39 protein-coding genes, 1 tRNA gene and 1 pseudogene (1 of these 41 running past the window's edge) are annotated in these 57,671 nt (G+C 48.9%); 19 read left to right on the forward strand and 22 right to left on the reverse strand.

Annotation, left to right across the window (positions count from 1 at the left end):
• Positions 1-337: 337 nt before the first annotated feature.
• The 3 genes and pseudogenes from Q0986_RS03330 to Q0986_RS22870 all read left to right on the forward strand — a co-directional run bounded on the left by Q0986_RS03330 (position 338) and on the right by Q0986_RS22870 (position 3,826).
• The gene (locus Q0986_RS03330) at positions 338-2,035 is read left to right on the forward strand and encodes a TolC family protein (protein ID WP_299403756.1); all 1,698 of its coding nucleotides are present in this window, start codon (positions 338-340) and stop codon (positions 2,033-2,035) included.
• Between the two features lies 1 nt (position 2,036).
• The gene (locus Q0986_RS03335) at positions 2,037-3,491 is read left to right on the forward strand and encodes a DASH family cryptochrome (RefSeq protein WP_299403761.1); all 1,455 of its coding nucleotides are present in this window, start codon (positions 2,037-2,039) and stop codon (positions 3,489-3,491) included.
• 11 nt (positions 3,492-3,502) lie between these two features.
• Positions 3,503-3,826 (forward strand): annotated as a pseudogene (locus Q0986_RS22870) (transcriptional regulator).
• A 91-nt stretch (positions 3,827-3,917) separates the two neighbouring features.
• On the opposite strand, the gene Q0986_RS03345 reads toward Q0986_RS22870, so the two are convergent.
• The 3 genes from Q0986_RS03345 to Q0986_RS03355 all read right to left on the reverse strand — a co-directional run bounded on the left by Q0986_RS03345 (position 3,918) and on the right by Q0986_RS03355 (position 7,916).
• Positions 3,918-5,501 carry a serine/threonine-protein kinase gene (locus tag Q0986_RS03345; protein ID WP_299403770.1) on the reverse strand — a complete coding sequence of 528 codons (1,584 nt, stop codon included), beginning with the start codon at positions 5,499-5,501 and terminating at the stop codon, positions 3,918-3,920.
• 222 nt (positions 5,502-5,723) lie between these two features.
• A complete protein-coding gene (locus Q0986_RS03350) occupies positions 5,724-6,959 on the reverse strand; it encodes a DUF4912 domain-containing protein (protein ID WP_299403773.1) in 1,236 nt (411 codons plus the stop codon).
• 435 nt (positions 6,960-7,394) lie between these two features.
• Positions 7,395-7,916, reverse strand: a complete 522-nt coding sequence (locus tag Q0986_RS03355) for a YraN family protein (protein ID WP_299403778.1) — start codon at positions 7,914-7,916, stop codon at positions 7,395-7,397.
• Positions 7,917-8,021: 105 nt separating this feature from the next.
• On the opposite strand from Q0986_RS03355, the gene Q0986_RS03360 reads away from it, so the two are divergent.
• The 5 genes from Q0986_RS03360 (at position 8,022) to Q0986_RS03380 (ending at position 22,093) form a co-directional block, all read left to right on the forward strand.
• Complete coding sequence (locus Q0986_RS03360; protein WP_299403783.1) at positions 8,022-8,549, forward strand: pentapeptide repeat-containing protein; 528 nt, start codon at positions 8,022-8,024, stop codon at positions 8,547-8,549.
• Positions 8,550-8,600: 51 nt separating this feature from the next.
• Entirely contained in the window at positions 8,601-10,232 is a 1,632-nt protein-coding gene (locus tag Q0986_RS03365) for an ABC transporter substrate-binding protein (protein WP_299403787.1), read from the forward strand.
• Between the two features lie 264 nt (positions 10,233-10,496).
• Positions 10,497-18,431: a PAS domain S-box protein gene (locus Q0986_RS03370; protein WP_299403791.1), complete on the forward strand. Its 7,935-nt coding sequence runs from the start codon at positions 10,497-10,499 to the stop codon at positions 18,429-18,431.
• The gene (locus Q0986_RS03375; RefSeq protein WP_299403794.1) at positions 18,421-20,688 is read left to right on the forward strand and encodes a response regulator; all 2,268 of its coding nucleotides are present in this window, start codon (positions 18,421-18,423) and stop codon (positions 20,686-20,688) included. Before Q0986_RS03370 ends, Q0986_RS03375 begins: the two co-directional genes overlap by 11 nt.
• A 229-nt stretch (positions 20,689-20,917) precedes the next feature.
• Positions 20,918-22,093 carry a cysteine desulfurase family protein gene (locus Q0986_RS03380; RefSeq protein ID WP_299403799.1) on the forward strand — a complete coding sequence of 392 codons (1,176 nt, stop codon included), beginning with the start codon at positions 20,918-20,920 and terminating at the stop codon, positions 22,091-22,093.
• A gap of 6 nt (positions 22,094-22,099) precedes the next feature.
• Here the strand turns inward: Q0986_RS03380 and Q0986_RS03385 are convergent, their stop codons facing one another.
• The 3 genes from Q0986_RS03385 to Q0986_RS03395 form a co-directional block, all read right to left on the reverse strand.
• Positions 22,100-22,252, reverse strand: coding sequence for a hypothetical protein (locus Q0986_RS03385; RefSeq protein WP_299403802.1), 153 nt, complete (start codon positions 22,250-22,252; stop codon positions 22,100-22,102).
• A 136-nt stretch (positions 22,253-22,388) separates the two neighbouring features.
• On the reverse strand, positions 22,389-22,949 hold the full coding sequence (locus Q0986_RS03390; protein ID WP_299403806.1) for a gamma-glutamylcyclotransferase family protein: 561 nt from the start codon (positions 22,947-22,949) through the stop codon (positions 22,389-22,391).
• A 6-nt stretch (positions 22,950-22,955) separates the two neighbouring features.
• Complete coding sequence (locus tag Q0986_RS03395) at positions 22,956-24,503, reverse strand: histidine kinase N-terminal 7TM domain-containing protein (protein ID WP_299403811.1); 1,548 nt, start codon at positions 24,501-24,503, stop codon at positions 22,956-22,958.
• Between the two features lie 195 nt (positions 24,504-24,698).
• Between Q0986_RS03395 and Q0986_RS03400 the strand changes: the two genes are divergently transcribed.
• Positions 24,699-24,769: transfer RNA gene (locus Q0986_RS03400), tRNA-Gly, on the forward strand.
• A 379-nt stretch (positions 24,770-25,148) separates the two neighbouring features.
• Positions 25,149-26,480: a hypothetical protein gene (locus Q0986_RS03405; protein ID WP_299403815.1), complete on the forward strand. Its 1,332-nt coding sequence runs from the start codon at positions 25,149-25,151 to the stop codon at positions 26,478-26,480.
• A 1,516-nt stretch (positions 26,481-27,996) separates the two neighbouring features.
• Here Q0986_RS03405 and Q0986_RS03410 read toward each other — a convergent pair.
• From Q0986_RS03410 to aspS, 3 genes are all read right to left on the reverse strand, one after another.
• The gene (locus tag Q0986_RS03410) at positions 27,997-28,689 is read right to left on the reverse strand and encodes an FkbM family methyltransferase (protein ID WP_299403819.1); all 693 of its coding nucleotides are present in this window, start codon (positions 28,687-28,689) and stop codon (positions 27,997-27,999) included.
• A 297-nt stretch (positions 28,690-28,986) separates the two neighbouring features.
• A complete protein-coding gene (locus tag Q0986_RS03415) occupies positions 28,987-29,982 on the reverse strand; it encodes a PHB depolymerase family esterase (RefSeq protein ID WP_299403823.1) in 996 nt (331 codons plus the stop codon).
• 166 nt (positions 29,983-30,148) lie between these two features.
• Complete coding sequence (gene aspS / locus Q0986_RS03420) at positions 30,149-31,936, reverse strand: aspartate--tRNA ligase (RefSeq protein ID WP_299403827.1); 1,788 nt, start codon at positions 31,934-31,936, stop codon at positions 30,149-30,151.
• 369 nt (positions 31,937-32,305) lie between these two features.
• Between aspS and Q0986_RS03425 the strand changes: the two genes are divergently transcribed.
• The 3 genes from Q0986_RS03425 (at position 32,306) to Q0986_RS22875 (ending at position 35,614) form a co-directional block, all read left to right on the forward strand.
• Positions 32,306-32,971, forward strand: coding sequence for a (d)CMP kinase (locus Q0986_RS03425; RefSeq protein ID WP_299403832.1), 666 nt, complete (start codon positions 32,306-32,308; stop codon positions 32,969-32,971).
• A 137-nt stretch (positions 32,972-33,108) separates the two neighbouring features.
• Positions 33,109-34,989: an excinuclease ABC subunit UvrC gene (gene uvrC / locus Q0986_RS03430; protein ID WP_299403837.1), complete on the forward strand. Its 1,881-nt coding sequence runs from the start codon at positions 33,109-33,111 to the stop codon at positions 34,987-34,989.
• A 433-nt stretch (positions 34,990-35,422) separates the two neighbouring features.
• On the forward strand, positions 35,423-35,614 hold the full coding sequence (locus tag Q0986_RS22875) for a hypothetical protein (protein ID WP_366918503.1): 192 nt from the start codon (positions 35,423-35,425) through the stop codon (positions 35,612-35,614).
• 4 nt (positions 35,615-35,618) lie between these two features.
• Here Q0986_RS22875 and Q0986_RS03435 read toward each other — a convergent pair whose 3' ends face one another.
• The 4 genes from Q0986_RS03435 to menA all read right to left on the reverse strand — a co-directional run bounded on the left by Q0986_RS03435 (position 35,619) and on the right by menA (position 39,891).
• Positions 35,619-36,536 (reverse strand): NAD(+) kinase, encoded by a 918-nt coding sequence (locus Q0986_RS03435; RefSeq protein ID WP_299403842.1) that lies wholly within the window; start codon positions 36,534-36,536, stop codon positions 35,619-35,621.
• 20 nt (positions 36,537-36,556) lie between these two features.
• The gene (locus tag Q0986_RS03440; RefSeq protein WP_299403846.1) at positions 36,557-37,537 is read right to left on the reverse strand and encodes an SDR family oxidoreductase; all 981 of its coding nucleotides are present in this window, start codon (positions 37,535-37,537) and stop codon (positions 36,557-36,559) included.
• Positions 37,538-37,631: 94 nt separating this feature from the next.
• A complete protein-coding gene (locus tag Q0986_RS03445; protein WP_299403850.1) occupies positions 37,632-38,609 on the reverse strand; it encodes a DnaJ C-terminal domain-containing protein in 978 nt (325 codons plus the stop codon).
• A 385-nt stretch (positions 38,610-38,994) separates the two neighbouring features.
• Positions 38,995-39,891: a 2-carboxy-1,4-naphthoquinone phytyltransferase gene (gene menA / locus Q0986_RS03450; RefSeq protein WP_299403855.1), complete on the reverse strand. Its 897-nt coding sequence runs from the start codon at positions 39,889-39,891 to the stop codon at positions 38,995-38,997.
• 224 nt (positions 39,892-40,115) lie between these two features.
• Here menA and Q0986_RS03455 point away from each other — a divergent pair, with 224 nt between their 5' ends.
• Positions 40,116-41,531 carry an isochorismate synthase gene (locus Q0986_RS03455; protein ID WP_299403859.1) on the forward strand — a complete coding sequence of 472 codons (1,416 nt, stop codon included), beginning with the start codon at positions 40,116-40,118 and terminating at the stop codon, positions 41,529-41,531.
• 6 nt (positions 41,532-41,537) lie between these two features.
• Here Q0986_RS03455 and Q0986_RS03460 read toward each other — a convergent pair whose 3' ends face one another.
• Positions 41,538-42,086, reverse strand: a complete 549-nt coding sequence (locus Q0986_RS03460) for an NUDIX hydrolase (RefSeq protein ID WP_299403863.1) — start codon at positions 42,084-42,086, stop codon at positions 41,538-41,540.
• Between the two features lie 86 nt (positions 42,087-42,172).
• Positions 42,173-42,679 carry a 2-amino-4-hydroxy-6-hydroxymethyldihydropteridine diphosphokinase gene (gene folK, locus Q0986_RS03465; RefSeq protein WP_299403868.1) on the reverse strand — a complete coding sequence of 169 codons (507 nt, stop codon included), beginning with the start codon at positions 42,677-42,679 and terminating at the stop codon, positions 42,173-42,175.
• 256 nt (positions 42,680-42,935) lie between these two features.
• Between folK and btpA the strand changes: the two genes are divergently transcribed.
• The 3 genes from btpA (at position 42,936) to gap (ending at position 47,778) form a co-directional block, all read left to right on the forward strand.
• Positions 42,936-43,787, forward strand: a complete 852-nt coding sequence (gene btpA, locus Q0986_RS03470; protein ID WP_299403871.1) for a photosystem I biogenesis protein BtpA — start codon at positions 42,936-42,938, stop codon at positions 43,785-43,787.
• A 296-nt stretch (positions 43,788-44,083) separates the two neighbouring features.
• The gene (locus tag Q0986_RS03475; RefSeq protein ID WP_299403874.1) at positions 44,084-46,366 is read left to right on the forward strand and encodes an ATP-dependent helicase; all 2,283 of its coding nucleotides are present in this window, start codon (positions 44,084-44,086) and stop codon (positions 46,364-46,366) included.
• 371 nt (positions 46,367-46,737) lie between these two features.
• Positions 46,738-47,778, forward strand: a complete 1,041-nt coding sequence (gene gap / locus Q0986_RS03480; protein WP_299403877.1) for a type I glyceraldehyde-3-phosphate dehydrogenase — start codon at positions 46,738-46,740, stop codon at positions 47,776-47,778.
• A gap of 63 nt (positions 47,779-47,841) precedes the next feature.
• On the opposite strand, the gene Q0986_RS03485 is transcribed toward gap, so the two are convergent.
• The 7 genes from Q0986_RS03485 to shc all read right to left on the reverse strand — a co-directional run bounded on the left by Q0986_RS03485 (position 47,842) and on the right by shc (position 56,015).
• Positions 47,842-48,528: a glutathione S-transferase family protein gene (locus Q0986_RS03485; RefSeq protein WP_299403881.1), complete on the reverse strand. Its 687-nt coding sequence runs from the start codon at positions 48,526-48,528 to the stop codon at positions 47,842-47,844.
• Positions 48,529-48,655: 127 nt separating this feature from the next.
• Complete coding sequence (locus Q0986_RS03490) at positions 48,656-50,338, reverse strand: hypothetical protein (protein WP_299403884.1); 1,683 nt, start codon at positions 50,336-50,338, stop codon at positions 48,656-48,658.
• Entirely contained in the window at positions 50,339-51,292 is a 954-nt protein-coding gene (locus Q0986_RS03495) for an ABC transporter ATP-binding protein (protein ID WP_299403889.1), read from the reverse strand.
• Positions 51,293-51,440: 148 nt separating this feature from the next.
• Positions 51,441-52,976 carry a hypothetical protein gene (locus tag Q0986_RS03500; protein WP_299403892.1) on the reverse strand — a complete coding sequence of 512 codons (1,536 nt, stop codon included), beginning with the start codon at positions 52,974-52,976 and terminating at the stop codon, positions 51,441-51,443.
• Positions 52,977-52,995: 19 nt separating this feature from the next.
• On the reverse strand, positions 52,996-53,526 hold the full coding sequence (locus Q0986_RS03505; RefSeq protein WP_299403895.1) for a hypothetical protein: 531 nt from the start codon (positions 53,524-53,526) through the stop codon (positions 52,996-52,998).
• Between the two features lie 117 nt (positions 53,527-53,643).
• Positions 53,644-54,081: a hypothetical protein gene (locus tag Q0986_RS03510; protein WP_299403900.1), complete on the reverse strand. Its 438-nt coding sequence runs from the start codon at positions 54,079-54,081 to the stop codon at positions 53,644-53,646.
• Between the two features lie 11 nt (positions 54,082-54,092).
• Entirely contained in the window at positions 54,093-56,015 is a 1,923-nt protein-coding gene (shc, locus tag Q0986_RS03515; protein WP_299403904.1) for a squalene--hopene cyclase, read from the reverse strand.
• A 310-nt stretch (positions 56,016-56,325) separates the two neighbouring features.
• On the opposite strand from shc, the gene Q0986_RS03520 reads away from it, so the two are divergent.
• Both Q0986_RS03520 and Q0986_RS03525 read left to right on the forward strand, forming a co-directional pair.
• The gene (locus tag Q0986_RS03520; protein WP_299403909.1) at positions 56,326-56,871 is read left to right on the forward strand and encodes a hypothetical protein; all 546 of its coding nucleotides are present in this window, start codon (positions 56,326-56,328) and stop codon (positions 56,869-56,871) included.
• Positions 56,872-57,061: 190 nt separating this feature from the next.
• Positions 57,062-57,671, forward strand: partial view of a bifunctional diguanylate cyclase/phosphodiesterase gene (locus tag Q0986_RS03525; protein WP_299403913.1) — the start only. Its footprint extends 2,045 nt past the window's final position; 610 of the gene's 2,655 nt are visible here — the first part of the coding sequence; its start codon is at positions 57,062-57,064; its stop codon lies off the right edge, out of view.

Consider the following 57,671-nt stretch of genomic DNA (forward strand, 5'->3'; position numbering starts at 1 on the left):
ACATCTTGAGAAAGGGAATCGCTACCGCAGGGCATGTGGGAAGCGGGCTACTGGATAGTCAAAACGCTTCTGGAGATGAGGCCGCTACTGTGTTGAACCCGAGTTCAACACAGCAAGTCACGTCGCAGAAAGAAGAATCTCCTGCTATACCCGTAGGGGTAGCGGGATGAGTGTCAAAACCCATGATTCCGCTTGCTATGCTTAGCGTTGGTCATATCAAGCTGCTGAGGTCAGTGCCGATAATGGTCTAAACTAAGATTTGCTATCGTGAATGGTTTAATGCAGAATAAGACCGACTCACACAGCTAATGAGCAGAGAATTGATTGGTCCAGCATTATGGTGATCCGACAGTATCTGATGGCGACGGGTTTAGGGATTGTTCTGCTAGGAAGTGCGGGCGAAACGGCCCTGGGACAGCCTGCTGAAACCCCAACGGCAAAGGTTGAACTGAATCGAGACACTGATTTGTTAAATCTGCCCGTTCAATCGGAAGCCGTTAAGATTGATCTGAATCAGCCCATTACCCTTCAGCAGGCCTATGAGCTGGCGCTGCGCAACAATCTGAATCTGCAAGTCTCGGAGCTACAGCTGCAGCAAAATCAAGCTGTGCTGCAACAGGCAAAAGCAGCCAATTGGCCAACGGTTAGCGTGCAATCTGCCCTCACCCGCACGGATTCAGCTAGCTTTTTCGTCAACCAAGACCCCATTGCCGTTGACGCTCAGTCCCAACTGCAGGTCCAGCAGCGAACCTTGGAGAACTTGCAGACCCAGCAGGCCCAATCACAACAGCAGCTGGCGATCCAAATTCAGCAGTTGCAGGTGCGACTTCAGCAAGATCAAAACCAAATTCAACAACAAATTTTCGACCAGCAAATTCAGCAGTTACAGCTCCGCGCCAATACCAGTGCCTTACCGATTACGATTTCTAACGTCACGCCCTTCCAGCCCTTATCGGCCATTTCTCAGGGCCAGGGAAATTTGGGCGGCATTTCCAACCTAATTAATGGTACGGTGTCTGCCACCTACAACATCTATACCTCAGGACTTCGTTCCGGCCAAATTGAATCGGCTAAAGCTCAGGTCAAAATCTCTGAGTTGGAAATCAAGCGCCAGCTGGAGCAGTTGCGCTTAGATGTTGCCAACGATTATTACAACCTCCAACAAACCTCGGCACTCATCTCTGTAGCCAATGATGCGGTGCGCAATGCTGAGGCCAGCCTCGATGTTGCCAAAGCGAGAGAGCAGGCTGGTCTTGGGACAAAGTTTGATGTACTCCAGTCAGAAGTGCAGCTTGCGGATACGGTTCAAAATGCCACGCAGGCCAAAAATTTATTGGAGATTGCCCAACGGCAGTTGGCCCAACGCCTCAATATTAAGGAAACGGTTAACCTAGCTGCTGCAGATCAGGTAGATCTGGCTGGGGGTTGGCTACTGACGATGGAGGAAAGTATTGTCTTAGCCCTCCAAAATCGGGTTGAACTGGCACAAATTCTCAATCAACGTCAATTAGCTGAGCAGCAACGTCGAGTGGCACTGGCTGCTAATAAACCTCAGCTGCAAGCCTTTGCCAACATGGAAGTGGCGGATGAGCTAGATGATAATGTTTCCGGTGCCTTTGGCTATACCCTTGGCGTGCAAGTTTCGATCAACTTCTTTGATGGTAAGGCCGCTAAATCGAGGGCAGCGCAGCAAGAAGAGAATATTGCGATCGCAGAGACACAATTTGCTGATACTAAAAACCTACTGCGGTTTGAGGTAGAACAAGCCTACGCCAACTTACAATCCAATTTACGCAACATCAACACGGCGCAAAGCAGCGTAGAACTCGCCAAAGAAAGCTTGGCCTTAGCCCGGTTGCGATTCGGGGCAGGCATTGGCACTCAACTCGATATCACCAGTGCTGAGACCTCCTTAACCCAATCCAGAGGGAATCTAATTGCTGCCATCTTGGACTATAACCGCGCACTAGTAGCACTCCAACGGGCCACCAGCTATGCACAACCGATTAGTGGTGTAACGCCTCCGGGAGGCTAGGGTGCGTGTTTTAATTTGGTTTCGCAATGACTTGCGGCTCCATGACCATGCCCCACTGCATCAGGCGGCGCGTTCCAAGGCTGATATTATTCCTTGCTACTGCTTTGATCCGCGTCAGTTTGGTCGAACGCCCTTTGACTTTCCCAAAACGGGACTGTTTCGAGCCCAGTTTTTGTTGGAGAGTGTGGCGGACTTGCGTCAATCTTTGCAAGCCAAGCAGAGCGATCTAATTCTGCGTCAGGGGCATCCTGAGGCGGTATTGCCAGAGCTAGCGCAAGCCTTGAAGGTGGATGCGGTGTATTTCAACCGAGAAGTCACCGCTGAGGAGATAAACGTTGAGAATCGTTTGCGCACTGCTTTAGCTGATCTAGGTATTGAATGCTTGCGGTTTTGGAGCAGTACCCTCTATCACCCGGAACAACTGCCTTTCCCGATCCGAGAGCTGCCAGAAGTATTCACGAATTTTCGCAAGCAGGTGGAGAAATCTGCAAAGCCCAAAGCTCCTTTTCCAACACCCCAAACTTTATCAGCTTTACCAGATATTGATCCGGGTGAGTTGCCTCAACTGGAAGACTGGGGATTATCAGCTCCTGAGCTTGACCCCAGAGCGATGATTCGATTCTCTGGGGGAGAAACGGCAGCATTGGCACGATTGCAAGACTATATTTGGGAGCAGGATTGCCTTAAGCAGTATAAGGAAACCCGTAACGGCATGCTGCAGCCGAATGATTCCACGAAGTTTTCGCCTTGGTTAGCGTTGGGCTGTGTATCGCCGCGCTATATTCACCAGCAGGTGAAGACCTATGAACAGGAGCGGGTTAAAAATAATTCCACGTACTGGCTGATTTTTGAGCTGATTTGGCGCGATTATTTTCGGTTTATTTGTGCCAAGCATGGCAAGCGAGTCTTTCGGTTATCAGGGTTGCAGGGGTTGACATTACCCTGGCAGGACAACCGCGAAACCTTTGAGAAATGGCAAAGGGGCCAAACGGGATTTCCGCTGATTGATGCCAATATGCGGGAGTTGGCAGCGACGGGGTTTATGTCGAATCGGGGACGGCAGAATGTGGCCAGCTTTTTAACCAAGAATTTGGGCCTGAATTGGCAGATGGGGGCAGAATGGTTTGAATCCTGTCTGATTGATTACGATGTTTGCAGTAATTGGGGCAATTGGAATTATGCGGCGGGGGTGGGAAATGATGCCCGTGGTTTCCGGTTTTTCAATATTGTCAAACAGGCAAAGGATTATGACCCCCAAGGAGATTATGTGCGTCATTGGTTACCGGAGTTACAGGCTATACCAGGGGGACAGGTGCAGACGCCTTGGCAATTAACGGCGTTGGAGCAGGAGATGTTTGGGGTAACAGTGGGCAAGGATTATCCAGAGCCGATGGTGGATTTGTGGCAGTCGGCGAAGGTGAATGAGCAGATTTATAACCGAGTGGTAAATCGGTAGACGTAATCATCATGGCACTAACCAGAGATTTTAAAGAAACGATTTATGCCCGAGTACAATCGGAGCCTGAGTTTGCAACTGCTTTACTGGATGGGGCTGCATACTTGCTGCTCAATGGTGAACCAGAAACGGCTCGATTGATACTTAGGGATTTGGTTAATGCAACGGTTGGTTTTGAATAACTTGCCATTGCAGCCAAGAAGCCTAGCAAGAGCCTTCATCGCATGCTCTCTGCAAAAAGGAATCCAACAATGGATAGCTTAAATACAATATTCACGGTTCTACGGCAGACATTAAATGTAGATATTCAAGTTCATGCAATGCCTTGTTCTTGAATCCATCTCGTTATGAGTACTATTCAAGGAATTTAACCACTCCTATGTGGATGAGGTTTGGGAGGCAGATGCCGAGTGACCCAAGACTTACTTACAACTTTGCGAGTATTTTCTGTTTTACGGCTTGATACTTTTGCTTTAACAGCTTTTTACTATCTACCAATGTTCCTGTGGCCGTAGTTTGCTTGGCTGTTGATAAACAGTTTTGCAACAATTGACATTGACGCTGAGGAATTTTTATCGTGACAACATTGACGGGCTGACTGGGATTCGATGAGTCAAACAACATCAATAAATAATATCCCCGCTCACTCAACAGTTTGGTGATATGTTGCCCACCGGCATCCTTTAAATCAATATAGCAAGGGAGCCACCGCGGACCTTTTTGGTGATCAAACAAAGTCGTAATCCATAAAATGGTGGGATGGGGCGTAAAGGTACAGAGAAAATGGCTATGGCGGCTGCTGAGCGATCGCTCCTCAATTTCTTGTTTGTTTAACATCACCCATAAGCCAACGGCTTCTTGATCTGGTGATGAGATAGTTTGGGCAAAGACGATGTTGGCAATCGGTTTATTCTTAGGCCAGGATGCCCGCCATGCGAGATCTTCTATTGACCAAAAGACGACTTGGGTTTGTTCGGCCATCGTCAGATTGGCCCGTTGAGCATGCTGTTGAGGTGTAATGTTTGTTAAATCAATGGATCCAGCATTGCTGCCTACAGGCGAGTTAGTATTTGCCTGAACATCGCTCTTTAAGGACTTGATAATTTCTGTGGCTGACTGGGGTCTTTGCTCAGGGTCTTTAGCCAAGCAACTCATGATTAAGTCTTCTAAGGCCGAGGGAATGTTGAGTGTCGGATCCACTTCCCGCAAGCGCTGAGGAGATAAATGTTGATGGGCTTCTGCCCAACTTTCAATCGTGTTGGTTTCAGCCATAATGGGAAAATACCCTGTCAAGGCTTCAAACATGGTAATTCCCAAACTGTAGATATCAGAACGTGCATCAACCATAGCTCCCGAAAATTGTTCAGGGGAACCATAGGCAACGGTGCCGATAAAGGAATGCGATCGCATCTCCTGGGCTTGGCTACTCAAAAAGTCTGCAATCCCAAAATCGAGGAGTTTGGCCAATTCACCCAAGCTGGCATCCTTGATCAAGAAAATATTACTAGGTTTGATATCTCGATGAATCACTTGGTGCAACTCGCCCTCTATCTGGATGCCTTGATGGGCGCATTGCAGACCTGCACAGACTTGAGTGATCAGATGAATAAAGCGCGTTAAGGGAATTTGTCCAGCTTCAATCAGATCATCCAGGGTTTGCCCCTGCATAAACTCCATCACATAGAAGGGAATTTGCTCTTCATGCAAGCCATAATCTAATACGCGCACAATATTCAAGCTTTGATGGCCTAAAAGTGCGCCAATTCGGGCTTCTCGAGCAAATCGAGAGGCAATCGCCTCATTCTGAAGGGTATGGGTGAGGAATTTAACGGCGACAGTGACATCCCCTAATAATCGATCTTTGGCTCGATAAACACTGCCCATGGCACCGCTACCCACCAACTCAACAAGTTCATAGCGATCGATTAAAAGTTGGCCAACCTGAATACCAGATTGATGTTTCTGCTTAGACGACTGATTAAACTTAAAGTACTTATTGAGCAGCTTCACTGACGGCTTATCCCCGTTTGGGCGAAAAAACTGGTTCGCTTTATTCTTAGTTTGCCCCGGCTATAGCCAAGACCTCACAAGCCAAGGGATTCGGGGATCACTACTCTCAATGGGTTTGCTAGCTTACTGGGCTCAGTATTTTTACGAATGCCAATTCCAAAAAAGGCTGAGAAGAAACCTTCCCAGCCTTTTTAAAATAGTGACTATGCTGAAATTAGCGCGTTAGACGAGCCATTCCTGCACCGCCTCTTCTTTTGTATTGGTGCGGCGTTCAGGCGTTTCCCGTGTAAATTTCATATGAATTGAACGATTTTGCTCGCCATCGGCAGCCACAGCCATAATTGGATAATCAATCAAGCCATCCTGGAATGACATTTGGAACCGGAAGGTACCATCAGAGTTGAGTTGAATCGGCTGGCCACCAATGGTTACCGTCGCATCGGGTTCCGTGGCGCCATAGACAATCAGCTCAGCATCCGCCACAAGCCAGAACTGGCGGGGACGGATAGGGGGAGCAGAGGCCGAGAAACCGACGCCAGACATGTTGATCCCAGAAGCAGTGGGAATGGCCCAGAGACCCACCCCAGAAGGAAATACATAGGAACTCAAAGCCGATTCATGCACAGGAGCTTGCTGCATGGAACCATAGAGGGAACCGGCAACGCGCAGTGCTTCGACGCCTTCAGCCATACCGAAGACTTGATCATAAATGCTATTTTCGGGAGCAGCAGCGACCGGCTTCTTCTCTGGAGGAACCAGGGTCATCAACTGTTTACCCCGCAAGTCCATCTCCCAATCCACCGTCATAAATTGATCTTCAACCCAATCGGAGGGGTAGGTGGGGGGCACATGCACAGGGACAGAGCGGGCCAAGACCAGCCAGCGCCCATCCGCACAGCGATAGCCAATTTCAATAATGTAATCGCGATCGCTCACAGGTAACGGTAAGTACCATTCTCTGGCCATTTCATCACAGGGATATTCCTGGACGCTATGGGGCACTTGATAGGCCAAATCAATATCCGTCGCATCATACAGACGCAGCGCTAGTTGTTGACCGCCCTGATTGCGCAACATCACCTTATGGTCATTCGGGATATCCCAATAGGTATATGCCCACTGTGGATCGCGAGGCATCAGCACAATCCGGGTCTCGCCATACCCTTCGGGTAAGTCGTTAATATCGGCATCAACAGAGGCTAAGGCGACGGTATCTTCTTGACCCACTTCAAATTTGGCAGCTTCTACTCGTTCTTGAGCTGTGACCGTATCCGCAAAGTTGGGACTGCTTTGGTGATTCATGGTTGAAGGCACCGAGGCATTTTGTTGAGCCACTCGAATGGATTCTAAGAGCTGATCTTTACGCATACGGCTATAGCGCGATACACCATAGCGGCTGGCAACACGACGGAGCTGTCGCAAGGTCATTTGTTCTAAAGGCAATTGATCGGGAGACATATCAGTAAAGACCTCGAAGGACTACGAATGAGCTGTGAGCATCCTTCCAAAGTTAGCCTTGAGTAAATATAACTACTTGGGGATCGCTTTGTTAACAAATATGTACGATGTTTTTAGATTCGTCAAGATCCAAAACCACCTAAAAATCTAGCTTTAACGCAAAGTAAGTATATTTGGGGATCTTTGAGTCATGAATTCATGACTCAAAGATCCCCGCAGGGGATCATAGCTAACTCAAGCAGGTTATCTGTACCTGATGCTTGTACCTGCTATCGTTCGACCCAAAACTTCAACGCCGAGATCAGCCCAACCGCTTGCCTATCGCCTTCGGCATATAAGAAGGCGATATTTTGCCCGCTTGAGCAAGATGACGCACACATCTGCCTTTCATCTAGCGATCCCTCTCGCCCTTGTAGATCAGATTCAGGCTGTGCCCTACAGCGTAAAGGCTGACTCGATGTAGTCCAACAACCTCAGTTGGTAACCCCTTATCTGGAGAGGACAATTTAGATGAATTGGGGTAGAAGCTAGGACGTCAGTGATATCGGGAGGGGTAACTGGTTCAGTTCCTCTGATTTTGTTGCATTGCACCAATGCAACATCAAACTGACAGGACAGCTCGTACAAATGGGGATGCTGGCTCAAAAATAGCTGAGCGGTTTTCCAAAGTTTTTGCTGCTTTTGCGGTGTGATGGCTAAGCGACCATCTGCATCCCAGTTTCGAGATTGGCGCGTTTTGACTTCCACAAAAGCCAAGCGATCTATATAGGCTGGTGTCTGAGTGCGAGAGTTAGGGGACCGGGCAATAATATCAATTTCACCCCATCGACAATGCCACCTGTGAGCCAGAATTTGCCATTGCTGCTGCTTCAGCCATTGGCACACTAGCTGCTCACCCCATTGTCCAGTTTGGGCTGTATGCGACGGCTTTTGAGGGCGAGATTGAGGAGATGTCATAGGTTCGTCGAGAAAGCAGGCGAGAGTCCGATAGGATCAAAGATAGGCGATTCGCTGCATCATCCCTGATGGTGTCCTTAACATTTTGATTGACATATCCTACTTATGAAAATGACTCGTTTTAAGGTATCTCTCGGATTGACGAAACTCAAACGACTAGGCTTGACCTGCCTATTTGCAGGTCTCTTGGTCAGCTTGAGTCTAAGTTCATGGCTGCCAACGGCCTGGGCAGATGTATATAACAAGGAGATACTGTTGAATGTCGATTTCTCTAATCGCGATTTAACCGATTCTAGCTTTACCAAGGCCGATCTGCGGGGCAGCGATTTTAGCCATAGTGACTTACGCGGTGTGAGTTTTTTTGCCGCGAATCTAGAGGATGTCAATTTAGAAGGAGCGAACCTCAGCGTTGCCACCCTCGATAGTGCCCGATTTGCCCGAGCGAATTTGACGAATGCCAATTTAGAGGGAGCATTTGCCTTTAATGCTGAATTTCGGAAAGCCATTATTGATGGTGCCGATTTTACGGATGTTGATTTGCGTGATGACACGATGGAAACGCTATGTGCTGCTGCCCAAGGCACCAATCCAGTGACGGGGCGTAATACTCGGGATACGTTGTACTGTGACTAAGGTCGGGCAAAACCGTATAGTCTGTTGTTTTCAGGACCAAGAGGCCATATTGTGAAGAAATTTGCACGGTTGTGGCGATGGCAACGCTTATGCCGCCGATGGGTGGGGCTGTTTTGTGTCGTTGTCTTATTGGTGCTGAGCTGCAGTCCACGCCCGTCTAATGTGTCTTCTAACCCAGATCGTCGGATTGCCATGGGCAGCACGGCGAAAATTCGCACGATTGATCCAGCCGATGCCTACGAACTCTTCCCAGCTACCTTGCTCTACAACCTGGGAGAAACGCTATATACCTATGATTTAGAGACCACAACGCTCACCCCTCAACTCGCTACTGCCCTACCGGACGTCAGTAAGGATGGCTTGACCTATACCATTCCGCTGCGGCAAGGTGTCACCTTTCATGATGGCACCCCCTTCAACGCGGCAGCCATGACCTTTTCCTTGCAGCGTTTTATCCAAAATGGGGGACAACCCTCTTTTTTGCTGGCTGAGCCCATCGCTGATGTCGTTGCATCTGGGGACTACGAACTGACGATTACCCTCAAACAGCCCTTTGCCGCCTTACCTGCCCTGCTCACTTTTTTTGGGGCTTGTGCGGTGTCGCCCCAAGCCTACACGATTGGCCCTGGCGAATTTGAACCCAAAAGCTTTGTGGGCACCGGTCCTTACAAATTGGTGAACTATGGCAGTGATGTGATTCGCCTGGATGCCTTTGAGCAGTATTGGGGCGAGCAACCTGCCAATTCAGGCGTCAATTTGCAATTGTTTTCCAATGCAACCAACCTTTTCAATCAGTTTCGGGCAGGCGATATTGATGTGGGCTATCAGGGGTTGGAAACCGACCAAATTCAACGTTTGCAAACGGAGGCCTCCTCGACAGGATGGCAGGTGATTGAGGCCCAAGGCAATGCCGTCACCCATATGGTCTTGAATGTTAACCAGAAGCCCTTAGATCAAGAGGCTGTTCGGCAGGCCATTGCTTTGCTAGTGGATCGCCCCTTAATCAAGGAACGGGTATTTCAGGGACAAGCAGAACCGCTGTATAGCTTAATCCCGAGTACCTTTGCTGAAGCTCGGCCTGTCTTGCAAGATCGATATGGTGACGGGGATCCGGCTCAAGCGCGTCAGTTATTAACGGCAGCGGGATACTCGGCTCAGCAACCCTTAACCCTTCATTTGTGGTATCCCTCGAATTATGCCGCTCGACGGTCAATGGCCCAATTACTAAAAGCAGTATTAGAACAGCGATCGCAAGGTATTATCCAGCTCAAGCTCAGCAGTGTCGAGTCTACGGTGGGCAATAGTAGCTTAAATAAAGGCATTTACCCGTCCTACTTGGTTAACTGGTATCCAGACTTTTTTGATGCGGATACCTATGTTCAGCCGTTTTTATCTTGCGATCGCGGATCGGAACAGACGGGCTGTGAAGAAGGAGGGAGCCGTTCCCTGGGGTCGTTCTATTACAATCGCGAGATGAATCAGCTGATTGAGCAGCAACGCCAAACCCAAGATTCTCAGGAACGCCAAACATTCTTGACTCAGATTCAGGAGAAGTTAGCCACCGATCTTCCTTATATTCCGCTGATCCAGAGAAAAGAGTATGTCTTTAGTGGTAAAGGGATTGAAGGCGTCCAAATCACCAAGACTCAGCAATTTCCACTCTGGACCATTCGCAAGTCATAACGTAGGGCGCGCCACGCCAGTGAGTTTCGAGAGGGGACTCATAGGGGCTAGACAATGGACAATCTCACCCTCGCCAGCGCCTCTCATTCTTGTTTGAGTGGACTTAAGTCCATCTAGCTCACTCTAGGTGCTCGTTCCGCAGCCCTGCATCAGTCTAGGCTCATGAATAGGCATGATAGCGTTAAAAAGAATTGCCATTTACATAGAGTATGAGAATCACCTTCGCCTGCGGGCATGCTAGAAGGCAATATCGATAGGGGGGATATGCAGCATTCACACCAACCTCACATCACTCCTTGCAGTGGATATGAACTCTTGGAAATCCTCTATGAGGGGGAGTATACGCTGGTCTATAGAGCCCGGCGCAGTGAAGATCGCGCGTCCGTTATCGTTAAAACCTCCCAACCCCAGGTGCCTTTAAGATTTCCAGATCACCTGGCCTTTCGCAAGCAATTCACCATCGGTCGTCATCTTAACCATCCTGGAATTATCCAGCTGTTCAGTCTAGACCCCTATCAGCAAACCTATGCCTTGATTATGGAGGATGTGCAGGGTATAGCTCTGTCTGAATTTTTGCAGTCTACTGTTGCCCTCCAAGATGGGTTGAAGATTGCCCTGCAATTGGCCGACGTTCTCCACTATCTGGGCCAACAGCGCATCCTGCACAAGGACATCAAACCCGCTAATATTCTCATCCATCCTCAGACCCTTCAGATCAAGCTGATTGACTTTGGCATGGCGTCACTGCTCCCCAAGGAAACCCAGGAGCTTAAGAATCCCAATGCCCTAGAAGGCACGTTGGCTTATATGTCCCCAGAACAAACGGGACGGATGAATCGGGGGATTGATTTTCGCAGTGACTTTTATAGCTTGGGAGTCACACTATTTGAGCTGTTGTCAGGGCAATTACCCTTTCAAGCCGATGAACCGATGGGGTGGCTCCATTGCCATATTGCTCAAGTGCCTCCTTCTTTAACGGAATTTGGGGTGCCCGAAGCTGTTGCGAATATCGTGGCTAAGCTGCTGGCCAAAAATGCGGAAGATCGCTACCAGAGCGCGTTGGGATTAAAGCATGACTTAGAACAGTGCCTGACTCAGTTAACGGAGCAGGGAGAGATTGCCCCCTTTGGGTTGGGACAACGGGATGTGTGCGATCGCATCTTGATACCGGAAAAACTCTATGGTCGTGAGTCAGAAATCCAAATCCTGCTAGACGCGTTTGACCGGGTGTCTCAGGGTAGCTCAGAGTTAATGTTGGTGGCAGGTTTTTCTGGCATAGGCAAAACGGCAGTCATCAATGAAGTCCACAAGCCCATTACTCAAAGAAAGGGCTATTTCATCCAGGGCAAGTTTGACCAATTCAATCGAAATATTCCGTTCTCCGCCTTTGTGCAAGCCTTTCGTAGCCTAATGGCGCAGCTATTAGGGGAGTCAGATGCTCAACTATCGAGTTGGCAGGCCAACATCCTAGCGGCTGTGGGTGACAGTGGCCAGGTGCTAATTGAGGTCATTCCTGAGTTAGAACGGATTATTGGTCAGCAGCCTGCCGTACCGGAACTATCTGGAACCGCAGCCCAGAATCGATTCAATCTGCTGTTGGGCAAGTTTATTCAAGTCTTTGCGACTCCTGAACATCCCCTGGTGATCTTTCTGGATGATTTGCAGTGGGCAGATTCTGCCTCTTTGAATTTATTCAAACTGCTGACGGATCAGGCCAATTCAGGACACCTATTATTACTGGGGGCCTATCGGGATAATGAGGTTTATCCTGCCCATCCATTGATGCTGGCCCTACGAGAGGTGGAACAGCAGCATATTCTTAGCCTCAAACCGCTGGCGTTACCGGACATTAATCAGCTGGTGGCAGATACGCTGATGTGTGAGTTGGAGATGGCAACACCACTGACTGAATTAGTGTACCCAAAAACCCAGGGAAATCCCTTCTTTACCACCCAATTTCTGCAAGAACTGCATCAAGACCAGCTCATTGTCTTGAATCATGACGCTGGCTATTGGCAATGCGATGTACCCCAATTACAGCAGGCAAGCCTGACGGCCGATGTTGTGGACTTGATGGTACAGCGGTTGCGGAAATTGCCAGAACCGACTCAGGAGGTGTTGAAGCTGGCAGCCTGTATGGGCAACTCCTTTGATTTAGCCACCTTAGGGATGGTGTATGAACAGCCGCAAGTGCAGGTTGCCACAGATTTATGGCAAGCTCTGCAAGATGGCTTTATTCTGCCCCACAGTGAAACCTATAAACTCTTTCACAACCGCCATACCGATGTTGAGATGGGTCCTCCCCATGACATCACCATTCGCTATCATTTCTTGCATGATCGGGTTCAACAGGCGGCCTATGCTCTGATTCCAGAGTCGGAGAAGGGAGGCTATCACTTAAAGATCGGTCAACGCTTACTGAAGGGCAGTGCTGAGCTGGACTCAGATCAAAGTATTTTCAATGTTGTCAATAGCCTCAATCACGGCATTGATTTAATTGAGGACCTGTCTCAGCGACAGCAACTGGCTCAGCTCAATTTAGAGGCAGGGCAGAAAGCAAAAGCTGCGATTGCTTATCCAGAGTCAGCTTCATATCTAGAGACAGGAATCCAGCTACTCAACGAGCAGAGATGGCAGACTCAATACGATCTCACCCTGACTCTTTATTCTGAGTTAGTGGATGTGCATTTTTTAAGGGGGGAGTTTGAAGCCGTTGAAGCGATTAGCGCCAGGGCCTTAGAGCAGATTCAGACGATTATGGATGCCCTGCCCTTCTACCTGGCTCAAATTGCCAGCGATCAGGCCCAAGGGAAAATGTTGGCAGGTCTAGAGTTGGGGTTGCAAGTTCTAGATCAACTCGGGATTCATCTGTCCACAGAGATTGATGACGAGATGATCCAAAAGAAATTGAGTCAAATCCTCACTCAATTTATGGCTAAGACGATCGACGATTTTGTGGCTCTCCCCCAAAGTCATGATCTGCAGTTGTTAAGGACTCAGGATTTATTAACCCTGATGGTGGGTTATGCCTATAAATCCAAGCCAGAACTCCTACCGCTGATTATTTGTGAGCAAATCGAACTGTTGCTGCAACAGGGCAATATTCCAGCATCGGCTTCTATCTATGCCCTGTTTGGCATGTTGTTATGTGGCTTACAAGAGTTTGAGTCTGGCTACTTTGCGGGTGAAGTGGCGCTGGCTGTCATGGAGGCTTTTCCAGCGAAGCAATTTGAAATGAGGGTCAGGAATCTCATTTATTCCTTTATCATGCCCTGGAAAAGTTCGCTCAAAACTTGCATCCCTGAGTTAAAAAAAGGCTTCGCCATCGGCATTGAAACTGGAGACATCGAATATACCACCTATGGAATTAACCACTATTGTATGTTTCTATATTTTGCAGGTGTTGACTTAGAAACCGTCTCACAAGAGTTTTATACCTATAGCAACGTTTTAGAAAATTACCGACAGGAAAGGATCTTATCAGCCGTTCAACCGTTTCATCAACTGGTTTTAAACCTAATTGCACCTAGCGAAAAACCTTGGGAACTTGAGGGTGATATTTTTCAAGAATCTACGGTTTTGCCCTATTGGCAAGAAAACTGTCTTGATTTGTTTCTTGCTTCTCTATTTATTAATAAGCTTATTTTAAGTTATTTATTTAACAATCCAGCTTTAGGATTCGAAATTGCCGAAATTACCAACCAATATGCTGGCAGTATGGCCCGGGCATTTCAGCTCTCCTATTTATTTCTTTATCGGGCACTTTCAGGCTTAGCCATCTACAATCAGGTGTTACCCGATATTCAGGATGTTTACCTCTCTCAAATCGATCAAGATTTAAAGGCTTTGGAGCAATTTGCCCACCATGCTCCCATGAATTTTCAACATCAGGTCGATTTGATTCGAGCTGAACGATATCGTGTTTTTGATCAGAAATTAGAGGCCATAGAGCATTATGATTGTGCCGTTGCCGGAGCAAAAGAGAATGGTTATATCCAAGAAGAGGCCTTAGCGAATGAACTCGCAGGTAAGTTTTATCTGGAGTGGGGTAAAGAGAAAATTGCTTCAACCTACATGCAAGAGGCTTACCACTGCTATGCCCGCTGGGGCGCTAAGGCTAAAACCGAAGATCTTGAGCAGCGCTACCCAACGTTACTTCAGCCAATCCTCCAACCCGCTTTCCAATGCTTCAACCCACTGGATACCCTAGCCAACGTTGCCAACCCTAACCTCTCTATTTACTCTGCCACTGCCACTCATTCGACTCAGACTAACGTCAATACAGTCTTCGATTTTTCTGCCCTCCTCAAAAGTGCCCAAGCCCTTTCAGAAAGACTGCATCTGGATGAGTTGCTAGAGCAGCTTGCCCTGATGATGCTACAAAACTCGGATGCCGATCGCTTGGCTCTTCTACTCCCTGATGCTGATAACACTTGGCAGATGAAGGTCTCTGCAACCCCTAAGACGACCACACTATCTTCAGTTCCACTCGTGGATTGTCTCGATCTCCCCCGACAGCTCATTCAGTTTGTTAAAAACACCCAAGAAGCGTTAGCGGTGGACGCTCTCAACACGAATGTGCCGATTATTGATGATTACTTGCAGGAGCATCAGCCTCGGAGTGTGCTGTGTTTACCGATTCTGCACCAAGGCCACCTCACGGGTTTGCTGTATTTGCAAAATCAATCTGCCGCAGGGGTATTTACGCGCGATCGCATCACCATTCTCAATTTCCTCTGTACCCAAGCAGCGATTTCCTTAGAGAACGCTTATCTGTTTGCGGAACACCAGCGGATAGAAACGAAACTCGCCCATAACAACGTGATCCTCCAAGCCCAACAGGAGTCGTCCCTAGATGGCATGCTGGTGATCAATGCCGATCGTCAGGTCAGTGCTTATAACCAGCGATTTATTTCACTTTGGAAGATCCCCGACACTATTCTAGCCACCCAGGATGACCGACAACTACTGGGGTTCGTCTTAGATCAGCTCGTTAATCCCATGGAGTTTTTGGACAAGGTTGAATACCTTTATGACCATCCAGAAGAACGCAGCTTTGACGAAATTGCCCTCAAGGATCAGCGCTTTTTAGAACGCTACTCTTCACCCGTCACCTTACCCTCGGGTGAGTACAATAGCCGCATCTGGTATTTTCGAGATATTAGCGATCGTAAACGTCTGGAAAGAGAACAGGCTCAACTGTACGAATCACTGGCGCTGAAATCTTCTGCTATCGAAGCATCCGATGCAGGGATGGCGGTTTTGCATGAGGGCAAATATATTTACCTCAACTACAGCCATCTAACTCTGTTGGGTTATGAGCAGCAAGAGCTACTCGGTGAAAGTTGGGAAAAACTCTATGATGCAGCAGAGATTGAGAGGTTTAAACAAGATATTTTTCCTCTACTGGCTCAGCAGGGGCGCTGGCTCGGAGAAGCAACCGCTCGACGAAAAGATGGCAGCACCTTTCCGCAAGAGATTAGCCTGTGTGCTTTAGAGGATAGCACGCTGATTTGCATTTGCCGGGATATTAGCGATCGCAAACGGGCCGAAAAAGCCCTGCAGTTTACCCAATATTCTGTCGATAATGCTGCAGATTGTATTTTGTGGATCCAGCCTGACGGTGGCATTGCCTATGCGAATCAGGCTGCCACTCTGATGCATGGCTATACCAGCGATGAGCTGATGCTGATGTCGGTCTTTGACCTCAATCCTACCCTTACACCAGAGGGATGGTTCTGGCACTGGCAAGAACTTCGTGAACGCCACAGTTTTAGTGTGGAGTCTCAGCATCAAACCCAAGATGGGAGCTTGTTCCCCGTAGAGGTCGTCGTTAATTACTTAGAATTTGAAGGGGACGAGTATAACTTTGTCCGTGTTCGAGATATTAGCGATCGTAAGGCTGCTGAACAGGAATTAATCCTCAAACAAAATCACCTAGAAGCGCTGCTCAACAATATTCCTCATATTGCCTGGATTAAGAATGCTGACAATCAGTTTATTGCGGCGAATAAGCCCTTGGCTCAAATGCTCAATATTGGCTCAGCAGACATAATGGGCAAAACCGACTTCGACTTTTTCCCTGCCGAGACTGCCCAGAGGTTCCGAGACGATGACTTACAAGTCTTATCGTCTGGTGTCCGTAAAGTGCTAGAAGAGAGAATCCAGAGAGGAGATGGGAGTTGGGGATGGCTAGAAACGACGAAAACCCCCTTTCATGATGAGCAAGGACAGTGGGCGGGGACGGTTGGGATTGCCGCAGACATCACCGATCGCAAAGCTGCCGCCCAGGAACTCTATGAATCCAAGCAGTTATTGCAATTAGTACTGGATACCATCCCTCAACTCGTATTTTGGAAGGATCGACAGTCCGTGTATTTGGGATGTAACCAAGCCTTTGCGAAAGTTGCGGGTTTAGACCATCCCGATCAAATTATTGGCAAACGAGATACCGATTTACCTTGGAAACCAGAAGAAACGGAGTTCTTCCTAGAGTGTGATCAAAGGATTATGGCTAGTGGAAAAGCAGAGCTAGGGATTATAGAATCCCAATTCACAGCCGAGAGTAAGGAAACCTGGATAGAAACCAATAAATCTCCCCTCAAAGATTCAGAAGGCAACGTGATTGGTATCCTAGGCACCGTTCAAGACATTACCCAGCTTAAAGAAGCGGAACAAACCCTTAAAAACATCAATGAAGCGCTGGAAGAACGGGTTTCCGAACGAACTGCCGCATTGGAGCAGACGAATCGTGCTTTAACAGCGGCTAAAGAGATCGCAGATAGTGCCAATCAAGCCAAGAGCGAGTTTTTGGCCAATATGAGCCATGAACTCCGAACCCCCCTCAATGGCATTCTGGGCTATGCTCAAATCCTCAATCGCTCTAACCAAATTGCGGCTAAAGATAAGCGAGGGCTGGAGGTGATTCATCAGTGTGGGTCACATTTATTAACCCTGATTAACGACATCCTCGATTTATCCAAAATTGAAGCTCGCAAGTTAGAACTCAGCCCTCAACCAACGGATTTACGGACGTTGGTGACCTCAGTGGTGGATATGTTTCGCCTCAAAGCGGCCCAAAAAGGGATTGAACTGCTGCGCCAACTGGATGATCCTCTCCCCCAAGAGGTGGAGATTGACGAAAAGCGGTTCCGGCAAGTTTTAATTAATTTGGTAGGGAATGCCCTCAAGTTTACAGAACAAGGCAGTGTCACGTTCCAAGTAGATCAGCTTGAGTTAGCGGCAGGTCGATCAACTCTCCGATTTGCCGTCATGGATACGGGGATAGGTATTGCCACGGATCAGTTGTCTCGGTTATTTAAGGCGTTTGAACAGGTCGGTGATCCACAGCATCATACCGAAGGCACCGGGTTGGGCTTAGCTATTAGCCAACGGATTGTTCAACTGATGGGTGGAGAAATCCAGGTATCCAGCCAGCTCGGTGTTGGCAGTGTATTTTCCTTTTGTGTGACGGTGCCACTGGCTCAAGATGAGGCTAAAACCGTGACTAAACCGGTTTCTCAACCCATCGTTGATTATGTAGGAGATCGCCGCACGCTCTTAATTATTGATGATCGCTGGGAAAATCGAGCGGTTATTCAAAACTTGTTGGCCCACCTGGATCTAAAACTCGTGGAAGCATCAAATGGCGAGGAGGGCCTAGAAAAACTGCCGATCTGTCAACCCGATGCAATCATCCTAGATCTAGCGATGCCTGTAATGGATGGTTTCGACTTTCTTCAACACCTGCGCCATCAGCCAGCCTTCACCGCTTTTCAAGAGACGCCAGTGATTGTTTCTTCGGCTTCTGTGGGATACTCCGAACAGCAACTGGCTTTAGAACAGGGGGGGGATGCCTTTCTTGCCAAACCTGTTGATGCCCAGGCGTTATTCCAGGTACTGGCTCAACAATTAAAGCTGAATTGGATCTATGGAGACTTGCCCGGAAAACTAGAGTCGTTCCCTACTGTCGCAGAAATTGTTGTGCCCTCACTGTCAGTTCTGCAAACTCTGCTCGCCTTTGCTCAGATGGATAATATCAGTGATCTAAGGGCACACTTAGATCACTTAGTGAAAGAGGATGAACAGTATCTTTCCTTTGTTGACCCTATGCTGCAGTTGGCCAAACAGTATCAAACAGAAGAGATAGAAACGTTACTCCAGGAGTATATTGCCCAGGAGAAATCCAATGGAGAGTAGTGTCGAAATTATGGTGGTGGATGATACTCCCGCCAATTTAGAGGTTATTTCTGAAACCTTATCGTCTGCAGGCTATCGGGTTGCTGCTGCCATCAGTGGGGAACGGGCACTCAAGCGTCTCAAAACCCATCCACCAGCGCTGATTCTGTTAGATATTCAAATGCCGGGTCTAGATGGGTTTGAGACCTGTCGACAAATCAAAGCAAATCCTGAATCCAACCATATTCCGATTATTTTTATCACAGCTCGTTCTGATACCGAGAGCATTCTCCACGGATTTGAAGTGGGGGCTGTGGATTACATCAGCAAGCCTTTTCAAGAAGCGGAACTGCTAGCTCGGGTGAACACCCATTTGCAACTGCGCCATGTCAATCAGCTCTATGCGTTGGAACGAGAGAAGGCAGAACAGTTAGAACAACTGAATCAGCAGCTGTCTCTGACTCAATTTTCCGTCGATCATTCGGTTGATGGCATATTGTGGATCACCCCAAATATGAGCTTTGCCTATGCCAACGACTCCATGTGTGAAATGCTGGGCTATTCCAGGGCAGAACTGTTGCAGCTCTCAGTATCCGCCTTAAAGTCCAGCTTTAACGACTCGGAATGGCAGATCTTTCAAGCGCAAGTTAAAGAACAGCAACGGTTGCGGTTGGAAGCGCAGATACTGACGAAGGATGGGCAAGAGCTGCCCGTGGATGTGTCTCTCAATTATCTGCAATTTTCTGATGGTGAGTATTATGTGGCCCATTGTCGCGATATTCGCGATCGCAAATTAGCAGAAGAAAAGCTACAGCAGAGTAATGAAAGACTGCGTATAACGAATCAAGACCTGATTCGGGCCACCCAATTTAAAGATGAATTTCTGGCCAGTATGAGCCATGAGCTGCGCACCCCCCTCAATGCTGTGCTTGGATTCAGCCAGTTGATGCAGCGAGATCAGTCGATGTCTGCTGACAACCATGAAATGCTACAGATTATCAACCGGAATGGTGAACATCTCCTGGCCTTAATCAACGACATTTTAGAAATGTCAAAAATTGAAGCTGGGAAAATCGTTCTCAAGCCCACCACCGTTGATTTCCCTAAGTTTTTAGATGATCTTCACAACCTTTTCAAAGGCAAGGCTGAGGCCAAGCATTTGGAACTCACGGTTCTCTATCCGCCTGAGATGCCCCGCTATATCCAGGTTGACGTTGTCAAGCTGCGGCAGATCCTACTTAACCTGATGGGGAATGCTCTAAAATTTACCCAGCAGGGCCAAATCAGCCTCCACACTAAGATTTTGGATACAGCCCCAGACTTGTCGCCAACGGCAGTCCACTTGCAATTTATGATCAGTGACACTGGCACAGGGATTAAACCCGGCGAGTTGGAAAGCATTTTCCATCCTTTTATTCAGTCTGAAGACGGCAAGCATGCTCACCAAGGCACCGGGTTAGGTCTGCCCATTAGCTGCAAGTTTGCCCAGTTGATGGGGGGCAATATCCAAGTCCAGAGTATTTGGGGGAAAGGGAGCACTTTTTATTGCGATATTTTGGTAGAAGCCTCCGCAAATGATGCTCAGGCTGAAGACAGTTCATCCCAGCATTATCAGACCATGCAAGGGTTCTCAGACTCGCAGACCTCCTATCGTCTGCTGGTGGTAGATGATAATGTAGACAATCGGGCGTTGCTAACGCACATGCTTTCCATTCCGAGTTTCGAAGTCCGTACTGCTGTTAGCGGTTCTCAGGCAGTAGACATCAACGAAAGTTGGCACCCCCATTTGATCTGTATGGATATTAGTATGCCGGAGATGAGTGGTTTAGAAGCGACTCGCCGGATCAGGCGTTCCAACTCTACCCCTAAGATCATTGCCATTACCGCTAATGCCTTTGCGGATGATCGTCAAGCCGCCCTAGCCGCAGGGTGCGATGATTTTATTGCCAAACCCTTCACAGAAGTCACCATTTTTAAGCGAATTGCCAAACTCCTAGATCTGGAATTTACGACAGAGTCTGCCCTCTCCATACCCACCCAGGACCATTGGGATCCGTCCAATTTACAAGAGGCTCAGATTCAATCCGACTTCAGTGCCATGCCAACGGCATGGCAAGAGCATGTACAACAGTCTATTCGCACCCTCGACGAGCAGTCTCTCCGAACCTTACTGAAGGATGTCCCGGCTGAGCACCATGCGATGGTTGATGCCATTTCAAGGCTTCTCAAGGATTATCGCTATGACATTTTAATGAGTCTTTTGAAGATGGAGTCTTAGTCTACCCCTGATTGCTCTGAATGCTGATGGCAGGGGTCTACAATCTCTCTCCCGTCATTCTCTTCTACCTTTGTTGGCGAGACGACTATTCAATTTGAGCAAGGCGACGGGAACAAGCATAAACTACAAATAGCAGCTTATTAGCCCTGTTCACTCGTTGCTAGCCCGGCCAACATTATTGCTGAACGGTCCATCACCTGTCGTTTTTGCTCGTTAGATCCATCCCTTTATGCAAATCTACTTAGACTACAGCGCAACGACTCCCTGTTATCCACAGGTGATTTCAGCAATGGCTGCGGTGTGGCAAGAGCAGTGGGGCAATCCATCAAGTTTGCATGAGTGGGGTCAACGCGCAGCCACTGTGCTCGAAGAGGCACGCATGCAAGTCGCTGACTTAATCCATGCCTCTTCTGAGTCTATTATCTTTACCTCGGGTGGCACAGAGGCCAATAATTTGGCGATCATGGGCATCGCTAGAACCGTTGCTCAACCGCAGCATTTGATTATCTCTAGTGTTGAGCATGCTGCCATTGCCGAGCCTGCCAGGTTATTAGAACAGCAGGGATGGCAAGTAACCCGTTTACCTGTGGATGGGCACGGTCGGGTCGCTCCAGCGACCTTACAGGATGCACTGCAAGAGAATACCGTTTTAGTGTCTATCATTTATGGGCAAAGCGAAGTCGGAACCCTCCAACCCATTCAGGCCCTGGGGCAAATTGCTCGCGATCAAGGGGTGCTGTTCCATACTGATGCTGTCCAAGTCGTCGGCCGACTCCCCATAGATGTGCAGGCTTTACCGGTTGATTTAGTCTCGCTTTCTAGTCATAAGCTCTATGGTCCTCAAGGCGCAGGGGCCTTGTATGTGCGGTCAGGAACGCCACTGGTTCCCTTGCTTGCGGGCGGTGGACAAGAACAAGGATGGCGTTCGGGCACACCTGCTGTCCCCACCTTAGCGGGGTTTGGTTTAGCTGCTGAATTAATGGCTGAGCAGATGACGGCAGAACAAGAACGGCTGCTGCAATTACGCGATCGCATGTTGTCCCAACTGGCAACATCCCCCTATCTAATTCCCACAGGAGATTTTAACCATCGCCTCCCCCACCATCTCAGTTTTTGTTTGCCTCCTCATGCGCCAGCTCATATCACTGGCAAAACCTTAGTACGGCACATGAATCAAGCGGGAATTGCCATCAGCGCTGGCTCTGCTTGTCACAGTGGCACATTAGAGCCCAGCCGCATCCTCAAGGCCATGGGATACTCCGATCAGCAAGCCTTGACGGGTATTCGCCTAACGCTAGGAAAACACACCACCTCAGCAGATATTGACTGGACCACAACAGTGCTGCACCAGCTGTTAACTAGACTGTTGGCTCCAACGACTATGTCAGCTGCTGTCCCTCACTAAACCGTCTTAAGGCGCAACACCCACAGGTCGGCTAGTTTGAATTAACTGCATCGCATTGAGCTGAGCATGGGCCAAAAAGGCTAAGCTCACCATTGCAGCTAGATATAAACCAATCGCTAAACTCGTTTTAGAACAAATCCGAGAGGTAAAAGAATTCATATTAGGCTTGAGAATATGTGGGAGTGATGATGTCTATGATCAGCATGCCAAGGCTCAGGCACTTTGGACACCCTTTGCGATTTATCGTTATAAAAGCAGCCTGATTTTGTAAATAAAGATAACGTTATCTCGTGGATCAATCGTTAATAGAAGTTGGATGCGAGTCGTTCAACATCAAGGCTTGGTGCAGTTGCGCAATGTCTGATCGTAGGGTGTTTTGTCGGCAACGTTGTGCATCGGGGTCAGGAACAGATAAAACAGCTCTCAGGCCGTGGATATAAGCCGTTGGTAATCCCTGATTCATCGCTCCCACTACAACATAGGCTTTGTACCAATGAAAAGGGCTCAACGCATTATCTTTGAGCAGAGCAATGTAGGTAAAGGCAGTGATATTGCCTTGCGGGGTCACAACCTTCAGGGGGTGGCGAGCATAGCCCACGCCTAAGCTTTCTGCACGATCCAAGGCCGGAAGTTCTGTGGGATCGAGCTGAAATATCGCGCCCCAGACGCTATCTTCAGAACATCCCGTTGCTTCTATATTGCCTTTTCCCGAGCCATCGAGCCCTATCTTATTAAATCGCAGCCGATACCCTAACAGTTGGCCTTGACTGATCACCGTAGCGGAGGGCACTCGCTGCTGTAGACGAGCACGATATAAATTAGACCCATAGGCGAAGTAATGGACTGAGCTAGCCATAATCCGTCATGAATGGTCTACAAAGAATGGGCTATGCTGTGCTCGATAGACTTGCTTATCTTGATACATCGCTTGATCTGCCCAGTGTAAGAGTTCTGGTAAACTCCTGCCGTTATGGGGATGACAGGCGATACCAATACTAGCCGTAATGTGGAGTGTATGGGCCTCAATGTCTAGCGTTTGTTGCAGTCGAACGGCAATCCGCTCACGTGTATTATGGGCAGCATCCTGATTGGCTTGAAAGAGTAAGGCCACAAATTCATCTCCACCCAGACGGACAACAATATCGCCCTGGCGCACACAGGTTTTGAGACACTTCGCAACGTGAATGAGAACAATATCGCCAATATGATGACCGTAGGTATCATTAATGGGTTTGAAGTCATTCAAATCCACGTATAGCAATGCTACAGGCCAAAGTCCTTGGCCAGCACTACTGAGTGCCAGCTTGCCTGTAATTTCTAATTGTCGTCGATTACAAAGCCCAGTCAGACTGTCAAAGTAAGCAAACTGCTGCAGCTGCACCTGTTTTTGATGTTCTACCGTCACATCACGAATAATGACAACAGATCCCACTGGACGGTAACCCGGACTTTGTAAGGCGCGAATCTTAACCTCCTTGAATAGGGGGTGAGAAGGGTGAGAGAGTTCAATGGTGTCTGTTATTTCTACAGGCAGAGGAGTGGTCAGCAGATGCTGATAGGCTGGAAAACCCACAGCAAAAGGTTGACCTAGAACATCACGATGTTGGCTTTCCCGGTAAGCACTGGGATTTAAATCGACAATATGATGTCTGGTATCTAGAAAAATGACCGCATCTTCGGTATTTAAAAACACTGTGCGATAGGAAATCGGTGAGATCTCGAATAGTCTGCCACGGAACAGCCCCCTAATCATGATCACACTACTGAGTGCAAAGCTAATAGGTGTCAGATCTAAGCCATTGAGATGTACATCTGCCAGCAAGTACAACAAACTAGAGAAGAAGGGAATGATTGTGGCTGACAAAAGCACCAGGATTTGCTGCCGATAGATTTGAGAGCTAGCAAAATAGGTATTGAGTAGGACCCCGACTCCCCCTAGCAACAACAAGTAGTTATAGGGCATCATCACGTAACTAAACCACCAGCCATGCTGAATCATTAGCTGTGGGGCAGGAGTCCTGCCCAATTTAACAGAGGTCCAAATGAGGCCATGCAAAGGATCAGTAAAGGCAAAAAGCAGGCTGAGGAGAGGCACAACCATCAGCCATCGCATTTTCTGGTGAGAAAGACGAGCATCATGATGGGTGTACTGCAGGGTAAAGATAAACCAATAGGGCGCAAAAAAAGGAATGCCTAGATATTGCAGTTTTCCAAAAACGATGCGGGGAGTGGCTTGTATGCTCAGACATTCTAGAACCGAAAAAAAGCACCAGATACAGATGCTCACGATGCACCCAATAAAGGGTTTTGCGCCGGTAACGGATCGCTGTTGCCACATATAAATAGCAATACTGCCTGTCGCAATAGCTGAGATCGCAGGTAAAAGTGCTAGGAGGTAGTAAATCAGCATGATCCATCATGAATTAGCACTATCGTAGCCTATTCGGTATATCCTGCCTGAGCTTGGCGTCTTCCTATGGTTTGATGATTATGCACACGTTGTGTTTCGAGGTAGAAGAAGACATGCTGCGAAGAAGGTGAGACGAGCTTGCAGAAAGATAGCCAAATTGTGTTAGCCTAAATTGTGCCGAACCCTCGGCCAAATGCGGGTGTAGTTTAGTGGTAAAACCTTAGCCTTCCAAGCTAATGATGGGGGTTCGATTCCCCCCACCCGCTTTATCAAGTAATTCTGTACATTCCAGAATTATTTGTCCGTTTCTGTACATTCCAGAATTATTTGTCCGTTTCCCAGAATTAGTGTCACAAAAACATAGAAATGTGACTGGTCGAAGTGGATGTATGCGAGATCACTCGGCGAAGAATAAAACGCAGAACCCTTGCCCCTTAAAGCTTTCTCGATCTCTCAGACCCATCCAATCTCGATGCTAGTTTAATAATATTCCTAACTTTAAGAAGACCAAATAGAATGTACTGGTTCGTTTTCCAGAATTAGTGTCGTGTAACATTCATGAGGCTGGCGGCATGGCAGAGAAATCGAACCAAGTGTTGCACCGTAGGCAGAGTTACTGCCATCCGGCGGTCAAGCCGAACCGATTTGACTCCGAATACCACTCCTCCGAAAATCGGCGTGTGTTTAGTTTGTTGCAATAAACCCGTAGTGTTTACATTTAATCCGAAACAGTTCCTGAGTCAACTTGGTAGCGTCACACTGCCAAGAGGCGCAGAGGAAGCCGTACTATGCGTCTTTAAGACCAGCCTTCAAAAGGAAGAAGGGGACTGTCTGCGTCCTTTTTGTGTTCTTACCGAGCGCAGTCACGATCAGAACAGCACAAAATGGATTGATCCAATACGGGCTGAGACCGGTTTGCCAAAACTGAGCCAGCTTTCATGCTACGGAGTAAGAGCAATTCAGCTTGAAATGAGAGAGGACGAACTGACGATAGTTGGAATTACCGACGTCCCGCGAAGACAAATTCATGACAAGTTCATGGGGGTGATATGGGGTAGCTACCTAGAACTGGATGCAATGGGGATTGCAGATATTAGAGCTTGTCATGTGACACGGAAATCTATTCGTGAGACTGTCGAAACACCGATTGCGAGGTATCAGGGTGGTCGGTATTACACACGCAATTTTGAGGAAAAAACAGAGAAGGTGTTTTCTCAGAATGGAGGGGAGGTTAATAGATTTCTCGTTGAGCTGGAACGTCTTCCAGGTCAGCCAGTTCCTACTTCTGCGGGGTGCTATAACTACCCGTACTTCAGCGAGAATTTGCCGATCAGTATTTTCTCTGAAGATGTGTTTCATGGCCGACACGCCATGCATCAGGTATTTACTACAGCAGTAAGTCGATTGGCCAGGCGTGGTCGCGGAGGTGCAGCCATCGTTCTCGATGGTTCCGAGTCAATCGACAACGTAAAAACCATCAAGCCACCCGAATTGTTCGAGCATAGAGATCGAAACGGCACTGAGATGCCATGCACATCTGTCATTAACTGGACGGCATGGCAAGCCATTTGGCAGCACCTTGAGCAAGAGAGAAGACCGATTGATCAGCTCCCACAAGAATCTAAGGATAGGAAAGATTATGTGAAATGGATCATTGAAAGACTCTCTTACCAACTAAATGAGTACGCAAGTATGCTGTGCGACATGATGATCCCTGATGGGGCTTTAGTTCTGGGAAAATTCCTCGAACCCGTAGCAATGGGAGTCAAACTGGAAGTTTCGGATGTTGGGGATTTGAGCCAAGAAGCGAATGACTATTTGGAAAAAAATATGAAGGGGATGCGTCATCGGTCAATGGCTTCCGCAATTAATTGTCTGCCGCGTTCACACGGTTTTGTCATCTCAAATGACGGACCAGTTACACTGTTTCGAGGAAGAGAGGTCGAGGGAAAAGCCGTTGAGGTTTTGAAGATGTAAACATGCCCCCAACATCTGACGTAGGTGGTGTTGGGCCACATAACTATGGTTATACGACTGCGAGGCTAAAGGAGCATTGTTTCTAACAAGCTGACCCATTAAACGACCGGCCTCATGCCCTGCAAGTGATTTGTCGTTTGCTAGGAGCAATGCACTTTTCCAGAATTAATGTCACAAAATTAGAAATGTGACTGGTGGCTAGGAGATGTCTAGTAGATCATTCGGCGAAGAATAAAACGCGGAACCTTTTCCCCTCATAGCCTTCTGGATCTCTCAGACCTACCCAATCTCGATGCTAGTTAAATAATCTTCCTGACTCCAAGTGAATTAGATAGGATTTTGTGGTTCGTTTTCCAAAATTAGTATTGTGTAACGTCTGAGGTAACCGATTGCAAACGGAAACCGCTCCATTCGTAACCGACTGTTTTGAGTACTCCGGTTCACCGATTTGTTAGGCGTCGGCGTTCCGATCATTGGCACGCTTGGCTTCCCCGGATACGTGCATCGAATCTACTGCGTTTGCGAGCACTTGTGCATAAGGACCGTTCAGTTCTTCGGCAACAAACCCCGACGCAAGGCACTGAAACGTGTAGTCCCACAGAAACGCGAAATAGTGCTTGATTCTCTCCCAATACCTCGGATCATACTGATGATGGGCCGCGTTCGTTCTCTCTGCCTCTACCTTCCAAGGTGAGTTGTGAACAATACATAGCTGCCCCGGTGGGGCCTTTCCTGCCAGAGCTTGCGAGTCAAGTTCTGAGATATTGGGTGTCCCGTAGCAGACACTTTCAGGTTCTTGGAAACGCAGAACTACCCATCTACCGGGGACCCTGGCAGGATAGACGAAAAACACAGCTAGGCCGTCCGATAAGGCGGTCCCTTCTGGTTGGCCATGGCCATATGCTATTGGCCACTCGATCGGTTCTACGGTCACTTGGTTGAAGTCGAACACTTGTATATACGGTAGCCTGACTATAGTTATACGACTGACTGACGTATAAATCCTCTACATAGAATATTAGATTTCAAGTGTCGTGTAATGCTCTGATTTGGATAGAAAAGCGACACATTGGTAGTTATCACTTATCTATTAGCTCACTAGAAATATCCATCTCAAGAACAACAGTGCCATCAATAAAATTTGTAGATTTGGCACTGAAGACAAGAAATGACACCTAATTCTGGAAAGTCCTATAAAGAATTGACATTTAATTATGAAAAGATAATCAGTTGAGAAAAAAACTAAATTTCTCCGAAGTCCTTATCTGATATATTCCTCAAAGATTTAAAGCTGTGACATTAATTCCAGAAAAGTGTCATTTAATTCTGGAATGTACAAATTCTGGCTCGAATCTTTTGGTTTAACTTGTAAAGGACTGACTTTTCCCAGCCACATCATCAGTAAGGTCAAGGGTGTAGCGATATCATCCGTCTTAATGGATATGGCAGTCTGGGCTGCTACTGCGTAGCAAAGATTTACATCAGGGATAGCTGACTTCAGGTCTTCAAGATTGGCTTACTCAGATTTTGTTTTATTTCTGTAAACAATATCGAAATAGCTTCCTACTTTTGCCCGGCTAGCAAACTTATCACGAGCGTATTCAGAGTATCCATTCTCCATCATAAACGCGCTGATATCTGAGAGCTGACAGCAGCCTCCATAAGACTCAAAATCTGGCACTTCTAATTTGATAAATTCAAAATGCTTTAAAACAGGAAGACTACCCTGTAAGACCAGCATCTCTGATCCTTGCGTGTCCATAATGAGCGCTTGGTAACGCGTTACATCTATTTGTTCTTTTTTGAGAAGTGAGTCCAAAGTGATGCTAGCGAGAGAAAGAGTAGTGGTGAACTCAATATTAGGCCAAATCTCTTTATGCCCTTTCAAATCTAGAATGGACGAGGATTGCCCATTATTATTGGAGATAAAAAAGTCATATTTCTGATGGTCAACTTCTGTCACTAGATATTGAAATGCGCGCTGTTCTTTATAGCCGCTCAAGTTGGCTTGGAGTTGAGTAAAAACCTCAGGGATGGGCTCAATCCAAATAACATCTAAATCGTACTTTTTATAGAGATTCCGTTCTTGTCCAACATTAGCGCCAATATGAATCACCCCAGTAACCTGTTGTAGGAATTGGTTTGGGTCTTCTGCTAATGCTTTCCTAATGCGATATAAAAGTATTTTGCTTTTAGCAACAATCATCATTCAATTTCTGCGTTTGCTGCAGCAAGGTACAACAATCACAACTGAATAAAACTGCTCCTAACGTATCACCAAGGTAATCGCTTGTCTATTCAATCTTAGGGGAGGGGTGAATGAAAAAAAGCGCGTTTAGTTCAACGTGGAAGCCCCGCGCCATACTCTTTGATTTGGCGTCAGGAGATCGAGCGCATGACCGCAGGGAGTCATTCAAGGGGATGTATTACTCCCCTTGAAATTGGCTAGACTGCAAGTCTGTTCTGCATGACAGCTTTTTGAACTTAAATCTTCGTTCGTTCTTTCTTACCGCGAATGTTTGAGGAAAAAGTCAACGATCATGGCACTCGCATTGATATCCTTCGACACCCTACCTATCAATCTGGGGCTTAGATATTGCGCACCACCGGGCCAAGAGTGGCCTCCACCAATCACTTTGACGAGAGTGACCTCTGTCTGATCAGCACAGCCGGTATATTGCTCCATTTCAACCCTTGTCCCATCGTTAGGATCCGTATCAGGGAGTGATGTTCTCTTGGGTGTAGCCTGACAGTGATTGCGAAGGCGAAAATGCTCAATGGTATCGGTCGTTGAAAGGATTTCGCCTCGACTACGACCCAACCGAAACAGACGAACATGCCCGCCCTGATAAGGCACAATTGGATCCTCCGTGCCGTTGATGAACATGGCGGAAATCGGTTGCTTAGGAGTCTGATGCTGTAGAGCGAGGGGAAGTTGGGCAGTGACAGGTGCGATCGCAGCAATTTTGTCCGATAAATCTAGCGCCAAGCGCACTGACATAAACCCACCATTAGAAATGCCAGTAACGTAGACCCGTCGAGCATCAACGCCATACTCCTCAATCATCTTGTCAATGACCTTGGACAAAAAGCCAACATCATCGTAGGATTTATTGCGCTTCAGATGCGGAGTCCGCCCGTCACTCCATTGGCGATTTATGCCATCGGGGAAAACCAAAATGACACCTCGCTGATTCGCAAGGGTCTTGAACTGGTCTTGAGAAAGCTTTTGATCAAACTGGCGGCCCGTTCCCCCTCCTCCATGCAGGGCCAATACCAATGGCAGCGACTTCTGTCGGTTAAACCCTTCCGGTAAGTAAATATGATAGGTTCGCTGGATGCCTTCATGCCTAACCCGTTTCGTTAGGCTGTTTGCAGGATTGCTCTTTGAGTTTGGGGGCGTTACGGAACTGGCCTGGCAGCCAATACACAAGAGGATGGATGACGACACCATACAAACGCCAAGACCCACTGCCCCGACCGTCCGTCCAAATCCCTTCATATCAGCAACTCCTCTGCACCTCTTGAATGGGGTGAGCCTCTCACCCAAATGAACTTCACCTAAGGCTTAGACTGGCTGAGCAGGAGTAAGGTTCAATCCGGCCAGACTTTATTGGATGTCAACCGGATCAGGCGTCCCTTGCAAGCGGCTCTCACGCCGGAAGCAGCTACTTTTTAGCCTCAGCTGTGGATTTGATCTGCAATTCTTTCAGCTGCTTCTGATCCACATTGGAAGGGGCTTGAGTGAGTAAGCAACGCGCCTGCTGGGTTTTGGGAAATGCAATGGTGTCTCGAATCGACTCTTCACCGCTGAGAAGCATGGCCAAGCGATCAATACCATAGGCAATCCCGCCGTGGGGAGGGGCACCAAAGTTAAAGGCATTCAGCAAGAACCCGAATTTATCCTGGGCTTCCTCCTCTGATAAGCCAATGGCATCAAACACTCGCCGTTGCAAATCCGCTTGATAAATTCTCAGACTTCCACCGCCAATTTCCAGACCGTTATAGACCAGGTCATAGGCTTGAGCACGGGCTGTTTTGAGATCTGCTGCATCTTCAGGGTAAGGCGCTGTAAAGGGGTGGTGGAGCGCTTCTAGCCGCTTTTCATCGGCGTTCCACTCGAACATGGGGAACTCGGTAATCCACAGTAGATCGATTTGGTCAGGATCAATCAGATTCATCTCTGCACCCAACGCTAGACGCAACCTGGAGAGAGACGCATTCACGATCTCCGTAGGACCTGCGCCAAACAGAAGTAGATGACCCGGCTTGGCTCCGGTCCGCTCTAAAAGTTCTGCCGTTTGCTCTGGAGAGAGGTTGTCTTTAATCGCCCCAATTGTATCGATGGCCCCATCGTCTTTGACCCGGATATAGGCCAGACCTTTGGCGCCACCGGCACTGGCTTCAGAAAATAAATCGCCACCCGGTTTAATGCGAACGTTAGAAATATTGGCATTGCCATCAGGGATGGGCAGAACTTTAACTTGTCCCCCTTTTTTAATCGCCCCCGAAAATACCTTGAAGCCTGAGTCTGCCAATAAGTCAGAGACATTCACTAACTCAAGTTCAAACCGGGTATCTGGGCGATCGGTGCCGTAGCGTTCCATCGCTTCGCTATAGGTCATCTGCGGGAAGGTCTTTGGTAAGTCAATATCTTTCAGGGTCTTGAAGACATGCCGCATTAAGTCTTCGTTGAGCTGGATGATTTCTGCCTGAGACATAAAGCTCATTTCCATATCCAGCTGGGTAAATTCCGGCTGGCGGTCGGCGCGCAAATCCTCATCCCGGAAACAGCGGGCAATTTGGTAATAGCGGTCAAACCCCGATACCATCAGCAATTGCTTAAAAATCTGGGGAGACTGCGGTAGTGCAAACCATTCTCCTGGATTGGCTCGACTGGGTACTAGATAGTCTCGTGCACCTTCGGGAGTGGAGCGTGTTAGGACTGGGGTTTCAACATCCACAAAGCCTTGCTGATCTTCTAGGTAGCGACGGATAGATTGCATCAACCGATGCCGCATCATAATGTTTTGGTGCATGCGATCGCGGCGCAAATCCAAATATCGATACTTAAGGCGTAGCTCTTCTTTGACCGATTCTTCATCAGCTGTCGAGACCTGAAAGGGCAACTGCTGATGCACGGCATTGAGCAGTTCAATCTGATCGGCATAGATCTCCACCTCACCCGTGGGTAGCCGAGGATTAAGAGAATCATCGGGGCGGCGACTTACCTTCCCCTGAATGCGCACCACATATTCATTGCGCAGGGCATCGGCTTGGGGATAGGCGTCAGGCGTGCGTTCTGGATCACTGACAATTTGGATAATCCCGGTGCGATCGCGCACGTCCAAAAAAATCACCCCCCCGTGATCGCGACGACGGTCTACCCAACCACAGAGGGTAACCCGTTCACCCACATGATCATTTCGTAATTCACTGCAATAGTGGGTTCGCATATTGGATTGATCTCGCTCCCGCTTTAAACAACAAGGTTCTCCCCACCAACAGGGAGGTATCATTGCACCTTGGCAAACTCACCTATTATCGCAGCTATTCTCTATGGATGCAGCTCTAGACTGAAATCAGTGAATGAGGGTTATATCGGCTTGCTTTAGGACAACTAGAATTATTACCGTCTAAGAGTTTGCCGGATTTATTCAGGTGGCATAGAGTGCAGAGCCCTTTTAAACGGTGAGCCGAGCCGTTAAAATCCACCAGGGTTAGACTTGACTACTATGGTCGTAATTCTAGAGTAGTGAAAGTTCATTAATTAGTCTTTTGGTAATGACATAACATTTCATTTACACAAGAGCCTTGAGATTGAAGTGAGTGAAATAGAATTACAGGAATCTTGTACCCAAGCACAGCCACTGGTTGAGCTGCTTCGACGAGAACTGAACTGCCGAACGGTGCCAATTTTTATTGCCCTTGACGGGCGCAGTGGCTCTGGAAAGTCAACAATAGCCTCAATTGTGGCTGACGAATTGAATGCTGATTCTTCAGAAGAAGCGATTGTTACCGTGATCGAAGGCGATCAATTCTACGGTGGTGGTAGTGCATCAACATGGGATGCGATATCTATTGACCAAAAGATTGATCGGGTCATTGACTGGCAGCGTCAGCGCCTACTACTAAAGTCTTTGCGAAACCAAGGTACGGCTGTTTGGCAGTATTTCGATTGGGACAGTGATGACTGGGATGCAGACATCATTCCCCTGAAACCTCAGCCGATACGATGTGTTGCAACACCAGTAGTACTCCTAGAAGGTGCGTATAGCGCTCGACCAGAACTGTCGGATTTACTCGATATTCGCGTCTTACTCAATATCCCTACACAGGTGCGTCGCGCACGTCTCCTAAAGCGAGAGGGAGAGGCATATCGAGACGACTGGGAACGTCGCTGGGCAGCAGCTGAAGATTATTATTTCGGCTCAATTACACCAGCCCATGAGTATGATCTTGTGCTAGGTCAAGCTGATGAACAGTCGTAAAACAGCTGTCTTGAGTTTCACAACGAACTGAGTTTCGGCAGCTTAAGATCTAAGCTCAAGCACCAACTTCTGTGTGGATTGGATGCAGAAGATTTAGGATCTAGAGTGAATAGCTGTATAACCTGTCATTCACCCCTGTGACCGATTCTGCTTCCCCCTCGACCCTACTTAAAAATCGCGATCGCTTAGAAGCCAGGCTGCGAGAAATTCCCCCTGAGCCCGGTGTCTACTTTATGCGCGATGCCAACGATGACATTCTCTACATCGGCAAGTCGAAAAAACTGAGAAACCGCGTGCGGTCCTACTTCCGCCAAATTCAAGACCATCCTCCTCGGATTGAACTGATGGTGCATCAGGTCGCCGATATTGAATTTATCGTCACGGATACCGAAGCCGAAGCGTTAGCGCTGGAAGCTAACCTGATCAAACAGCACCAGCCCCACTTTAATGTGCTGCTCAAAGACGATAAAAAATACCCGTATCTTTGCGTCACCTGGTCGCAAACCTATCCTCGGATTTTTATTACTCGCAAGCGGCGTTTGGGGAATGCCCAAGACAAATATTACGGTCCCTATGTCGATGTTTGGCAGTTGCGACAGACCTTGCGCTTAGTCAAACGTCTTTTTCCCCTGCGCCAGCGACGAAAACCGCTCTTTAAGGACCGTCCTTGCCTCAACTATGAAATTGGTCGCTGCCCAGGCGTTTGCCAAGAACTGATTTCACCCGCCGCCTATCGGCACACCCTGCAAAAAGTGGTCATGATTTTTCAGGGCCGTACCAGCGAACTGATCCAGACCCTGTCACAGCAAATGGAAGCAGCCGCCGAAGCGCTCAATTTTGAACAAGCGGCCCGACTGCGCGACCAAATTAAAGGCTTGCAAGGGTTGGGCGCCGATCAAAAAGTGGCCTTGCCGGACGATACGATTTCGCGAGATGCCATTGCCCTCGCGGCGGACGATCAATGTGCCTGTGTCCAACTCTTCCAGATTCGATCAGGACGTTTAGTGGGCCGACTTGGGTTTATGGCTGATGTTCAATCTGGATCGCTGGGGATGATTTTGCAGCATGTTCTTGAAGCCCATTATGGCAGTGCCGATCCCGTAGAACTGCCCACCGAAATCCTGGTCCAAACCGATCTTCCAGAAACAGATTTACTGACCAGCTATCTCAGTCAACGGAAGGGTCGCAAAGTCAGCATTGTCTGCCCACAGCGGCAGCTCAAAGCCGAACTAGTTGAGATGGTAGGACGCAATGCCCAATATGAGCTGGCTCGGATGCAGAAGAGTCGCGATCGCAACATCCAAGCCCTCCAAGACCTGGCGACTTTGCTCGATCTACCTGACCTGCCTCACCGCCTTGAATGCTACGACATTTCTCATATTCAGGGATCTGACGCTGTCGCTTCTAGAGTCGTCTTCCTCGACGGTCTACCCGCTAAACAACATTATCGGCGGTACAAAATTCGGAATCCCCACGTTCGCGCTGGTCATTCTGACGACTTTGCCAGCTTGGCAGAGGTGCTACATCGCCGCTTTCGCCAATATCAGGAGTCCCCCGATATCCCTCGGCAAGGAACGGCTGACTGGCCAGACTTAGTGGTCATCGATGGGGGCAAAGGGCAATTATCAGCGGTGATGACGTCTCTAACCAAATTAGAGGTGGCGGAAGACCTACAGGTGATCAGCCTAGCCAAGCAACGAGAAGAGATTTTCCAACCCGGTGCGAGTCACCCCGTACCTACCGATGCGGAACAGCCCGGAGTTCAACTGCTTAGACGATTGCGCGATGAAGCCCATCGATTTGCCATTAGTTTTCATCGGCAAAAACGGCTCGATCGAATGAGGCGGTCTCGCCTCGACGATATTCCAGGCCTCGGGCACCACCGCCAAAAGGAATTGTTAGCCGCCTTTCGTTCAGTTGACTATATTCGGGAGGCCAGTCCAGAACAGCTGGAGAATGTTCCTACGATTGGCCCTCATCTGGCTCAGAAAATTTATGATTACTTCCATCCTGCCTAAGGTGTGGTCAGTGATGATTTCAGCAAAAAAGCCTTGAGCAAGCGTTTGTAGAGAGAGAAAAACCTCAAACTTCTATCGACGATAAAGTGTCTATTTATTGAACACTTCTCTACTACAGCTGAAAATGATATTTGTCTCGCAAGCGTGTTTTTAAAATGATTTCAAGGTGATCCCCGTCTACTCAGTATCTGACATCTCAACTTCTGATCATCAGACAATTCTGTGCCTTTTAAGGGCTGGGGATCATTTGGGGATCAATTTAAAAAATCATTAAAATACCTACAAGTTTCAATTCAGCCAATGCTATAAATGTAGGGGATCAAGCTTAGAAACTTTTTCACTTATATTTTAAATCGTAATTTCTTAATAATTTCTTTCTTTTTCTACCTCTGAATCACCATCTGTTTCCTCATTTAAGATAAGGACTTTAATTATGAGCCGCATAGAAAAAATCCGCTGCCCTAACTGTGGCAGTGAATATGGCGAGCGCCACTATATTGATAATCTGACCCGTACGCAATGCGTGGCCTGTGATTATTTGATGATTACAGATGCTACAACCGGCGAAGTTGTGGAAGCGTATGCACCAGGTCTATATATGAGCAGCTGCTCCTCTTCCTCCTAACAGATTACGGTAGCTCTACCGATGTGGGTTTAGCAATATGGGGTAACCCCCAGCCTAATTTTTCGCGCAAAATTTTGAAAAATTCAGGCGAGCCTAAGCGGATAAAGCGGGCTGCATAGGGAGATTTGTGAATCCGAACGCGCTCGCCAGGCGAGATGTAGCACCCTGCATTGCCATCCACGGCCAGCACCAGCTGTTGTTGGTTAGCAGGGAAGATTCCTACCGGTTCCGTATCAGCAAAAACCAGCGCCCGCGAGGCCAAAGAGTGGGGGCAAATCGGGATCAGCTGCATAACCGGCACACCCGGCGCAATCACAGGTCCGCCAGCTGCTAAGGCGTAAGCTGTCGAGCCCGTTGGCGTGGAGACCAACAAGCCATCAGCCGCAATATCCACCACGGCATGTTCGCCCACCTCAATTTCAAAATGGCACATGCCCGTTAAGGGCTCTTTATGCAGCAGCATCTCATTGAGAGAAAGCGCTTCCCAAAGCACTTTGTCGCCACTGACGACTTGGACGGTTAACGTTGCTCGTTCTTCAATAGAGAAGTCTTCTTCTAACAATAGATCAAAGACTTCGTTCAGTTGATTGACATAGGTTTCAGTCAAAAAACCCATATGCCCCGTATTTACGGTCAGCATCGGGATATTGCAGGGGGCTAACTGCCGTCCTGCAGATAGCACGGTGCCATCCCCGCCTAACACAATGGCAAACTTAACGTCCTGATCGAATCCCGCAGGAACTAATTCGTCAATGGCAGAGAAACAGACGGGATGTCCCGGTCGGGAATAACCCAAAATACCGCCGACACCTGTGGCCATACTGACTTGCCAACCACAGGCTTGAAACTTTTCTTTGAGCTCTGTCGCTATTCGGCAAGCGAAGGGCTTGAGATCGTTATAGATGATGCCAGCTTTCGCCACGCTCAAGATTCAACCTATCGTTATGAAGATGGAGTTTTGAAAGGGCTTCGTTTGCGAGATTGCTTTTGATTCTTTTCGTATTCCAGTTGTTTCAGTTTTTTGAGAATACGATCAAAATATTCTTGCATATAGGCTTCGAGTGTTGAAATGCTAGCTTCATCAATCCCAAAGGTCTTGTAAGTCTCCGCCATAGGAACAGTGATAGGAGCTTGCGAGGTAATCACTTCGCTAAATGCTAAGCGATCCGCAATATTCCAACTCCACTGAAAGAAACGAGCTATTTTTTCGCCACTTCTGAGTAAATTAATCGGCATACGGGTGATTTTTGCCGGTTGATTGGCTAGATTTTCGCACAGCTCCACAATCTGATCGGGAGACCAGTCTTTGGGCCCCGCTAAATCATAGGTTTGGTTTTCTGTTTCAGGGTGAGAGAGGGCATTCACCGCAAATTTAGCAATATCCTGTGTATCCATGTAGGCCGAAGAGGTGGCCTCATTCATGACCCACACAGATTGATCTTCTAAAATCGGGATTGCATATTGGCCAATCAGCCCTTGAAAGAAACCACAGGGCCTAAGGATGGTGTAGTTTAATCCTGATTCTTTAAGAAACAACTCAGTACAGTGCTTAATATCCATCAGCGGCACATTGGGATAATGCTCTGCCCCCAAGATGGAAAAGAAAATAAACCGCTGAATCCCTGCAGCTTTGGCAGCTTGAATCAGAGAAACTTTGCCGTCCCAGTCTACCTCCCGAATGCTAATCGAATCCGTGGCTCGAACTGTGGCGGCATCAATCACAACGTTGCTACCTTCCATGGCCAACCTGAGCGTTTCAGGGTTCCGCAAGTCACCTTTGATCAATGAGGCTCCCCATTCTCTCAGGAAGGTAGCTGCTCGTGGGGCACGCACTAAACAAGTGACCTCATGTCCCTCGTCTAAGGCGCGACGGACAATTTGCCTGCCTAGTGTTCCGGTGGCACCGACAATTAATAGATTCATGAGGTCTTAAATACAAATCTTAACTTTTGTAATATTTTATCAGAAAGATGAGATCTTCATGGGCTGAATCGGCAGATCCTCATCTATTACGATCCTACAACTTAGGTAGGTTAGTTCGTGGGTTGAAGCGGCGGAGGTGGGCAAGTTGCTCATATAATTCTCGCTCGGCTGCACTGAGATCGGGGGGTGGCGTAATTTGAATCTTAACGACGAGATCGCTGGCTCCCCCTTTCGCCCGAGGCCAGCCTTTACCCCGTAATCGTAGCGCTTGTCCAGACTTGATGCCAGCCGGAATATTCATTCGGACAGTGCCCGTCAGCGTTGGCACATCGATCTGCCCCCCTAACACCGCTTCATCGGGCGTAATCGGCAGCTCACAGAGAATATTATCCTGATCAAATTTAAAGAAGGGATGGGCATCAAGCTTGATTTTAAGGTAGAGATCGCCGCGAGACTGCGTCAGGGGATTCATTTGTCCCTTCCCTTTTACTCGAATGCGGCTCTCGGGTTTGGTACCGGGTGGGATCCGCACTGTGATGGTTTCAGTCCCACCAATGGTGAGCCGCTTTTCTACTCCGTTTAATGCTTCGCTAAAGGTCAACCTGAGGTCTGCTTCGGAATCAGCAGAGAGGCCCGGTGAGTTGAAACCCGAAAAGTCTTGAAATCCAAAACCAGGTGAGCTAGAGGTACTGGTTCGGTAGGAGTAGCTTCGTTCGGTTGAGGTGGATGCCCCTGACCCAAATCCGCCTGAGAATCGGCCTAATAATTCATTGATAAAGTCATCAAAACTACCGTACTGCCCAAAGTCAAAATCAAAGCCGCTGGCTGAACCCCCAGCTTGGTTCCAATACTGACCAAACTGATCGTATTTTCGACGTTTGTCTGGATCCGAGAGCACCTCATAGGCTTCATTAATTTCTTTGAATTTGGCTTCAGCCGCCTTATCCCCAGGATTCATATCTGGATGATATTTGCGAGCTAGTTTCCGAAACACCTGTTTGACTTCGGTTTCACTTGCGGATTTACTGACCCCCAGTATCTTGTAATAGTCTTTGAAATCCGTGGAAGGCATCGGTGATACTCCTCAAGGCAATAGTTAGAGTCGACAAATCAGGCAAGGCCATAGGCTGTGCTCTCATTCCTGACGGGCAATGGCCAGAAATCATTGATATAGATCTCTGTTGAAGTCTAAGGTAGCCATCTCTAGCTCATCTTTAATATTGGCTTAACGTCAATATTGGCCTAACGTCTGCTCCCATCTTTCGATTCAAAGGCTGGCAGGAGGGGAGATTGGAAAAGAGCTTAACTTCACCCTAGCAAGATTCAGCGGGTCAGCGGTTCGGTTTTCACTAAAATCTGGCGTGATATATCCGTACTGCACCAGTACGGTTGAGGAGCGATGTCTTCCATAGACGTCTGCCCCATCACACGTATGGTTTTTTCATCTGATATGGGGATTAGGCGAGGATACCGATGCCGAGCAGGATGCCACTGACAAAATGAAAGGCCACAGCAATAAACTTACAATTGCTGACGTAGCGCGGTTGATCATGAAACTTCAAGACATGCTGGCATAAGTAGAAGGCCAACGGGAAGCTCGCTAAGGTCAACAGTGCACCGAGGGGAAAGAGGTGGAGGGCCGTAAATATCCCAATTAGGCCAAAGATACTGCCGCAAATCCACGGGAGGAGACGAGCCCCTCGTTCAGTGCCCAAGCGAACAATCGGTGAACGTTTGCCTGCAGCCAGATCATCCGCCACTTGATGGAAGTGAGAACAGAGCAAAATAAGACTGGTGGTCAGCCCAACGATGATGGATGCGGCCCAACTATGGGCTGACCACGATTGGGTTTGACTATAGTAGGCAGCAGAGACAGCTAGGGGACCAAACGTAACAAAACAAATAATTTCTCCTAACCCTTGATACCCCAGGCGAAAGGGTGGTCCCTGATAGGTATAGCCCAGAAAACAGCTACATAAAATGAGTCCTAAAACCGTGACATCCTGTTGCCACCAAGCAATCGCTAAAATACCGAGACATCCCAAGCCGAGGAATAGATTGGCGAGCCAGAAAATTAAGGACTGATTTCCCGTCAAATTCACCAAAGAATGGGGTTTATTCACGTCAATTCCGGTATCAGCATCAAAGACGTCGTTGGTCAGATTGAGCCAAGCAATAATCAAAATCGCCGCACTGAGGAATGTCCCAAAAATGACCCCATTGATAGACTGTTGATCCGACCATGCGATCGCAGATCCCACCCAGATCGGAATAATGGCCACACTATACATAGGCGGTTTCAGCGCAGCCAGCCACAATTTTGAGGGAGAAGCGGGCACAGACTTGGTCGTCATAAATTCAGGTTAAGAGGGACATTATTGTTTAGGGTACAGGATTGCCTCTTCCTAAGCATTTGTGACAAAGGGATAGATGAACCACACTGGATGCCCCTTTCAATGGTTAGATGGAATAAAGGTAAGAGTCCTGTGGTTGAGCGGTGGCGATGGCGCAAGACTTTGAACTTTAACATTGGAGGTAACCCGCACTCCCAGCGATCCACCTTGCTATCCTCGATTTCATGACAGTCACTTCTTTTTCTGCCCATTTATTTCAGGACCGCAGGTCAATCCATGAGTTTCTCGCTTCCTGCCGTACCATTGCCATTGATAAAGAGCATGCCCAGGTCGTCAGCCTGTCTCTGGAAATCCCCCAACTTGATGCCCTAGCTGTTCTCAGTCTCTTACAGCAGCCTGACCGTCCTTATTTTTACTGGGAAAAGCAATCTCAAGGCACTGCGATCGCAGCCACCGAACCGCTGCTGCATTTACAGGTGGATGGGGCACAGCGCTTTACGCAAGCCCAGCATTTTATTTGCACCTCCTTAGTCGATACGGTATCGGCTGGCGCGCTACATTTGCCCTTTGCCGGGCCACATTTTTTCTGTAGCTTCACCTTTTTTGACCAGACCCATCGGGAAGCCCGTTTATTTCCTGGTGCTTCCGTGTTTTTACCTCGTTGGCAAATTGCCTGTGATCAAGACCAAGCGGTATTGGTCGCCAATGCCATCGTTGATGCAGAGACGCCTTTAGAGAAGCTAGCTCGAGAGATCTGGCAACGGTGGCAGCTGTTGCAGACCCCAAGACGCTGTCCGTCGCCGCGATCGCAACCGACGAACTTTGCCTATCCACTGTTGGCCAATTCTGACGCCTTTACGACGGCAGTGGCCGATACCTTAGAACATATCGAAGCCGAGAAACTGCAAAAGCTGGTGTTAGCTCATACCCTGGATGTCAAAACACCACAACCGCTGGATCTTTGTCATGCCTTAGGCACCCTCAGGGCGCGCTATCCAGAATGCTATGTGTTTGCCGTCAGCAACGGCCAAGGACAAAACTTTATCGGGGCCAGTCCTGAGCGGTTGATTGAATTGCGCGATCGCCACCTCGTCACCGATGCGCTGGCTGGATCTGCCCCCCGAGGTCATTCTCGCGCCGATGATGAAGCGCTCGGCCACCAGCTCCTCAACAGCAAAAAAGATGGGCACGAGCATCGGGTGGTCCTCGACTTTATTCGCGATAGTCTCTGGGAGTTGGGCATTACCCCCCAAGTGGCCTCCCTGCCACATTTGCTGCAACTCCCCAATATTCAACATCTACGGACGTTGATTACAGCTGAGGTTCCCCAACATTTGCATCTGCTGGAAATTTTAGCGGCGCTACACCCTACACCCGCCGTCGCCGGGATGCCGCGAGAAATTGCCCAAGCCCAAATTCACCGCCATGAACCCTTTGAGCGCCATCTCTATGCCGCCCCGTTAGGATGGATTGATCATCAAGGCAATGGCGAATTTACAGTGGGTATCCGGTCCGCGCTAATCAATGGATTTCAAGCCCGGCTCTATGCTGGCGCTGGTATTGTGGCCGGGTCCGATCCACAACGAGAACTCGCCGAAATTCAGCTCAAGCTCCATACCCTGCTAGATGCGCTGATGTAGGTCGAGTTACGCTAAGCGCGTGCGCGCCATATAAAAGCCACAAATAGACTTGGCATCAATCGGTACCCCGTCCAGAATCGCGGCCTCCAATTCTTCTGAGGTCATCAACACCGTTTCAATATCTTCATCGTCATCCTGCGCCGGTGGGTGCTCCAATAACTCCAAATCCTGAGCCAAAAACGCATAGATAATTTCATCCGAATACCCCGGTGCTAAAGGAAACTCCCCCAGCTTTTGCCACTGATGGGCTCGATAGCCAGTCTCCTCCTCAATCTCTCGCCGAATCGTTACCGCCGGATCTTCATGCACTTCCACCGTTCCCGCCGGGAATTCCAACAGCCGTCCCTGCAAGGCAAAGCGATATTGCTTCACTAACACAAACTGCCCGTCTTGGGTTATTGGCACCGCCATTGCTCCACCGGGATGCCGCACACAGGACCAATCCCCCTCACTTCCATTTGGCAACCGCAGACGATTGGCCTCGAAGGTATATTTGCGACCATCGTAAAACATCAGTGGCTTGAGGATTTCAGGCGGTTCTTGGAATAAAGACATAGGTTGAAAGTTAAGTGTGGCGGTCAGAGTTTAAAGCTAAACAAGAGCGAATGGGTGCCTTGTGACCCTCCACAGAATGACGCTAGCTAATCAGACAGTTGCTGAACTCCTGTATAGTCTACAGCTTTGGCAAGCTCGGCAATGGTTTGTTCCTGAACGGGGTGCACCCAGCCTGGACAAATTTCCGCCAAAGGAGCCAACACAAAGGCGCGTTCGTGCAGAAAGGGATGTGGCACCGTCAGGGTTGGCGTTTGAATCACCCGGTCTCCATACAGCAAGAGATCTAAGTCTAAGGTGCGGGGTCCCCAACGTTGGCGCCGCACGCGTCCAAACTGGGCTTCAATCTGCAGGAGCTTCTCCAGCAAGGGCTGCGGTGAGTAGGTCGTCAACAAACTGACACAGCCATTGAGGTAATCCGGTTGAGGGGGGCCAACGGCTGCGGTTTGAAACCAGTGAGATTGGGCCTGGACGGTGATCTTGGGATCTTGGCTGAGTTGGTCAATCGTAGCCACTAAAATGGCCCGAGAGTCTCCTAGATTGCTACCGAGTGCGATCGCAACAGGATGCTCGGATTTTGGGTCTGTTGGCACCATATTGATTCTGGCTAAATATCGGATTGTATCGCTGACGATGCGCCCAGAAAATAATGCTTTGTCTTGAAGACCTCACTGATCCTGATCATGCATCGTCACGGGGAGGCTAGGATATACATGGTTCCTGGAAGCTGTTATGCTAGACACTCTAGAAGTTTCTAGCTTTGCCACTTAGTTTTCTGGTGATTTTCTAGAGCGTTCTAGACCCTTTTTTTATTTATTAATAGCCTCCCTACTGAGTTCGACTCAATTATCCGTGGAGTTACAACACATTTTTAAATCTTCTAATCCCATTATTGGCGTTGTTCACCTCCTGCCACTCCCCACCTCCCCTCGTTGGGGTGGAAGCCTCAAGGCTGTCATTGCCCGGGCTGAGCAGGAATCAGCAGCGCTTGCTGCTGGAGGGGTGGATGGCCTGATTATTGAAAATTTCTTTGATGCTCCGTTTACCAAAGAGAACGTCGATCCAGCCGTCGTCAGTGCGATGAGTCTCGTCGTGCAGCGGGTCAAAAATCTTGTACCGTTGCCCATTGGCATTAACGTGCTACGTAATGATGCCTGTAGCGCTATGGCGATTGCATCCTGTGTGGAAGCCCAATTTATTCGGGTCAATGTGCTGACAGGCGTTATGGCCACGGACCAAGGTCTGATTGAAGGCGAAGCCCATCGGCTGCTGCGCTATCGCCGCGAACTCGGCAGTGACGTTAAAATTTTCGCCGATGTGCTCGTTAAGCATGCTCGTCCCTTAGGCGTACCGAACTTAACCACAACGGTACGAGAGACCATTGAGCGAGGCTTAGCCGATGGCATTATTATCTCGGGGTGGGAAACAGGCAGTCCCCCCAATTTAGGCGACCTAGAGCTAGCCGTGGATGCCGCTAAAGATGTTCCTGTCCTGATTGGCAGCGGTGCCACTTGGGAAAATATTCCCAACCTGATTCAAGTGGCTGATGGAGCCATTGTCTCCAGTTCTCTCAAGCGGCATGGTCAGGTGGAACAGCCGATTGATCCCATTCGAGTCAGTCGATTTGTGGAAGCCATGCGGCGAAGCTTAACCAATCAAGATCCAGCGAAAGCGAAGTCATCGGTTATGCTCAGTTCTGATTGACGTCCTCTCCCCCCAACCCTAACGGGTATGGTTGGAGATTCCCCGGATCACTCCAAAGGTTTCCTCGCGGCTTCAGTCCGGGGTGGAAAATTGCCTCGGGCAGATTTATCTGCCGTGAAATATTCACGATAAAATAGCAACGTGAAAACGTTCAAGTTTAAAGAGGCAGGATCTCTGTCTCTGGGAGTAGGCGATGTTAGACCGTCTCAGACGGCAGTTGCTGCTTGAGTCCCGAATCCCCCCACTGAAGATGGGGGGAGTGGATCAATACGCTCAATTGTCCTGTCCAATTCCTCTTGACAATAGATTTAGAGCAAAAAATCGCTAATTTACGAGCATCGCTGCGGCCCGGTCAGCGTGAATTAGCTGATTGGCAAGCCGGTCCCTTAGCGGTTTCTGCTGTGCCAGGAGCCGGGAAATCCTACGGGATGGCTGTGGCTGCAGCCTTGACCTTAGCCCGTCAGCAACTAAATCGCGCCCAGCAGCTTGTGATTGTGACCTTTACCCGCTCGGCAGCCACTCACCTGAAGCAGCAGGTTCGTCAGCATTTACGCGAGTTGCAACTGCCCATGAGTGGCTTTACAGTCCAGACCTTACATGGATTGGCCCTCAACATCGCCTCGCGCCATCCTCAACTGTCGGGCATTCATTTAGAACAGGTCACCCTGATTACCCCGAACCGCCACCATCGTCTGTTGCGGCAATGTGTTGAGCAATGGGTGGCGGATCACCCTCAGCTGTATCAAGCCTTACTGGTTCAAGGAGCCTTTGATGGTGAAGAAACAGAACGTTTACGCCGACAGTCTGTGTTGAGATCTGATTGTTTGCCAGAGTTGGCTGCGATCGCCATTCGCGAAGCCAAAAGTTCAGGTCTCAGTCCCCAACAGCTCTATGCCCTCGCCGAACAGAGGCCAGACGAGATCCCCGTGCTGGAGATTGCCGCTGGACTCTACGAGCGATATCAGCGATTGCTCCACTCCCAGCAACTGATTGACTACGACGATATGATTTTGGCTGCCCTCCAGGTCTTGGATAATCCGAGTGCGCGCCAAATCTGGCAAACGCAAGTCTTTGCCGTCTTTGAAGATGAAGCGCAGGACTCCACCCCCTTGCAGTCTCGCTTGCTCAATCTATTGGCAAAGGACCTCTCCACAGCTGCTCCCAATCTCGTGCGTGTCGGTGATCCCAACCAGGCTATCAACTCCACGTTTACCCCTGCGGATCCGATTTTCTTTCGCCAGTTTTGTCGACATAGTCAGGGGCAGCATCGGCTAGCCACGATGAATCAAGCCGGGCGTAGCTCCGCCGTGATTATTGAGGCCGCCAACTTTATGTTGGACTGGATTAATCAGTCCCAACTGGCAGGGCAAGAACAGCCTTTTCAGCCACAGGCCATTCAATCCGTTGCCCATAATGATCCCCAAGCCAATGCCAATCCAGCGCCCCAAGGGCAAGGGTTAGAAATTCTAACGCCTGAGGATGTTTACCAAACCGCCGACTTAATCGGGCAGCGGGTCTGTCAGTTGCTAACCGATCATCCCGAGGCCAATGCTGCTGTTTTGGTGAGAGAAAACAAACAAGGTAGCTTTCTCGCCGAACGCTTTAATCATCCCGATCAAACGGTTAGTCTAGCGGCCCACGGCATTGACATCCTCGATGTGGGGGGCGGTAGCCGCCAAACGCAAGTTCCCTTACAAATGCTGACGGTCTTACAGTTTTTGGCGCGTCCCCATTCTCCTGACACCCTCAAAGCCGCTCTGCAAATCTTTGTGGATCGACAACTGATTCCCGCCCAAGACGTGCATCCCTTGGCCAGTCAGCCGGAGACGTTTCTTTATCCTGGACCTCTCGATTCACCTCAACCGGATAAAGTCCAGGAGGCCCGTCGCTTTTGCTGTAAATTATTGCGATCGCGCTGGGAATTGCCCCACTATCGGCTGATTTCATTTTTGGCGCTGGCCATGAAGTACAATCCTGCCGAGCTAGCCACGGCGGATAAATTGGCAGCCCGCCTCGCGCAACAAGCTGCCGGTGCGCCGTCGATGACCACCACCTTACCGATTTTGCAAGAACTGATCAGTGCTGAACGGTTTGATCCCGTTGAGGTGGACGAGGTGGAATCCCAATATCTACGTCCCCGGCAACTGACGATTATAACGATGCATAAAGCCAAGGGCTTGGACTGGGATTTTGTGTTTCTACCGTTTTTACATGCCCGGATTATTCCTGGAGAGTTGCGGGTTCCGGCTGCTAGCCAATTTCTCGGTCCCTTTAGTTTGGCAGAGGTGGCCCGCGCCCAGATTCGAGCTAGTGTGCATAACCACTCGCCCTTACCGAATATCGAAACGGCTTGGCAGCGGGCCAGCGATCTCAAAAGTGCAGAGGAATTTCGCCTGCTCTACGTCGCTATGACTCGTGCCAAGCGGTTGTTATGGATGTCTGCCGCTCAGCAGGCCCCCTATAACTGGAACTGGTTTGATTGGCAGCGCCAAACCAAGCTAGAGGGGCAACGTCCCTGCCCCATCCTCGACCCTTTACAAGCTCAATTTCCTCAATCTGTTCGACGAGTTGAATCGTGAACCGATCTAAAAAATTGCTTAGGAAAATCATCCTGTTCGAAAACGCCCTGTACTGTGGATAGTATTGAGCGATGCGATCGCAAATCGCTCCGTCAAGTTTGCACAGGCACTTTATTCTCTACAGCCCTCTCAATCCATCGGTTAGTAGTTCTCTCCCCCTTGAATCAGCATGGGTTGAGGATATGGCATTGATCGGGGTGGATCCGCCCATCATCAAGCTGACAGCACCAACACCCAGGTTCCACTCTCACCCTTAACGCCATCCCATCCGTCGCAACGGGTCACGATCCAGATCTGACCGCGCTGCCTACGATTCATATTCAAAGGAGATCCTGGCAACTCTGTTTACTGTCCCTTAGTTGAGGTTCCCAATGGTTATCAAACTAGGTATCAACGGTTTTGGCCGCATCGGTCGACTCGTCTTTCGAGCCGGGATCAGCAATCCCAATATTCAATTTGTCGGTATTAATGACTTAGTGCCTCCCGAGAACATCGCTTATCTCTTGAAATATGACTCTACCCACGGTCCCTTTCCAGGAACAGTCGCCGCAACCTCAGACGGAATTATTGTCAATGACCAATTTATTCCCTGTACTTCAATCCGCAATCCTGAGGAACTCCTCTGGGAACAGCAAGAGGCTGAGTATGTGATTGAAGCCACGGGATTGTTTACCACGTACGACACGGCTGCCAAACATTTAGCAGCGGGGGCGAAACGGGTTGTTATTTCAGCCCCGACCAAGGAAAAAGATCCTGAGAAGGTGCCCACATTACTGATGGGCGTCAATCACTCCCTCTACGATCCCCAAAAACATCGGATCGTCTCCAACGCCAGTTGCACCACGAACTGCTTGGCTCCAATTGCTAAGGTCATTCACGACAACTTTGGCTTTGCAGAAGGCTTGATGACTACGGTTCATGCTATGACTGCAACCCAGCCCACCGTCGATGGCCCCAGCAAAAAGGATCTGCGGGGCGGCCGGAGTGCGGCACAGAATATTATTCCGGCCTCGACGGGTGCAGCCAAAGCCGTTACTCTAGTCTTACCAGAACTCCAAGGCAAGTTGACGGGGATGGCCTTACGCGTTCCCATCCCTGATGTTTCTGTGGTGGATTTGACGTTTCGAACCGAACGGTCCACCACCTATGCAGATATCTGTGCGGCTATGAGGACGGCTGCCTTTGGCGAACTCCAAGGGGTTTTGGGATATACCGAAGATGCCGTTGTGTCTACGGATTTCACAGGTGATCCCCACTCCAGCATTTTTGATGCCGGGGCAGGCATGGAACTCAACTCCAATTTCTTTAAGGTCGTGGCTTGGTACGACAACGAATGGGGATATTCCAATCGCATGATTGATTTGATCCTATCGATGGTAGCTAAAGAATCAGAAGTGATGGCTGTAGCTTAAGGGCTGAGCCATATCTCCAAACTCAATCTCACGCTCTTAATCTTAAGGTTAGGAGCGTGAGACTTATGGGGCCGAGTTGAGCAGGATGTCTGCTCGCTGGCGTCGTCGTTTGCGCCATATTCTGGCCAAGGCCCGAATACTGCGGAGAAATCGATCCTTTTCAGCCACGGATAACTGGGTTTGCTGCCAAGCATCTCTGGCCGTTAGTCGATCCAGCCAAGTTTGCAAAGGAGGATGATCGACTAGATCAATCCCTAACTCACACGCGACTGGTACAAAAACCCCCGCCACAATATCAGCCAAACTCAGCTGTTGGCCGCCAAAATAAGGGGCGTGTCCGAGTCGCTCTTCAAATACAGTCAAGGCAGTGGCTGCCCGATGTCTGGCATAGGTTTGCTGATCCGGTTTTTGCATCAGTAGCTCACCAATCGCAGGCATCAGTTCATTGATAGACACCATCTGCACCATACGCACCTTCGCCAGCGCCTGGACATCGCTAGGCAGGAGTGGTGGCTGCGGATATTGCTTTTCCAAATAATCCAAAATGGCTTGCGATTCCGTCACGCAAAATCCATTGTCCACTAAGACTGGAATGCGGCAAAAGGGATTGAGGGCTCTGAATTCAGGGGTAAATTGTCCCCCCTTTTCCATACTGACGGGGACAAGCTCAAACTCGAGTCCCTTCTCCAGTAGCGTGATCCAAACAGGACGACTAAAGAGAGAGGGTTTAGCAAAATAGAACAAAATCATAGCTATTAAGCACGAACGATCGTTCTAAATATAAAGCCTTGTCGCCCCTGCTTCAACCCCAAGCGGTCAAAAATTGACTAAAAGGGAGAAGTCTCAGGCATTCAGCGTTGGCTGACAGGATTTCGCGTTATTCCACCTTCAGGTCACCGCGCAGCAGTTGCTGAGTGGTTGATTCTCCTAGCTGATCCAGTCGACGGTTTAGCAACCACCTTAGACTTACGAGCAGATTAAAGTGGAGCCCAGCCATCAGCAGGGCACTGGTGACGGCAGTCTCCTCTAGGGCAGCGAGGGCAAAGGGCGTCAGTAAGATCAAGCTGCCACCCGCTTGTCCGGGAATAATTCCAAAAATAATAAGGATAAAGGCTGGCAAAAGGGTAGGGCCTAGCAAAGTTGCGGTTACCCATAGGTTGCGGTTGGAGATGGGCCGTAACAACATCACCTGATTGAATAGGGTGAATATCACAATCAAGGTGGAATTGAATAGCAGTCCGGCCATGCCGACCCCAGAGTCACCTGAGGGTAAGGACAGCATCCAAACCATAATCAGCAGACCAGCGATGCCTAGATTAATTGCGATCGCAATCCAAGTTGGGCTGTTATTGGCCCACACTAAATCATGGAAACGCTGTGCTTTGCCCTGAGCCGATGGATAATTTCCGCGAAATCGAGCCCAATCCTCTAGATCCTGATGGTGGGGAAGTAACAAGACAATCATCAGCAGGAACCACAAGAAATGAGTCAAGATAACGGCCATCATCAAACTGGTTGAAAGGATGTTCTTTGAATTAACTGAAAATCCTAAGAGGCAGACAAAGAAGCAAGCGGTGGCCCCATAGCTTTGTTTTTTACTGAGCAGCGACACGGTTGGATTACGGAAGCGCCGTTGTAGAGGTTGCCATAACCACCATGTCCAGAGCCCAAAATGGGTCAGTGCAAAGAACCCTAATCCCACGCCACTTCTGCCGATGGGGACTAAAAACCACTGCCAGTCCGATAACCGATAGGACTCAAAAGGGAGGTTCACGCCCGTCAGATTAGGAGCAATATCCTGATAAATAAAGGGGAAAATCGCTGAAGGCGATAGCGTATATAGCCAGTCAATAGAACTGTGGGTTAAAGCGTTTCGAGTAAGAAACAGCAGGAGTAATACAAGACCTGCACTCCATAACCAGGCTTGAAAGCCATTTAGCCAGTTGCTGGCAAGTCCTAGCAATAAAGCCAGACTGTAGTAGAAACAACAGCTAGCCAATAGCAGAACATCAAAGCCTACTATTCTGATCACCGGAATTTCGGCGGCTAGCCCCGCCATATAGTGGAGTGGCAACGTGAGAAGGACAGCCAAGTAAAGTAGGAAGGGAGTGCCCAACATTTTACCCACCAAGATGGTGCGGGCTGTTTGCGGACTAAGGCTAATAAACGTTAGGGTTCCTTGGCGATCTTCTTTTGAGAGATCGCTGATCAGCAAAAAGGTGCCGCCCACGATCAGGCCAAACATCAAGAAAATGCAGCTCCAAGAAAAGACTTGCAACCACCATCCTTGCCAATTCACCAGCAGATATTGTTCTCGGCTGACTTGGAAACAGTCCAGCCCCGTTTTCCGGTACTCCGCAGTCGCACAATTCCCCCACCGATAATCTAAGGTTCGATATTGCCAGAATAGAAACAGTCCTTGAGCAACCAAAGATAAAAATACTGTCAGTAAAACACTGCGTACTTTCAAGCGACCTTGGATCTCCCGCATCAATTGCGGATTCCAGTCACCCAGGGTTTCTATCCCTCTATTTACGAGGGAAAATTGAGCCTTGCCCATTTATGACACCTGCTTATGGTCTAGTTTGTCGAGAAAGATGGTTTCTAAATCTTCTTGAATGCACTGAAAATGATAGATGGGAAGATCGGCTGCCAGGAGCGATCTCAATAATGCAGCGGCATCCGCTTGATTCCCTTGAAAGTGAGCTTTGATCTGTTGGGTCGCTGGATCTAAGCGCCAACGCTCTATCTGAGGGCATTGCTCCAACAGTTGTTCCACGGGCTGCCAGTCCCCCAGGGTGGCAATCTGAATTTGCTGCTGGCTTAAGGCTTGGTAAAGCTGCTGAAGTGAAGTCTTTTCCACCAGATAGCCCAATTCCATAATCCCCACCGAGGTGCAAAGTTCGGCGAGGTCGCTGAGGATATGGGAGGAAATAACGATAGTCATGCCCGCTTCTCGCAGCACATTAATCAATTCCCGAAACTGAACCCTGGCTAACGGATCTAAGCCGGAGACGGGTTCATCCAACAACAGTAAAACTGGTTCATGGATAATCGTCCGAGCCAGGCCCAGTCGCTGCTTCATACCTCGCGATAGATTGGCGACGGAACTTCGCCGCTTATGGGTCAACTGCACCAACTCCAAAACATCGAACAGGCGTTGACGACGGTGAGGCTGACGTAACTCATACAAACGGGCAAAGTAATTGAGATATTCCCACACCGTCAGATCTTCGTAGAGGGGAAAATCATCGGGGAGATAACCAATCAGGCGCTTAAGATAGGCATTGGTTTGATTGCGCTCTAACAACTGGCCTCGAATATAGATATTGCCAAGGGTAGGCTGTTCTGCCGTCGCTAACATCCGAATCAGGGTGGTTTTACCCGCCCCGTTGGGACCAATCAGCCCAAAGACTTCTCCTGAGCCAATCTCTAAATCTAAGTCGTTGACCGCAACGTGACGACCAAATCGCTTCGTCAATCCCTGGGTGCGTACTGCTATTTCAGAGGACATTATTGATCTCAAACCATTCCGTAGGGTGATTTTAATCATCCTGAGCAAAATAATTTGTGATCTAGGTACATCAGCAGTGTGAGGGGGAGCCGAAGCAATCTATATTCATGGCTTAAGGAGGATTGCGTAGATTGATTGCAGACAATACCTACCAATCCCCCTCATAGCTCGGGTACTGTTCAGGGGATTCCCCATGCACCTCCAAGATTTCACCCATAGGTGCTTGTTTTTTCTTCTTTTTAGTTCGAGTGCTCTGAATTTGGTTGAGATCTGGCTCGATGGTTTCCAGTCGAACTTCAAAAGTCCAACAATCTCCAAAATCAAAAAGATATTCCATTACGCTGCCTTCTGACAGGGGTAGGCTGCCAATTTTGACTTCATCCGTGTGGATGGTTTCTCCGGCAGAGAAGAAGCCACCTTCAGCATAGGGGTGCAGTACTTCCACTTTTCGCCCCATTGCGTTGGTATAGGTGAAGGAATCCAGGTGATCGGAGTCAAACTCAACGGAGGAAAGAATATAGGCACTGAGATCCTCTAAAGTAGCCTCTCCAGATATAGCGATCCGTCGCCATATTTTCCCTAAACTGACCTTAAAGATATGGCGATCGGGTCGGAAGTCTGAACTAGGCAAGACCAACGTTTTTTGCCATTTGGAGAAATGGGGTTGCAAGGCATCCTGTAATTCACCATAGGGGACGGATGGATCCACCTCAGAAGGCCATGACATGTCGTGTTCTTGAAAGGCATTTTTGACCAAATTTAAAAGTGGCGTTCCCAAGGGTAGTGCTTCAAAACTTTTAATCCGCCATCCTTTGCCAGCCTCCGGTTTACCAGTTGTGATTTTCAGTAAGCCGAACATCTCCATTAACGCTAAATTATGGACGCCAGGATAGTAGCTGAAAAAATCCCGAACCGTTCTTTTCGGATTAAAGGTATGCTTTTTCTTCTCAACAATCTTGTGCCAGCTTTGTAGACAGCGATTACCCTCTGTAAGGAATCCCATTCGCTCTTCACCGATCATTTCTCCATGGCTGCGGATTAGCCAAGCTTCTAGCAGCGTGCAGTAACGTTCTGTGGGATTGAGTTGCTGCCATTGGTCATAAACTGGCGAATTTAGCGCTAGAAATTGTTTTTTCCCTTTTGCTACTACTTTGACAATGCCCGTTGCCCTCAGCAACAGATACAGTCCATGAATCGGTGGATAGGATTTTTGAGCTGGACGCTTTAGATCAATATTGATGGGGTTACTTAATTGTTGATTCAGTTCAGCCAAGTCTTTCATCGCAATGTGCTGTCTTTTACCACTGACCGCTTGCCCGTCTGGGCCAATAAAATCTAGCAGCGTTTGGAAGTCTTGGAGGAGGGAGCCTGGTTGAGTCTCACTAATAGTGAGGGTTTTGAGTAGCGTCATCTCTTGCTCTGACAAGGAGACGTCTTCATCTAAGGACGCGGACATTAAATCGGTCCTGAGGGAGCGTAGAACATCTCCTGGCCCCTCCTTGGCGGTTGGAGCAGTGGCGTCTAGGAGGTCAGCCATCTGATCGGCCGCATCCATGATTTTGTTGAGCAACTCTTCTGGATTGATCTGGGTGCCAACTTCTGGTAGTTCAACCCCCATCAAATCAAGAAACTGCTGGATATCTGGGGGAGGAGCTGTCATCGGCACAGTCGGGACAGCGGGCATCAGGGGATTATTTTGAGGATCAGCGAATGCGCTGATTATATTCGGCTTGGAAGGCTTCTATATCGGCTTGGCTGGTCATATCAAAGCCCGCCTGCATCCCCTGCAACATAAAGTTCTTGGCAATGCCGCCTCGGGATGCATCAAACATCCAGTCGGCAAATTTGTCTTGGATAGAGGCGAGATATTTTGCGATCGCACCCCCACTCCGCAATTTATACTCCTGTTTCAGAAACGTCCAAAAGGCTACTAACTCAGGAATCGCATCCTCTACTTCACTTCGATCTCGTAGAGTGAGCTTGCGAGGCAGAATATCCTCCATCACAATTTGGACATCCCTCTTGGTCATCTTTGGCAGCGTAAATTCACCGTAGTGATAGGCCATTTCGATAAACGTACCGATCCAAAAGCCTCCCTCTGGGTATTGGGTGGCATGGGTATTCCCAATCTCTGTGCCTAAGAACTCATTGATCACATCAATGATGTAGTCCTCCAATAATGGCTCGACCTCGTCATAATCCAGGCCGTCGAGCTGGCGAATATCAAACGTCATGATCTAGGTCCTCAGAGCAGATATCTAGAGAGTACTGACATGGCTATTTGTCTTCAAGCGGTTGGCGTCAGATCAGGCATCCCAGACGCGATACAGTGAGTTGGTCACAGTTAGGATCTAGCGTTCAGACTGATGTTTTAATTTTCGCCGTAATCTCTGTTCTTGTATGGCGTTCGCCTTGAGGGCTAATGCGAGTCCTACTAAGAGATAGGCAAAAATAATACCCTTGGCAACCGCCACCAAGGATGAATTAAAGACACCTGGATCGGGAGTATTTGTCCTAAACTTATCCAGTTGACTGAGAAAGCTCAGTGCGAGCGCTCCTGCGGCAAACGCCCAGGCTGCCACTAAATAGGCAATGGCGTTGGCTTTCTGGCGAAGGACCCAATAGACAGCCAGTAGCAGAACACCGCCAAGGATATAGTCGTCAAACCAATTAAAAAAGCGAGAAATATCCAAAATATGGTTTGAGCGCCGAACGGCCTCGGCAAGGGGGAGGAAAATTCCCATAACGACCGCCATCTTGACTGATAGGTTGAGAGGCTGATTATCCATCCGTTCTGGTTCTACGACTGATTATTGGGGAAGAGCCTCTGATAGCGACTCAGAGCCGTCAGGGGAAAATGCTGCTGATACAGATGGTATTTCAAATAGAAATGCCCAGGAAACCCGGTACCTGTAAAGTAATCTTCATCCCAAGTTCCATCAATGGTTTGCGTCTGAGTGAGATACTCTACCCCTCGCTCAATTGCAGTCTGAGCATAGGTCCCCGTTGCCTCCCCTGCCGACAACAACCCCATCAGTGCCCAAGCCGTTTGGGATGCGGTACTTGGACCTTGGCCTTTGAGATTAGGGTGATCATAGCTGGTGCAGGTTTCTCCCCATCCCCCATCTGAGTTTTGGCAACTCACTAGCCAAGCGGCGGCTTGTTGAAGCTGAGGTTGGAACCCGTTGGGGTCGATTAAGGCTAAGGCGGCCACTACACCGCTAGTGCCATAGATATAATTCACACCCCAACGCCCAAACCAGCACCCCTCTGGCTCTTGTTCTGATCGCAAATACTGGAGTGCCCGGTCAACGCTATGCTGGCCCGTGGATTTATGGCAGCGTCCAATCATTTCTAAAACGCGGGCGGTGACATCCGCTGTATTGGGGTCAATCATGGCTTTAAGGTCACCGTAGGGGAGATTGTTGAGCCAGTCTTGATCATTATTAATATCAAAGGCAGCCCAGCCGCCGGGGCGGCATTGCATCGTCGCGATCCAATTGACGGCTCTGGAAATTGCCGCCGCCTTTGCCTGCTCATCGGGGAGCTGAATTTCATTTAAGGCCATCACCACCACTGCGGTATCATCCACATCGGGATAGAAGCGATTATCAAACTCAAAGGCCCAGCCCCCCGGTTCCCCGCCCGGATTTTTGACGGACCAGTCTCCATAGTCGAGAATCTGGTGGTCTAAGAGCCATTCTCCTGCCTTCACCAAGGCCGGATGATCCGGTGCCAGTCCAGATTCCGCTAAGGCTCGAACCACTAGCGCCGTATCCCATACCGGAGAAATACAGGGTTGAATCCAGTATTGGTCGTCTGTTTCCAGGGCAAAGCCGTCAACGGCGGCTAGTCCCCGCTCGATAATGGGGTCGTGGACATCGTATTCCAAGGCTTTCAGGCCCAGTAAAGAATTGAGCATGGCTGGAATAATGCCGCCCCAGTCTCCTGTGGCCTCTTGCCGTTCTAGGATCCAGCGTTCGGCAGCTTGGATTCCCTCTTCACGAAACGGGACAAGGTTCATGGTCTCGGCAAATTTGAACAAACCATCGAGATGGATAAAGGCATCGGTCCAATCGTTTTGCAAAGGGAGATCAAACTGAGCCCGCTCTCGACCTTCCAAGAACAGCTCATCCAGATTAAATCCCGGTTCTACAGCATAGACCGGCTCTCGATCCATGACGATCAGTAAGGGCACCGTACTGCCTCTGGCCCAACTCGACATTTCGTAAATGGTGAAGGGGAATTGTTCGGGCAGCAACATCACCCAGGGCGGTAACGAGGGAATACCGCGCCATTCATAACAGCCAATTAAGGCCAGATGCAATTTTGTAAAGATGCGGGTTCGGCTAATGCCCCCCTGTTCCAAAATAAAGGCTCTGGCCCGCTCCATGGCCGGATCGGTGGTCGAGACCCCCAATAGCTTCAGGGCCATATAGGCTTCCACCGAGACGCTGATTTCGCCACCATCGCCAAAATAGAGTTCCCAACCGCCGTGGTCGCGCTGTTGCGATCGCAAATACGTTTCCACCTTTGCCAACGGCCGACTGCGATCGCTGCCCCAAATCTTATGGAGCAAGACCACTTCCGAGGTGATCGACACATTCGATTCCAACTCTGCCCACCAGTAGCCTTGGTCCTTTTGCTGGGTGAGAAGATAGCGTTGCGACGCTGCGATCGCAGCATCTACGGTTTTTGGGTTTACTCTGTCTTGAACTTGCATCGTCCCTGATTTCTTTGAGCCTGCCGTCACAACATCAACCCTAGCGTAAAAGCCGCGCCCTGGTTGGATAGCTGGACGATACCACAAGTCACCCGGATAGATCTAAGCAGGAACGCCAGGATGCAATTCTTGGTTTGGCGTTCTGACGTCTGTTATGGTGTGTTCCTAAGTGAGGTTAAAAGGCTAGCCATAAAGCATAACTACCCCCAACGGTAGACCGGTTGGATTCTGTCTAACCTTTTGAGTCTCCGAGCAACACCCTAGGTTTAGAGGGATCTGTCTCTATTGATGCACTGTAGAGGTCCCAGAGATGAGCAATTCACCCTATTCTTCTAGTTCAGATCCAGCGTTCAATCAACCGTCTGGAAAATCATCGACTGCTGTTCAGTCTGTCGACTTAGACCGAACCGTTCAGACTATCGGCATGGAACAGACCCGACTCGACCAAGAGCTGCAACAATTGCGAGGTCGCACTGCGGCACTGATCGGCCTGCTCGTAGGGCTGATGCTTTTAGTGGTAGGCGGATTTACCTGGCTCACCCTTGAATTACAAAATATCAGTCAGGACGAGCAGCAAGATGCCAGTAATGTGGATGCCGCCCTGGCCAATCGCGTAGAGCAACTAGAAGAACAAATCACCGATCTGAGTCAGGCGGTTCCGGGAAATTTAACAGATACACTGCGCTCCAACCAAACCACATTGGCACGGATTCAAACGCAACTACAGCAACTGACCACTCAGATCAAGGCCTTGGAGCAATCGCCCAGCCTTGTCCAACCTCAACCTAATATTCCCCTGCCCAACGCTGCCCCTGCCAGCCCACCCGTCCCAGACCCCTCACAGCCCAACCCGTAATGAGCCGTATTGGGTCTTCTTATGAAGGGCATGGCATTGGCTGGAACTGATGCCATGCCCTCGCGTCCGTGTTGGTCAATCAAGATCAGGGATTAAGCACTGAATACTCTTTTTCAGGATGATTCAGTCAAAATACGGAGTCTGCTTCTACTGCCAATTTGTATGATGGGCATAGATATAGTGCCTTTTCATGAAGTGTGAGATTCAACGGGCTTCAGCCCCAGACTGTAAAAAGATTCCGGCTGCGGAAGCAATGTCGCTTGGATGCGGAGACGGAATTGAATTTTACAAAACCATTATTCGTACCCTCCCTGATCTTATTTGGTTAAAAGATTCGGATGGTGTGTATCTGGCCTGTAATCATCGTTTCGAAGAGTTTCTCGGAGCCTCTGAACCAGAAATAGTGGGTAAGACTGATGACGATTTTGTGAATGCTAGGTTGGCCGATGGTTCACAAGCACGCGACCAGGATGTCATTCTGAAACGGTCCCCCGCCATTACAGAAGAATGGGCAACCTTTGCACAGGATGGGCACCATGAACTTTTGGAAATTAGCCGACTTCCCGTGCAGGACGAGGATGGGGAACTGATCGGCATACTTGGCATTGGGCGCAATATTACGGCTCGCAGAGCATCAGAGGAAAAACTGCAAAAAAGTGAGGAACGGTTTTCTCTGGCGATGCGTGGAGCCAATGATGGGCTGTGGGACTGGAATCTGGAGACCCATGAAGTCTACTATTCACCCCGCTGGAAAAGCATGCTGGGTTATAACGATGATGAACTCACCCATGATCTCAGCA

This window comes from Acaryochloris sp. IP29b_bin.148 (assembly GCF_028285565.1).
GTDB lineage: Bacteria > Cyanobacteriota > Cyanobacteriia > Thermosynechococcales > Thermosynechococcaceae > Acaryochloris.

Excerpts from the sequence above, each read along its gene's own strand:
- Q0986_RS03330 (WP_299403756.1), top strand. The coding sequence starts at position 338 with ATGGTGATCCGACAGTATCTGATGGCGACGGGTTTAGGGATTGTTCTG.
- Q0986_RS03350 (WP_299403773.1), bottom strand. The coding sequence starts at position 6,959 with ATGTCTCCCGATCAATTGCCTTTAGAACAAATGACCTTGCGACAGCTC.
- Q0986_RS03355 (WP_299403778.1), bottom strand. The coding sequence starts at position 7,916 with ATGACATCTCCTCAATCTCGCCCTCAAAAGCCGTCGCATACAGCCCAA.
- Q0986_RS03360 (WP_299403783.1), top strand. The coding sequence starts at position 8,022 with ATGAAAATGACTCGTTTTAAGGTATCTCTCGGATTGACGAAACTCAAA.
- Q0986_RS03370 (WP_299403791.1), top strand. The coding sequence starts at position 10,497 with ATGCAGCATTCACACCAACCTCACATCACTCCTTGCAGTGGATATGAA.
- Q0986_RS03375 (WP_299403794.1), top strand. The coding sequence starts at position 18,421 with ATGGAGAGTAGTGTCGAAATTATGGTGGTGGATGATACTCCCGCCAAT.
- Q0986_RS03380 (WP_299403799.1), top strand. The coding sequence starts at position 20,918 with ATGCAAATCTACTTAGACTACAGCGCAACGACTCCCTGTTATCCACAG.
- Q0986_RS03385 (WP_299403802.1), bottom strand. The coding sequence starts at position 22,252 with ATGAATTCTTTTACCTCTCGGATTTGTTCTAAAACGAGTTTAGCGATT.
- Q0986_RS03390 (WP_299403806.1), bottom strand. The coding sequence starts at position 22,949 with ATGGCTAGCTCAGTCCATTACTTCGCCTATGGGTCTAATTTATATCGT.
- Q0986_RS03395 (WP_299403811.1), bottom strand. The coding sequence starts at position 24,503 with ATGCTGATTTACTACCTCCTAGCACTTTTACCTGCGATCTCAGCTATT.
- Q0986_RS03410 (WP_299403819.1), bottom strand. The coding sequence starts at position 28,689 with ATGATGATTGTTGCTAAAAGCAAAATACTTTTATATCGCATTAGGAAA.
- Q0986_RS03415 (WP_299403823.1), bottom strand. The coding sequence starts at position 29,982 with ATGAAGGGATTTGGACGGACGGTCGGGGCAGTGGGTCTTGGCGTTTGT.
- aspS (WP_299403827.1), bottom strand. The coding sequence starts at position 31,936 with ATGCGAACCCACTATTGCAGTGAATTACGAAATGATCATGTGGGTGAA.
- Q0986_RS22875 (WP_366918503.1), top strand. The coding sequence starts at position 35,423 with ATGAGCCGCATAGAAAAAATCCGCTGCCCTAACTGTGGCAGTGAATAT.
- Q0986_RS03440 (WP_299403846.1), bottom strand. The coding sequence starts at position 37,537 with ATGAATCTATTAATTGTCGGTGCCACCGGAACACTAGGCAGGCAAATT.
- Q0986_RS03445 (WP_299403850.1), bottom strand. The coding sequence starts at position 38,609 with ATGCCTTCCACGGATTTCAAAGACTATTACAAGATACTGGGGGTCAGT.
- menA (WP_299403855.1), bottom strand. The coding sequence starts at position 39,891 with ATGACGACCAAGTCTGTGCCCGCTTCTCCCTCAAAATTGTGGCTGGCT.
- Q0986_RS03455 (WP_299403859.1), top strand. The coding sequence starts at position 40,116 with ATGACAGTCACTTCTTTTTCTGCCCATTTATTTCAGGACCGCAGGTCA.
- Q0986_RS03460 (WP_299403863.1), bottom strand. The coding sequence starts at position 42,086 with ATGTCTTTATTCCAAGAACCGCCTGAAATCCTCAAGCCACTGATGTTT.
- folK (WP_299403868.1), bottom strand. The coding sequence starts at position 42,679 with ATGGTGCCAACAGACCCAAAATCCGAGCATCCTGTTGCGATCGCACTC.
- gap (WP_299403877.1), top strand. The coding sequence starts at position 46,738 with ATGGTTATCAAACTAGGTATCAACGGTTTTGGCCGCATCGGTCGACTC.
- Q0986_RS03485 (WP_299403881.1), bottom strand. The coding sequence starts at position 48,528 with ATGATTTTGTTCTATTTTGCTAAACCCTCTCTCTTTAGTCGTCCTGTT.
- Q0986_RS03490 (WP_299403884.1), bottom strand. The coding sequence starts at position 50,338 with ATGGGCAAGGCTCAATTTTCCCTCGTAAATAGAGGGATAGAAACCCTG.
- Q0986_RS03495 (WP_299403889.1), bottom strand. The coding sequence starts at position 51,292 with ATGTCCTCTGAAATAGCAGTACGCACCCAGGGATTGACGAAGCGATTT.
- Q0986_RS03500 (WP_299403892.1), bottom strand. The coding sequence starts at position 52,976 with ATGCCCGCTGTCCCGACTGTGCCGATGACAGCTCCTCCCCCAGATATC.
- Q0986_RS03505 (WP_299403895.1), bottom strand. The coding sequence starts at position 53,526 with ATGACGTTTGATATTCGCCAGCTCGACGGCCTGGATTATGACGAGGTC.
- Q0986_RS03510 (WP_299403900.1), bottom strand. The coding sequence starts at position 54,081 with ATGGATAATCAGCCTCTCAACCTATCAGTCAAGATGGCGGTCGTTATG.
- shc (WP_299403904.1), bottom strand. The coding sequence starts at position 56,015 with ATGCAAGTTCAAGACAGAGTAAACCCAAAAACCGTAGATGCTGCGATC.
- Q0986_RS03520 (WP_299403909.1), top strand. The coding sequence starts at position 56,326 with ATGAGCAATTCACCCTATTCTTCTAGTTCAGATCCAGCGTTCAATCAA.